General features: G+C 38.8%; 55 protein-coding genes, 1 tRNA gene, 1 pseudogene and 1 other annotated feature (2 of these 58 running past the window's edge). Of the genes and pseudogenes, 42 read left to right on the top strand and 15 right to left on the bottom strand.

The genetic code is table 11. The annotated features are described in order from the left end of the window. Positions 1–147 carry the 5' end (the start) of an arylamine N-acetyltransferase family protein gene (locus tag A5N88_RS13280; RefSeq protein WP_066266780.1) on the bottom strand. The gene continues 645 nt to the left of window position 1, outside the view, so only the first 147 of its 792 coding nucleotides appear in the window; it begins with the start codon at positions 145–147; its stop codon lies beyond the left edge, outside the window. Between the two features lie 406 nt (positions 148–553). On the opposite strand from A5N88_RS13280, the gene A5N88_RS13275 reads away from it, so the two are divergent. The 6 genes from A5N88_RS13275 (at position 554) to A5N88_RS13250 (ending at position 6,618) form a co-directional block, all read left to right on the top strand. Continuing rightward, positions 554–1,072, top strand: coding sequence for a type 1 glutamine amidotransferase domain-containing protein (locus A5N88_RS13275; protein ID WP_066270521.1), 519 nt, complete (start codon positions 554–556; stop codon positions 1,070–1,072). Between the two features lie 386 nt (positions 1,073–1,458). Further along, entirely contained in the window at positions 1,459–2,100 is a 642-nt protein-coding gene (locus A5N88_RS13270) for a response regulator transcription factor (protein WP_066270519.1), read from the top strand. A 10-nt stretch (positions 2,101–2,110) separates the two neighbouring features. Continuing rightward, the gene (locus A5N88_RS13265; protein ID WP_066266778.1) at positions 2,111–3,214 is read left to right on the top strand and encodes a sensor histidine kinase; all 1,104 of its coding nucleotides are present in this window, start codon (positions 2,111–2,113) and stop codon (positions 3,212–3,214) included. A gap of 179 nt (positions 3,215–3,393) precedes the next feature. Beyond that, on the top strand, positions 3,394–4,329 hold the full coding sequence (locus tag A5N88_RS13260) for an ABC transporter ATP-binding protein (RefSeq protein WP_066266775.1): 936 nt from the start codon (positions 3,394–3,396) through the stop codon (positions 4,327–4,329). Positions 4,330–4,371: 42 nt separating this feature from the next. Beyond that, on the top strand, positions 4,372–5,475 hold the full coding sequence (locus tag A5N88_RS13255; protein ID WP_066270518.1) for an ABC transporter permease: 1,104 nt from the start codon (positions 4,372–4,374) through the stop codon (positions 5,473–5,475). Further along, positions 5,476–6,618: an ABC transporter permease gene (locus A5N88_RS13250; protein WP_066266773.1), complete on the top strand. Its 1,143-nt coding sequence runs from the start codon at positions 5,476–5,478 to the stop codon at positions 6,616–6,618. It abuts the gene before it with no gap. A 55-nt stretch (positions 6,619–6,673) separates the two neighbouring features. On the opposite strand, the gene A5N88_RS13245 is transcribed toward A5N88_RS13250, so the two are convergent. Both A5N88_RS13245 and A5N88_RS13240 read right to left on the bottom strand, forming a co-directional pair. Next, the gene (locus tag A5N88_RS13245) at positions 6,674–7,117 is read right to left on the bottom strand and encodes a hypothetical protein (protein ID WP_066266769.1); all 444 of its coding nucleotides are present in this window, start codon (positions 7,115–7,117) and stop codon (positions 6,674–6,676) included. A gap of 3 nt (positions 7,118–7,120) precedes the next feature. Beyond that, on the bottom strand, positions 7,121–8,236 hold the full coding sequence (locus tag A5N88_RS13240) for a glycosyltransferase family 2 protein (RefSeq protein WP_066266766.1): 1,116 nt from the start codon (positions 8,234–8,236) through the stop codon (positions 7,121–7,123). Between the two features lie 386 nt (positions 8,237–8,622). Between A5N88_RS13240 and map the strand changes: the two genes are divergently transcribed. Further along, positions 8,623–9,372: a type I methionyl aminopeptidase gene (map, locus tag A5N88_RS13235; RefSeq protein ID WP_066266762.1), complete on the top strand. Its 750-nt coding sequence runs from the start codon at positions 8,623–8,625 to the stop codon at positions 9,370–9,372. Positions 9,373–9,464: 92 nt separating this feature from the next. Here map and A5N88_RS13230 read toward each other — a convergent pair whose 3' ends face one another. Continuing rightward, a complete protein-coding gene (locus A5N88_RS13230) occupies positions 9,465–9,686 on the bottom strand; it encodes a DUF1128 domain-containing protein (RefSeq protein ID WP_066266760.1) in 222 nt (73 codons plus the stop codon). Positions 9,687–9,882: 196 nt separating this feature from the next. Here A5N88_RS13230 and A5N88_RS13225 point away from each other — a divergent pair, with 196 nt between their 5' ends. The 3 genes from A5N88_RS13225 (at position 9,883) to A5N88_RS13215 (ending at position 12,647) form a co-directional block, all read left to right on the top strand. Continuing rightward, positions 9,883–10,758 carry a YihY/virulence factor BrkB family protein gene (locus A5N88_RS13225; protein WP_066266758.1) on the top strand — a complete coding sequence of 292 codons (876 nt, stop codon included), beginning with the start codon at positions 9,883–9,885 and terminating at the stop codon, positions 10,756–10,758. Positions 10,759–11,215: 457 nt separating this feature from the next. After that, positions 11,216–11,860, top strand: coding sequence for an ABC transporter ATP-binding protein (locus A5N88_RS13220; RefSeq protein WP_066270516.1), 645 nt, complete (start codon positions 11,216–11,218; stop codon positions 11,858–11,860). Beyond that, positions 11,853–12,647, top strand: a complete 795-nt coding sequence (locus A5N88_RS13215) for an ABC transporter permease (RefSeq protein ID WP_066266756.1) — start codon at positions 11,853–11,855, stop codon at positions 12,645–12,647. Before A5N88_RS13220 ends, A5N88_RS13215 begins: the two co-directional genes overlap by 8 nt. Positions 12,648–12,784: 137 nt before the next feature. Here the strand turns inward: A5N88_RS13215 and A5N88_RS13210 are convergent, their stop codons facing one another. After that, the gene (locus A5N88_RS13210) at positions 12,785–14,710 is read right to left on the bottom strand and encodes a heavy metal translocating P-type ATPase (protein WP_066266755.1); all 1,926 of its coding nucleotides are present in this window, start codon (positions 14,708–14,710) and stop codon (positions 12,785–12,787) included. A gap of 169 nt (positions 14,711–14,879) precedes the next feature. Next, positions 14,880–16,055, bottom strand: coding sequence for an MFS transporter (locus tag A5N88_RS13205; protein ID WP_066266753.1), 1,176 nt, complete (start codon positions 16,053–16,055; stop codon positions 14,880–14,882). A 366-nt stretch (positions 16,056–16,421) separates the two neighbouring features. Here A5N88_RS13205 and cax point away from each other — a divergent pair, with 366 nt between their 5' ends. Both cax and A5N88_RS13195 read left to right on the top strand, forming a co-directional pair. Beyond that, the gene (gene cax, locus A5N88_RS13200) at positions 16,422–17,486 is read left to right on the top strand and encodes a calcium/proton exchanger (RefSeq protein ID WP_066266752.1); all 1,065 of its coding nucleotides are present in this window, start codon (positions 16,422–16,424) and stop codon (positions 17,484–17,486) included. Between the two features lie 190 nt (positions 17,487–17,676). Further along, a complete protein-coding gene (locus A5N88_RS13195) occupies positions 17,677–18,486 on the top strand; it encodes a YfkD famly protein (protein ID WP_066266751.1) in 810 nt (269 codons plus the stop codon). Between the two features lie 176 nt (positions 18,487–18,662). On the opposite strand, the gene yfkAB is transcribed toward A5N88_RS13195, so the two are convergent. Continuing rightward, on the bottom strand, positions 18,663–19,787 hold the full coding sequence (yfkAB, locus tag A5N88_RS13190) for a radical SAM/CxCxxxxC motif protein YfkAB (protein ID WP_066266748.1): 1,125 nt from the start codon (positions 19,785–19,787) through the stop codon (positions 18,663–18,665). A 122-nt stretch (positions 19,788–19,909) separates the two neighbouring features. Here yfkAB and A5N88_RS25560 point away from each other — a divergent pair, with 122 nt between their 5' ends. Both A5N88_RS25560 and A5N88_RS13185 read left to right on the top strand, forming a co-directional pair. After that, complete coding sequence (locus tag A5N88_RS25560; protein WP_198160267.1) at positions 19,910–20,086, top strand: SE1561 family protein; 177 nt, start codon at positions 19,910–19,912, stop codon at positions 20,084–20,086. Between the two features lie 298 nt (positions 20,087–20,384). Next, on the top strand, positions 20,385–21,938 hold the full coding sequence (locus A5N88_RS13185; protein WP_066266746.1) for a fumarate hydratase: 1,554 nt from the start codon (positions 20,385–20,387) through the stop codon (positions 21,936–21,938). Positions 21,939–21,989: 51 nt separating this feature from the next. Here A5N88_RS13185 and A5N88_RS13180 read toward each other — a convergent pair whose 3' ends face one another. Then, the gene (locus tag A5N88_RS13180) at positions 21,990–22,976 is read right to left on the bottom strand and encodes an NERD domain-containing protein (protein ID WP_083953152.1); all 987 of its coding nucleotides are present in this window, start codon (positions 22,974–22,976) and stop codon (positions 21,990–21,992) included. 404 nt (positions 22,977–23,380) lie between these two features. Here A5N88_RS13180 and pdaA point away from each other — a divergent pair, with 404 nt between their 5' ends. The 4 genes and pseudogenes from pdaA to A5N88_RS13160 form a co-directional block, all read left to right on the top strand. Next, on the top strand, positions 23,381–24,175 hold the full coding sequence (gene pdaA, locus A5N88_RS13175; protein WP_066266745.1) for a delta-lactam-biosynthetic de-N-acetylase: 795 nt from the start codon (positions 23,381–23,383) through the stop codon (positions 24,173–24,175). A gap of 71 nt (positions 24,176–24,246) precedes the next feature. After that, positions 24,247–25,119 carry a DNA-3-methyladenine glycosylase family protein gene (locus A5N88_RS13170; RefSeq protein WP_066266738.1) on the top strand — a complete coding sequence of 291 codons (873 nt, stop codon included), beginning with the start codon at positions 24,247–24,249 and terminating at the stop codon, positions 25,117–25,119. A gap of 4 nt (positions 25,120–25,123) precedes the next feature. After that, complete coding sequence (gene rlmD / locus A5N88_RS13165) at positions 25,124–26,509, top strand: 23S rRNA (uracil(1939)-C(5))-methyltransferase RlmD (RefSeq protein WP_066266736.1); 1,386 nt, start codon at positions 25,124–25,126, stop codon at positions 26,507–26,509. A gap of 539 nt (positions 26,510–27,048) precedes the next feature. After that, positions 27,049–27,887: pseudogene (locus A5N88_RS13160) on the top strand (transposase); the annotation flags it as partial. Positions 27,888–28,356: 469 nt separating this feature from the next. On the opposite strand, the gene A5N88_RS13155 reads toward A5N88_RS13160, so the two are convergent. Continuing rightward, complete coding sequence (locus A5N88_RS13155) at positions 28,357–29,136, bottom strand: SDR family NAD(P)-dependent oxidoreductase (RefSeq protein WP_066266734.1); 780 nt, start codon at positions 29,134–29,136, stop codon at positions 28,357–28,359. A gap of 351 nt (positions 29,137–29,487) precedes the next feature. Between A5N88_RS13155 and A5N88_RS25555 the strand changes: the two genes are divergently transcribed. The 4 genes from A5N88_RS25555 to A5N88_RS13135 all read left to right on the top strand — a co-directional run bounded on the left by A5N88_RS25555 (position 29,488) and on the right by A5N88_RS13135 (position 32,156). Further along, positions 29,488–29,784, top strand: coding sequence for a hypothetical protein (locus tag A5N88_RS25555; protein WP_232317576.1), 297 nt, complete (start codon positions 29,488–29,490; stop codon positions 29,782–29,784). A 113-nt stretch (positions 29,785–29,897) separates the two neighbouring features. Then, on the top strand, positions 29,898–30,761 hold the full coding sequence (locus A5N88_RS24415; protein WP_198160266.1) for a class I SAM-dependent methyltransferase: 864 nt from the start codon (positions 29,898–29,900) through the stop codon (positions 30,759–30,761). A gap of 169 nt (positions 30,762–30,930) precedes the next feature. After that, positions 30,931–31,488 carry a class I SAM-dependent methyltransferase gene (locus tag A5N88_RS13140; protein WP_066266731.1) on the top strand — a complete coding sequence of 186 codons (558 nt, stop codon included), beginning with the start codon at positions 30,931–30,933 and terminating at the stop codon, positions 31,486–31,488. A gap of 197 nt (positions 31,489–31,685) precedes the next feature. Continuing rightward, the gene (locus tag A5N88_RS13135; RefSeq protein ID WP_066266728.1) at positions 31,686–32,156 is read left to right on the top strand and encodes an NUDIX hydrolase; all 471 of its coding nucleotides are present in this window, start codon (positions 31,686–31,688) and stop codon (positions 32,154–32,156) included. Between the two features lie 228 nt (positions 32,157–32,384). Here the strand turns inward: A5N88_RS13135 and A5N88_RS24955 are convergent, their stop codons facing one another. After that, on the bottom strand, positions 32,385–32,537 hold the full coding sequence (locus A5N88_RS24955; protein WP_157090676.1) for a hypothetical protein: 153 nt from the start codon (positions 32,535–32,537) through the stop codon (positions 32,385–32,387). A 192-nt stretch (positions 32,538–32,729) separates the two neighbouring features. Between A5N88_RS24955 and A5N88_RS24950 the strand changes: the two genes are divergently transcribed. Next, on the top strand, positions 32,730–32,879 hold the full coding sequence (locus tag A5N88_RS24950) for a hypothetical protein (protein ID WP_157090675.1): 150 nt from the start codon (positions 32,730–32,732) through the stop codon (positions 32,877–32,879). 411 nt (positions 32,880–33,290) lie between these two features. Next, positions 33,291–33,842, top strand: coding sequence for a DUF8453 domain-containing protein (locus tag A5N88_RS13130; RefSeq protein ID WP_066266726.1), 552 nt, complete (start codon positions 33,291–33,293; stop codon positions 33,840–33,842). A 206-nt stretch (positions 33,843–34,048) separates the two neighbouring features. Here A5N88_RS13130 and A5N88_RS26155 read toward each other — a convergent pair whose 3' ends face one another. Then, a complete protein-coding gene (locus A5N88_RS26155) occupies positions 34,049–34,171 on the bottom strand; it encodes a hypothetical protein (protein WP_260525558.1) in 123 nt (40 codons plus the stop codon). A gap of 558 nt (positions 34,172–34,729) precedes the next feature. After that, entirely contained in the window at positions 34,730–35,710 is a 981-nt protein-coding gene (locus A5N88_RS13125) for a zinc-binding dehydrogenase (protein ID WP_066266724.1), read from the bottom strand. Positions 35,711–36,452: 742 nt separating this feature from the next. On the opposite strand from A5N88_RS13125, the gene A5N88_RS13120 reads away from it, so the two are divergent. The 8 genes from A5N88_RS13120 (at position 36,453) to A5N88_RS24405 (ending at position 42,190) form a co-directional block, all read left to right on the top strand. Beyond that, positions 36,453–37,757 (top strand): multicopper oxidase domain-containing protein, encoded by a 1,305-nt coding sequence (locus tag A5N88_RS13120; RefSeq protein ID WP_066266721.1) that lies wholly within the window; start codon positions 36,453–36,455, stop codon positions 37,755–37,757. Between the two features lie 186 nt (positions 37,758–37,943). Further along, the gene (locus tag A5N88_RS13115; protein WP_066266719.1) at positions 37,944–38,552 is read left to right on the top strand and encodes a VanZ family protein; all 609 of its coding nucleotides are present in this window, start codon (positions 37,944–37,946) and stop codon (positions 38,550–38,552) included. A gap of 73 nt (positions 38,553–38,625) precedes the next feature. After that, positions 38,626–38,892, top strand: a complete 267-nt coding sequence (locus A5N88_RS13110) for a hypothetical protein (RefSeq protein ID WP_066266716.1) — start codon at positions 38,626–38,628, stop codon at positions 38,890–38,892. 109 nt (positions 38,893–39,001) lie between these two features. After that, the gene (locus A5N88_RS13105; RefSeq protein ID WP_066266713.1) at positions 39,002–39,364 is read left to right on the top strand and encodes a hypothetical protein; all 363 of its coding nucleotides are present in this window, start codon (positions 39,002–39,004) and stop codon (positions 39,362–39,364) included. Between the two features lie 71 nt (positions 39,365–39,435). Further along, positions 39,436–39,720: an acetamidase/formamidase family protein gene (locus tag A5N88_RS13100; RefSeq protein ID WP_066266711.1), complete on the top strand. Its 285-nt coding sequence runs from the start codon at positions 39,436–39,438 to the stop codon at positions 39,718–39,720. Positions 39,721–40,036: 316 nt separating this feature from the next. Beyond that, positions 40,037–40,798, top strand: coding sequence for an SDR family NAD(P)-dependent oxidoreductase (locus A5N88_RS13095; protein ID WP_066266709.1), 762 nt, complete (start codon positions 40,037–40,039; stop codon positions 40,796–40,798). 296 nt (positions 40,799–41,094) lie between these two features. Further along, positions 41,095–41,709 (top strand): GerAB/ArcD/ProY family transporter, encoded by a 615-nt coding sequence (locus A5N88_RS24410; protein WP_198160264.1) that lies wholly within the window; start codon positions 41,095–41,097, stop codon positions 41,707–41,709. 142 nt (positions 41,710–41,851) lie between these two features. Further along, on the top strand, positions 41,852–42,190 hold the full coding sequence (locus A5N88_RS24405) for a hypothetical protein (protein ID WP_083953150.1): 339 nt from the start codon (positions 41,852–41,854) through the stop codon (positions 42,188–42,190). 63 nt (positions 42,191–42,253) lie between these two features. On the opposite strand, the gene yyaC is transcribed toward A5N88_RS24405, so the two are convergent. Beyond that, positions 42,254–42,856, bottom strand: a complete 603-nt coding sequence (gene yyaC / locus A5N88_RS13085; protein ID WP_232317575.1) for a spore protease YyaC — start codon at positions 42,854–42,856, stop codon at positions 42,254–42,256. A 266-nt stretch (positions 42,857–43,122) separates the two neighbouring features. Here yyaC and A5N88_RS13080 point away from each other — a divergent pair. Both A5N88_RS13080 and A5N88_RS13075 read left to right on the top strand, forming a co-directional pair. After that, positions 43,123–43,206 (top strand) — tRNA-Leu (locus tag A5N88_RS13080). A gap of 215 nt (positions 43,207–43,421) precedes the next feature. Next, positions 43,422–44,108, top strand: a complete 687-nt coding sequence (locus A5N88_RS13075) for an SGNH/GDSL hydrolase family protein (RefSeq protein ID WP_066266708.1) — start codon at positions 43,422–43,424, stop codon at positions 44,106–44,108. Positions 44,109–44,221: 113 nt separating this feature from the next. On the opposite strand, the gene A5N88_RS13070 is transcribed toward A5N88_RS13075, so the two are convergent. Further along, positions 44,222–44,599 (bottom strand): SLAP domain-containing protein, encoded by a 378-nt coding sequence (locus tag A5N88_RS13070; RefSeq protein WP_066266704.1) that lies wholly within the window; start codon positions 44,597–44,599, stop codon positions 44,222–44,224. Between the two features lie 114 nt (positions 44,600–44,713). Then, on the bottom strand, positions 44,714–46,474 hold the full coding sequence (locus A5N88_RS13065; RefSeq protein WP_066266703.1) for a glycoside hydrolase family 13 protein: 1,761 nt from the start codon (positions 46,472–46,474) through the stop codon (positions 44,714–44,716). Between the two features lie 269 nt (positions 46,475–46,743). Here A5N88_RS13065 and A5N88_RS13060 point away from each other — a divergent pair, with 269 nt between their 5' ends. The 8 genes from A5N88_RS13060 to A5N88_RS13025 all read left to right on the top strand — a co-directional run bounded on the left by A5N88_RS13060 (position 46,744) and on the right by A5N88_RS13025 (position 56,744). After that, entirely contained in the window at positions 46,744–48,006 is a 1,263-nt protein-coding gene (locus tag A5N88_RS13060) for an extracellular solute-binding protein (protein ID WP_066266701.1), read from the top strand. A 133-nt stretch (positions 48,007–48,139) separates the two neighbouring features. After that, entirely contained in the window at positions 48,140–49,432 is a 1,293-nt protein-coding gene (locus A5N88_RS13055) for a carbohydrate ABC transporter permease (RefSeq protein WP_066266700.1), read from the top strand. Position 49,433: 1 nt separating this feature from the next. Continuing rightward, on the top strand, positions 49,434–50,276 hold the full coding sequence (locus A5N88_RS13050) for a sugar ABC transporter permease (protein WP_066266698.1): 843 nt from the start codon (positions 49,434–49,436) through the stop codon (positions 50,274–50,276). 386 nt (positions 50,277–50,662) lie between these two features. After that, positions 50,663–51,691: a LacI family DNA-binding transcriptional regulator gene (locus A5N88_RS13045; protein WP_066266697.1), complete on the top strand. Its 1,029-nt coding sequence runs from the start codon at positions 50,663–50,665 to the stop codon at positions 51,689–51,691. A 252-nt stretch (positions 51,692–51,943) separates the two neighbouring features. Beyond that, on the top strand, positions 51,944–53,614 hold the full coding sequence (locus tag A5N88_RS13040; protein WP_066266696.1) for a glycoside hydrolase family 13 protein: 1,671 nt from the start codon (positions 51,944–51,946) through the stop codon (positions 53,612–53,614). Between the two features lie 337 nt (positions 53,615–53,951). After that, the gene (locus tag A5N88_RS26290) at positions 53,952–55,253 is read left to right on the top strand and encodes a globin-coupled sensor protein (RefSeq protein WP_066266694.1); all 1,302 of its coding nucleotides are present in this window, start codon (positions 53,952–53,954) and stop codon (positions 55,251–55,253) included. A 418-nt stretch (positions 55,254–55,671) separates the two neighbouring features. Continuing rightward, positions 55,672–56,085: a DUF6933 domain-containing protein gene (locus A5N88_RS13030; RefSeq protein ID WP_066266690.1), complete on the top strand. Its 414-nt coding sequence runs from the start codon at positions 55,672–55,674 to the stop codon at positions 56,083–56,085. A gap of 50 nt (positions 56,086–56,135) precedes the next feature. Beyond that, on the top strand, positions 56,136–56,744 hold the full coding sequence (locus tag A5N88_RS13025) for a class I SAM-dependent methyltransferase (RefSeq protein ID WP_066266688.1): 609 nt from the start codon (positions 56,136–56,138) through the stop codon (positions 56,742–56,744). A gap of 425 nt (positions 56,745–57,169) precedes the next feature. After that, positions 57,170–57,671 (top strand) — a sequence feature (mutual gap in cmsearch alignment for this rRNA model is longer than 100); it runs 705 nt beyond the window's last position.

Genomic DNA, 57,671 nt, shown 5'->3' with positions numbered 1-57,671 from the left:
CTGTATTTGGTTGGAGAAGATACATAGATTTTCAAAGGGAAAACTGGCAGCTGTGAGTGTAAGAATTTGGTCTAATGTATCAAAGATGATAGTCTGGTTCTTTGGAAAACCAATTCGCTTGCGGAATAATTCGTTTAACTCCTTCATTATAAAACCTCCAACGGGTGGAATTTTCACATCATTTATTTTTTTATTTCTTTTATTCATAGACGGAAACTTATATCTGTAGACGTTGTTGCAGAAGGCACCAGTTAATATGGCTTCTAAGCAATCAGGATAGGTATGTCTAATAATGTTATTTTTTCTCAGAAGTTCTTTCATTGCTGGACACTTTTATTCTACAAAATAAAATATTTCTCGGGAAATTTAGTGCCTGGGCAAACAAAAATTTGAAATTTCCATGATAAATCCTATTCATCCATCGAATGTTACAGGGGAAATGAGAACGGAATTTCAGGGAATAGGGGTACAAAAAGGTTTTGTTATCAAAAAATGGGGAAACATTGTACATGTGATTAAAATTATACTTATACGTAAAAGGAGATGCAGTAATATGGGCAAAAAGATAGCTACTGTAATTACCGAAATGTTTGAGGATGTAGAATATACTGAACCGGCAAAAGCGTATAAGGAAGCCGGCCATGAAGTTGTGACAATTGAAAAAGAAGCTGGGAAAACGGTGGCCGGCAAGCAGGGAGAAGCGAAAGTAACCATTAATAAATCCATTGACGATGTTAATCCGGATGATTTTGATGCATTGTTTATTCCTGGAGGCTTCTCACCAGACCAGCTTCGTGCAGACGACCGGTTTGTACAATTCGCAAAGAAATTTATGGATGACAAAAAACCCGTTTTTGCTATATGTCATGGCCCTCAGCTATTAATCACGGCCAAAACATTAGAAGGCAGAAATGCGACTGGCTACACATCCATATTGGTCGATCTTGAAAATGCTGGGGCAAACGTTAAGGACCAGGAAGTCGTGGTATGCAATAACCAACTGGTGACGAGCCGAAATCCAGATGATATTCCTGCCTTTACGCGTGAATCCCTAAAGCTTCTAGAAGCCTAATGTAACTTTCGATTGTTTTACACAACGAAAAGCCTGCAGTTTAATTTGTGCAGGCTTTTTTGTTGCTTTTTACATTATAAATGCTAAGCTCTTGGATGTTTTTTTGTCTAGCTCCAACGCCTATCGGCTAGCAGATTTCTCCGTCTTCTCCCTGTGATAAGTCAACATCAGCTCGTGAAAGACCTCGCTGTGTTTCCTTTATCTCAGTCGAAGACTTCGGAATCCGTACGCCGATGAGCAAGGCGCATGCGCTTTTCTTGTTTTGCCTAAATTTCTTGTGCAAAATCTTTTGATAGATATTGAGGGACAGAGTCCAAGTCGTATATGATGAAAGAAAAGAGTGAAGGATGTGAATGCAGAGTGGATAAAGTCCTCACTGCGTGCGAATGGCGATAAAAATACTGGTGGCAGACGACAATTCCTTTATTCGGGAAGGCATGAAGATCATTTTAAGCACCTATGATGACTTTGAAATAGCGGGAGTAGCAAATGATGGGATTGAAGCGGTTGAATTTTGCACCCGTAATAAAGTAGATATCGCACTTTTGGATGTACGCATGCCTAATATGAACGGTGTTGAAGCAACCAGGCTTATAGCAGAGCAAACCCTAACAAAGCCGATCATTCTGACAACGTTTGATGATGATGAATACATATTGGAAGCCATTAAAAATGGAGCCAAAGGTTATTTATTAAAGAATACTGAACCGGAGATTATATGTGATGCCATCAGAAGTGTCTATAATGGCAATAGTATTATACAGGATGCAGTTCTGGAGAAAATTAAGTCTAATTTATCCGAACAAAAAGGCAATGGGCCTATGTTTGATTCGAGCGGATTCACGGAGAGGGAGCTAAGCATCATGTCTTTAATTGCCCGCGGCTTATCCAATAAGGAAATTTCCAGAGAACTGTTTATCTCTGAAGGAACGGCTGCCAATTATATTACATCGATTCTGAATAAGACAGGATTTGAGCATCGTACCCAAATCGCCATTTATTATTTAACTGGCAAAATGGATCGTTAAGGAGAACCATATGGATTTAGGCATGGTGATGACGAAATTAATTATTATATTCTTTATTGCTTATAGTTACATTAATTCAAGCGGCAGTCATAAGCCATGGATTGTGTTTGCTCTGCTTGTTTATCTTAGCATTAACCTGGTGTTTTATTTGGTAAAAGAAAAGAAAATGAAGGAATTGATAGCGGGATTAACTGTCCTATTCGTTATTTATGCTTTTGTAAAAATCGATTCGCTCATCCTGCTATTAATCCCCATCAATCTTTATGAACTCTTGAATTATTATACAAAGCGTAAATGGTTTCTTTTAGTGGCTGCCTTCATTCCTATGGTTTATATTGGAAAAGAGTTACAGCCGGTTTATGCATTGGTTTCATTCTTTGGATTTACGATCTTTACCGGCTGTGCTTATTATTCAGGGCGTGAAGAAGAGCATGAGAAGAAGATGGATGAAATGAGAAAAAGTATTCAAAGGCTTTCAAGCACCTTAACTGAAAAAAACATTTATATGAGACAATCAGAGTATACATACAAGCTGGAGGAAAGGAATAGGCTGTCCCAAGAGATCCATGATAAAATTGGGCATTCCATTACGGGGGCTCTTATTCAAATGGAAGCAGCCAAGAGATTATTGAACCGTGATGCAGATAAAGCAAAAGAGTTATTGCAAAATGCGATTAATATATCCAAGGAAGGCATCGAGAAAATTCGCCTAACTTTAAGAAATATGAAGCCGCCTGTAGAACAAATCGGTGTTCATCGAATTAAGCTGGTCCTCGATGAATTTTCTTCTCAAAGCCATATGCGCACCTCCTTAGTTACAAAGGGCAATTTGGATGTAGTTACTCCGTTTCAATGGAAGCTCATACAGGAAAATGTAACGGAAGCCTTAACAAATTCAAGTAAATATTCCGATGCAGATGCTGTAGCCGTTGAAATCCAAGTGCTCAATAAAGCCATCAAAGTAGAGGTAAAGGACAACGGCAGAGGAACGGACAAAGTGATAAAAGGCATGGGCTTGATGGGGATGGAAGAACGGACTGCTTCGTTAAACGGCAAGCTAATTATTGATGGCACCAATGGGTTTTCTGTCACGACGCTGCTGCCAATACCGTAACGGAAGAATTTCCTGTGAAAACATGAAGATTCTCATATAGAAAGAGTGAATCAATGCACTGATGCAGATTCGCTCTTTTTTTTATAATACAGATAACAAGTATATAAATAGGAGCTGCTGATTAAAACTGACAGATTAGCAGATTTCCTAGGATGATAAAACAAAGGGGATGAAAATAGATGAATATATTGGAATTAAATCACCTGACCAAGAAGTTTGGAGATTTCATCGCTGTTGATAATATGTCTCTGAACGTGAAATCAGGAGAAATTTTTGGCTTTTTAGGTGCAAACGGAGCAGGAAAAAGCACGACGATTCATATGATAGCGGGGCTTATAAGAAACAATGAAGGAGAAATGAAAATACTGGGTAAAAATATTGCCAAAAATCAGCGGTTTGCAAAAATGAATATCGGCATTGTTCCGCAGGATTTAGCGATCTATGAAGACCTTACAGCCTATGAAAACGTACGTTTTTTTGCAGGATTATACGGACTAAGAGGAGCTGTACTCGAGGAACGAGTAGCAGAGGCACTGCAATTTGTAGGGCTGAGTGATAAGGCAAAGAGCTTCCCTAAGTCATTCTCAGGCGGGATGAAGAGGAGATTGAATATTGCTTGTGCGATCGCCCATCGTCCCAAGCTGATTATTATGGATGAGCCGACTGTAGGAATTGATCCTCAATCGAGAAACTATATTTTAACGTCCGTAAAAAAATTGAATGAAATGGGCAGTACCATTATTTATACCAGTCACTACATGGAAGAGGTTGAAGAAATTTGTTCACGAATTGCCATTGTGGACCATGGCAAAATTATTGCAGAAGGATCCAAGGAGCAGCTTAAAGCCATTATTACTGAAAACAAGAATATTACAATAGAGGTAAAATCAGCAGATTCTATTAATATAGAACAGCTAAAAGAGATCCATGGAGTAGAAACTGTTCAAGTGGAGGATAATGTGTTGAAAATTCATTCTGCCACGGGTGTAAATAATTTAAATAAAATCATTGCTTCTCTCCTTCAAACGGGAACCGAGATCAGGTCAATTGATGAAAAAGAGCCGAATTTAGAAACCGTATTTCTGACGTTAACGGGAAGAAACTTGCGTGATTAGGATGAAGAGTATGTATTTGTTTAACAAAGGAGGCTCATGGTGGTGAGTATTTTAACAATTGCCTTAAAGGAAATGAAGCATACCTATCGTGACATCAGGGCATTAGCTTTTATGTTGGCATTTCCAATATTATTAATGTTTGTATTGGGAACAGCGCTTTCCAATGTGTTTGATTCTAAAATTCAGGTAAGCAATATTCAGGTATTATATCAGGATAACGCCAGCCAGGTGTTATCACAAAGCTTTAAAAGCTTTGAAGAGCAGGCAAGAAAAGCGGGAATTCATTTTACAAAAGCTGAACCACATATAGACGGCCAAAAAGAAGTAAAGCAAAGTAATTATGATGGCTATGTGGTGCTGAAGGATAACACCATTTCCGTTTATGAAAGCACGAAGAATAGTGTTGAAGGAAGTATTATCCAGGGGATGGTCACTGCTTTTGCAGACAAATACAATGTAGCTGAAGCCGTCGCGAAGGTAAAACCCGATCAAGTAAGTCAAGTTCTGGCGGAAACAGGAAAAAATGATTATATAAAGTCCGTTTCTCTTCACTCTGCAAAACAGCCTGGTGCGATGGATTACTACGCCATTGCGATGACCACCATGATTGCTCTTTATGGAGCTATTGGAGGAACCAGCTTAATTAGAGGAGAAAGAACACGCAATACAGCAGATCGTCTGCTGGCCTCTCCTATCAGAAAGGGAGAAATCTTTGCGGGGAAAATACTTGGCAGCGTAATATTCAATGCTATCTGCCTGATGTTGGTTGTTCTTTTTAGCAAGTATGTATTTAAAGCCTACTGGGGCAGCCATTTAGGAATTATATTTCTAATACTTGTTACGGAAAGTCTATTGGCAATCAGTTTTGGGCTTGGAGTGAGTTATTTGACAAAAACAGGACAGTCAGCCAGGACCATTATTATGGTAGCTGTACAGGTAGCTTCCTTTTTCGGCGGTGCTTACTTTCAGGTGTCCGGCTTCATTCCGAGTTTATCCCCATTAACCTGGGCGAATCAAGCGATAAACAAGATAATCTATTCCAACGACCTGGCAGCAGCTCTTCCGGTCATTGGCATGAATTTAGGGATTGCCTTCATTATGCTTTTAATAGCCGTCATTTCATTCAGGAGAAAGGAAGGGCTGTAAATGAAAGATATTCTATGGCTTGTTCAAAACACGTTAAGAACCATGTTGAAAAGTAAAAGAAGTGTTGTACTGTTTATCCTTACACCTTTAATCGGTTTATTCATTGCCTTCCTTTCTAATGGGGGCGTGAATTCAACCATATTGAAAATTGGGGTTGTCCAGGAAGAAAATACAGGGCTTGCTAATGATACAGTACAATATCTTAAAGGAATGGAAAATGTGAAGGTTCAAAAGCTGGCTGAATCCCAGATAAACGGACAGCTATCGAGTGGAAAGGCAGATTGTGTTATCACATTGGGCCAGGGATATGAGAAAAGCATCCAGCAGGGGCAGCCGGGCCATATCGAGCTGATATCGATAAAAGGAGCGCAGGTTACAGAGTATGTAAAGAGCTATCTCTATCATTACATTAATAATATTGCAGCCATCAGCCGTATTTCAAAGGGAAATGCCCAAACGTTTAATAAAATATATGCAGATTACCAAAAACCCAATGTAAAGGTGAAAGCATCTACACTTGAGGATACTTCAAAAGAAAAAGGCATGACGAGCCAAACCATCGGCTATCTCATTATGATCATGCTGATCAGTGCAGGGAGTCTTTCGGAAATTATTTTAAAGGAGAAAGAAAACAGAACCTACTATAGGCTGCTTTCGACTCCCATTAATGCGAGAAAATATGTTATAGCCAATATACTTGTTAATCTTATTGTAATGGTTGTCCAGATTGTGCTGACTCTTGTCATTATGAATATCGTCCATATTCATTTAAACATGCCTTCCTGGGAAATGCTGATTATTCTTTTGGTATTCTCATTAGTGGCAATCGGGTTTGCACAAGTAACCATTGCTTTTGCTGGAAGCACCTCTGCTTCAAGCGCATTGCAAAACTTATTTATCGTACCGACCTGTTTAATATCCGGCTGTTTTTTCCCTGTAGACATCATGCCAAAGGCTTTGCAAAGAATTGCTGACTTTCTTCCTCAGCACTGGGTATTAGAAACCATTACTAAACTACAAAATGGTGATCTGCTGCAATCGGTTTATTTGAACTTCTTAATTCTGCTGGCTTTTGCAGCTGTGTTTTTCTTAATTGCTGTCTTTAAATTCAGCCGAAATAGCTCTACAAAAAATTTCGTATAGAATGATAACAAAATCCCCCTTCTGTTAAACAGCAGGGGGATTTTATTTATTGATTTCAGACTGATTCTATTGCCTTTAATTGAATGCCCAGATTGGAATAGCTTGTTGTATAAAACTGGATGTCTCTGCTTTGATAAGGATAAATAAGAGGGCTGCCGCTCAGCATCCTGATATTTATTTTACGATAAGTCCTATACCTTAAGAATAAGGAATAGTTCGAGAGTGGAAGACTCTTTAAAAGTTCCAGCTCTATCTCTAGCCTGCCATCGCCATACTTATCAATAAAAACAGGGAGTGAATATTCAAGAAGAGCATCCTTCGAGCTTCTTAACAGCATGTCTGTGATATACTCTGCATCGATTCCATATACCTTGAAGCGAAGGCAGTATCTTTGACGATAGATCTCATGATCGATAAAGATTGCGTGCAAGGGAATGGGGATATACCCTTCTTTGATGAAAGGAACGGCTAAATAAGGCAAGTCATCCTTAATAACCACATTTTACACTTTCTCTTTATTATTCCATTCCAACAGTTTTTCCAAATCTCTATAGTTCCTTTTAATAAATAGCATATAGACACCCAAATGAATAGGCTCAAAGAATTGCTGCGAGAAATCATAGCGCAGGCGTTTCGTTGTTTTTAGGACTTGCTTGAATTTAAGATAATAAAGGAATTTAAGTCTTGTTTTATAAAAGTGAGGGGTGGAAAAAAATCTGCTGATCGAATCGAATTCATATAAACGGTTCAAGATCATTTTTTCTTTCTCGGTTTCCAGGTTCTTCTCAATAATATATCGTATTACTTTTAGGTTGCAGTTTGCCTTCTCAAGAATGTTCGTTTGATTGGTTAACCGGGTTTCTTGGTTTTCCATCCGATTTAAATAATAGATGGTACTCTGAGTAGTCGAGATTTTCCTGGAATGCAATAAAACATCTATAAAAAACTGTTTATCCTCTGCAAATTTCATTTCGGGGAAGAGTATGTCATTTTCCTTGATTACACTTGCCTTTATCATTCTTGCCCTTGGACCTAAGTGATGAAAAATATGAGGGATGGAAAAAGGGCATATACTCCTTCTTTCCATACAGGATTCATGCTCCCCCACCACTTTTGTTCCAGTTGATTGCACCTGGACAGTTTTTCCCACTGCATAATCATCCCCCGTTTTTTCCAGAACGGCATAGAGAATCTCAAGGCCGTTTTCTTCAAGCCAATCATCTGCATCAAGAAAGGTTAAATATTTTCCTGTTGAAAGCTGGATCCCGATGTTACGAGGATGCCCTGGTGTACCTGTGTTTTTCTTCAAAAAAACAGCTTGAATACAATCAAACTTAGAGGAGTATTCCAAAAGGATGTCCCGTGATGAATCGGTCGATCCATCATCGACTAATACATACTCGATATTTGAACGTCCAATTGTCTGCCGGATAACGGAATCCAACGTTTTCCTTAAGGTTTTTTCGGCGTTATAAACAGGCGTAATAACCGTAACCTTGAAATTGTTGGCGCTATGCTGTGTGGGCTTTCCAGCAATATAATAGCCTTTGGAATTGAAGGGTATATTCAAATGATTTTTGTGGAGCCTTCTTTGTTTGAAATGTTGAAATGGTATCATCCTAATCACGTCCGCCTTTACATTTCGATCTCTTAGGGTGGTATAAGAAGATCTTAAGACACTTACTTATCATGATTGACATTTTGCGTCTATTAAAAACGTACCTTAATGGACGAAAAAGATAGGACTTGCAATATATGTATGCTGAGTATAATCTATTTTTAACGTTTTTAATTAGCTTGATTTTGAGTGAGTACCTAAAACCGTAATCAACAGGCAAGGATGCTGTAAAAGAAGTCCTATTTTTGAAAAAGGCAGGGGAAGGCTAATCCATCGTGTCTTTTGCTAAGTTTTAAAAATAAAGATATGATAAAAGGGGTATGCATTCACAGAATACGTTAATGAACCATACATATAGATACGTTAGATGTGAAAGGAAGATCGATATGATTACATTAAAATCACAGCGTGAAATTGATATGATGAAAAAAGCGGGTGAGCTTCTGGCTGAGACGCACAGAAGGATTGCAGCCATGATAAAACCGGGTGTGACAACCTGGGAAATTGATGAATTTGTAGATCGTTTTTTAAAAGAAAATGGTGCGACCCCGGAGCAAAAGGGATATAAAGGCTATGAGTATGCGACCTGCGCCAGCTTGAACGACGAGATTTGCCATGGTTTTCCTCGAAAAGAGCCGCTTAAGGAAGGTGACATTGTCACGATTGATATGGTTGTCAATTTGAATGGGGCTCTTGCCGATTCTGCCTGGAGCTATCCAGTTGGCAAAGTTAGCAAGGAGGCCGGGAGACTTCTTGAAGTGACAAAAGAGTCTCTTTACAAAGGGATTGAACAAGTCAAGGTGGGGAACCGTATCGGAGATATTGGCCATGCCATCCAATCCTATGCAGAAGGGGAGGGCTATTCGGTAGTCCGTAATTTTATCGGTCACGGGATTGGTCCTACCATCCATGAAAAGCCGGAGGTACCGCATTTCGGACTTCCAAATAAGGGACCGAGGATTAAGGAAGGGATGGTATTTACCATCGAGCCAATGATAAATATCGGTACTTATGAAACAAAGATGGATAACAATGGCTGGACGGCTCGGACACGCGACGGTTCATTGTCTGCACAATATGAACATACAGTAGCAGTGACAAAGGACGGAATTGTCATTATTACTGATCAAAATTAGGTTCAATCGAAAAAAGCCGCATCTCTCTTCGCAGAAGATAAACAGAGATGCGGCTTTTGGGTTTGTAAAATTTTTCTGAATACCAGATTGTCCTATTTTCTTAGAGTGCCAAGCTCTTCAACGATCGCTTGCATTTCATTTGGGCTAAATGTATTTTTCTTCATCACCATTTCGTATACTTCACGAATGTCCTCGTATTTATCCAAATCGAAATGGGAAGGATCTAAAGCACCTACGTTTACCATTTTTAATTTCGTTGTAATCTGTTCAATCATATATTCAATATTTTCAGGTGATTTAACGTTTAGTTCCAATTGTCTCATCCTTTCGGGGGTAATAGCGCTTAACTGTTTTATAAATTCATTTCATTCCTCATTATAACGAAATAAAAGAAGAGAAGATATAAAGAAGGATGATTTAAAAATCAAAGGTTTTATAGCAGGCTGTAAGGGAATTATATGGTTACAGAACCGTTCGCTACTAAATTGGTTTTTATCTGAGGTGAAGAGAATGGGAAAAACCCGTATGAAGATTCGAAAGGGAGGGTCCTTTTTAAAAAAGCTTTATGAAAGAATTTCGTATAATGATGTCAGCAGTCTTTCTGCAACGCTTGCCTACTTTTTCTTATTATCCCTTTTTCCAGCTTTGATATTTATGGTTGCTTTACTGGCATATCTTCCTATTTCGACCGAACAATTGCTGAATACGGTGAAGGATTTTGCTCCGGGGGATACATTGCAATTGATAGAAACGAATCTAAAACAAATATTAAGCCAGCGCCAGGGCGGTCTGATTTCGATTGGAATTATAGCATCTATCTGGTCGGCATCTAATGGAATTATTGCTGTTATTAAGGCATTAAATCGTGCTTATGAAGTGGATGAGACCCGATCATTTATAGTGGTAAGAGGCACTTCGATTATATTAACTCTTGGAATGATTATTGTGTTTATCGTTGCCTTGGGTCTTCCTGTATTTGGTAAACAAATAGGGATGTATATTTTCAGCATGTTTGGATTATCCAATGCGTTTTTAACTGTTTGGAATGGGTTGCGCTGGGTACTATCTCCCGTTGTTTTGTTTGCTGTTTTTACAGGCCTCTATTATTTTGCTCCTAATATTAAGATGAAGTGCCGGACTGTTATTCCAGGTGCCATTATTGCTGCAGTAGGATGGATCATTGTTTCCCTGGGATTTTCTTTCTATGTTAATAACTTTAGTAATTATTCCGCCACCTATGGCAGTATAACGGGAATCATTATTCTTATGCTTTGGCTGTATTTCAGTGGTGCCATCATTATAGTCGGTGGTGAAATCAATGCACTGTTAAGTAAAAATACCCGTTCCTGCCAGTCATCGGCACTAAAGAAAACTTCTCACCGATAAGATGAAAGTTTTTTCCCTGAATGTACACACTAATCATGAAAGCCCACTCTATAATTGAAAGGGGATTTTCATATTGGGGAAAAAAACAAAGCAAAACAGCAAGCAAAAGCCAAAAGGCAAAACTTCAAGTTCTGCCAACGGACAAAATGGATACCACTAAATAATATCAGAGGTGCCTGGCATTCAGTCAGGCGCCTTTTCATGTGGAAAAGAATAAAAGGATTTTATGAACGGAGCTTTAATGCTTATATCCTGGATGTACAGGGTATTTACAATAAATAAATAAGTAAAAAACTTGAACCGTTTTTCACGCAATATGATAATTGTTTATAGAAGAGATGGAATATATTTCGTAATAATCAGTTAAAGGAAATAGTAAGAAATGAATAGAACAAACAAAACGGATGCAATGATTGGATTATTGCAGTTAGACCCATTTGGAGATGGAGGAATGATCTTGTTTAAAATTAGAAATGTAGTGTTTCAAGACATTTTGAACTTACCATCTGTGGATATTCAAGCTTCACAGGTGACGACACTGTTTGGAGAAAGTGGTTCCGGAAAAACGACGCTGATGAAGCTGTTAAATCAATTGATTAGCTATGATAAGGGAGAAATTTTTTATCAGGATACGTTAATTAGCGAAAAGAATCCAATTGAGCTGCGAAGGGAAGTAGTGATGCTCTCACAAACACCGGCTATTTTTGATGGAAATATACGGGATAATTTACTGATTGGATTAAGGTTCTCAGGAAAAAGCGACGCTTCAGATTCAGAACTGCACAAAGCTTTGGAAATGGTTCAATTAAAAAAGGATCTTGAGGAGGAGACTGACACTCTATCAGGAGGGGAAAAACAAAGGCTGGCTTTTGCGCGGGTCATTTTAATGGATGCAAAAGTGTTTCTTATTGATGAACCGACATCCGCATTGGATGAAAATACGGAAACAGCAGTGATGGACCGGTTCATTCAATATGTTCGTGATCATCATAAGACGGTCGTCATGGTTACTCACTCAAAAGCAGTGGCAGAACGCTATTCGGACAGCATTATTTATATGAACGAGATTAATAAAGCAAAGGAGGTACAGACAAGTGGTTGATATTACATTTTGGGAGTTAGTGACGGCGTATATTTTTATCCTTGTCCTGCTCCTCCTAGTACGCTGGCGAAAAATCCCCCGGGAAAAGGAAATCATTATTGCCACTTTTAGAATGACACTCCAGCTGGTGCTTGTAGGTTACATATTGATGTATGTCTTTAAACATATGCATTTTTATTATACGGTCATCATTATTTTCATTATGGAGATATTTGCTGTTTATAATATCTTTAAACGCTCTAAAACGCCTATCCCCTCAACTTTAAAAAAAGCGATAGCCCTATCCATGACAGCTGGTACGCTTATCACTTTAATTTATTTTGATTTTGTTGTCGTTCACTTTAACCCCTGGTATAATCCGCGCTACTTCATTCCTATCGGTGGAATGATTGTCGGGAATGCCATGACAGGGGTGAGTCTGGGTGTGAGTACTTTGATTGAAGGAATGAGGTCAAGAAAGCATTTGGTGGAATCAGCTCTAATGCTGGGGGCCACACCGTATGAAGCAACAAAAGGAATTGTGAATCATGCCTTTGACTCTGCAATTCTCCCGACCATTAACAACATGGTAGGAATGGGGATTATCTTTCTCCCTGGGATGATGACAGGGGTCATTCTATCAGGATCAAGCCCTCTTACCGCAATTAAGTATCAAATAGCTATTATGCTCGGTATAACGGGGAGTGTGGCGTTTAGTGTCATTCTCTTTCTGTTTATGGGCTATCGGGCATTCTTTAATAATAGGGCACAGTTAATCAATTTAAATGCTGAGAAAAAGAAGGGATAGACAATAGTACTCCGTTAAAAAAGGATCATTCTCAAACTGGGAATGATCCTTTTTTGAATTAAAGTATAAAATTTCTCATTAAACCACTATAATCCAGGTCTAACCTCAGCGCTCCGGGCTAGTCGGAGAGTAAGACACTAACGTGATCTTAACAGCCGCAGACTATTTAAAATGACAAGAATAGTACTACCTTCATGGCCGATTACTCCATACGGCAGGTTTAAAATCTGAAAGAAGTTGGAAGCAATAAGCACAACAATAACGGAAATGGAGAAAAAAACGTTTTGTTTTACTATGCGATTCATTCTTTTGGATAAAAGGATGGCTTCTGCTATCCTTGGCAAATCATTTTTCATCAAAACAACATCTGCTGTTTCCAATGCTACATCGGTGCCTTCCCCCATTGCAATACCAACGTTTGCGGTTGCAAGAGCAGGTGCATCGTTTATGCCGTCCCCGACCATCGCTACCGATCCGTAACGATTTATTGTTTTTTTGATCTCATCCACCTTTGTTTCTGGGAGACATTCTGCAATATATTCATCCACCAGGGCTTCACCCGCAATCACTTTTGCAGTTTTTTGGCTGTCTCCCGTCAGCATAATCGTACGGATTCCCATCTCTTTTAATGTTTGTACAGCTGTTTTCGTTTCTTCCCGTACAATATCCTGAAGAGCGAGCATGGCTGCAATCCCAGTGGAATTTCGTGCATAGACAGTTGTTTTTCCCTGTGCTTCTATTTGCTGTACATCCTCCGGATAAAAGGCAGCGGCTTCCTCTAAGCCAACAAAGTCAGCCTTGCCGATAAGCCACTCTTCCTTATTGACTATGGCTTTAATCCCCCATCCTGGAATGTCTTCAATATGATCAGGAGAAATAAGTGTGTTCACTCCTTTTTCTCTCGCGTATCGGACAATTGCCATTGCAAGAGGGTGATTAGATTGGTTTTCAATAGAGGCTATGGTTTGCAGCAAATCGTTTGTTTCCATGCCTTCACGCACGAGGGCATTGGTCACTTGCGGCTTTCCTTTTGTCAGAGTTCCTGTTTTGTCAAAGGCAATAGCACGAATATGCCCAAGGTTCTCCAGATGGACTCCTCCTTTAAAAAGAATGCCGTGCTTAGCACCATTTGAAATGGCAGAAAGGGTTGCCGGCATAATAGAGGCAACCAGGGCACACGGAGAGGCTACGACCAGTAGAATCATGGCCCTGTAAAAGGTTGCTGTCCAGCTCCATCCGAGTGCAAAATGCGGGATAAACATCATTAGCAGCACTACCAGTAAAACAACTTTTACATAGGTTCCTTCAAATCTTTCGATAAATTGCTGTGAAGGGGACTTCTCGCTTTGTGCCGATTGAACGAGCTGGATAATTTTTTGGAAAAGTGTTTCATTATTAGGCTTTGTTACTTCTATGGCAATAGCACCATTAATATTTACAGTGCCGGCAAAAACCTCGCTTCCCAACTCCTTCGTAACGGGGAGTGATTCACCAGAAATGGCAGCCTCATCAATAGTAGTGGTTCCTTTGTTAATGATACCGTCCGACGGAATACGCTCACCTGGCTTTACCAGCAGAATATCTCCAATTTCAAGCGATGAAACAGGCACTTGCTCTTCCCGGCCATCCACAATTCGCAGAGCATTCTCTGGCTGAAGATCCATTAAGGAATATATTTCCTTCTGACTTTTACTCATTGTATAGGTTTCAAGTGCTCCGCTTACTGCAAAAATAAAGATCAGAATGGCTCCTTCTGCCCAATACCCAATGATAGCAGAGCCTATTGCAGCAAAAATCATCAGCATTTCTACATTGAGATCTTTATTGGCAATCGTCTCTTCAATGCCTTCTTTTGCTTTTGCGAAACCGCCAATAACAAAAGCAAGCAAAAATAGACTATTGGATAGAACTCCGGTAATATTTCTAGAAACAATCCATCCGGCAAGAATAAGTACTCCGCTTATCAAAGCGGCAATCAACTCCAGGTGAGGCTTAATTCTCTCCATTAACGTTACGGATTGATTCTCCTCTGCCTTTCTTAAAAGGACTTTGCTTTCTTCCATGTTTCTCCCTCCAAATATCCTAAAATGTATTTAATTGAGAAGAATAATCAACATCAATACCCCTATAAAACGACGAAAGCTGTCATCAAAAAGATGACAGCAAAATTTCATAGGTTTTTTTATTGGTTTGTTGATTCCATCCTATCATATGGAAAGAGGATTGAAAAGGTTAATGATGCACAGAAGAAACATTTTGTTTTCCTCTTGCAGCTACAAGCGATATGAAAATAATGAACAGCATAAGACTTAGCAAATAGAAAAAGCTTGGACCCTTTACATACTGGATAAGCAATCCGCTGAAAAATGGACCAATCATGCAGGCGATGCTATAAAAAATTCCACACATAATATTGCCTGCGGGCAGCAAATTTTTTGGCAAAAGATCTGCCATAAAGCTGATGCCAAGTGAAAAGGTAGAGCCCACGGCCATTCCGGCTACAAAAAAACTTACAAAGAGGATTACTGGGGAATCCCTGTAAAGGGCAGCAATCCCAAAGCACATAAACCCAATAAACATCACCCATTTTAAAATGAAATGCCTCCCCAGCCTGTCACTCAGCATGCCCAAGGGAAGCTGAAACACAATACTTCCAATAGCAAACGCTGGAATGATGAGGGACACTGCATCAATATTCATCCCGTTTTTTAGTGCGTAAATGGGGAAGCTGCTATTTAAACATGCCTCTAGGAATCCAAAACCAAATGGCGGCAGAAGGGAAACCCAAGCATACTTCCACACTAAGCCAAAGCGTTTAAAAGTGCCTAAAAAAGAAACGGTTTCGATATCTGACACTGGATAATCATTTTTTAAGGCAAAAATGGCCAGCCAAATGATAAGGCTAATAATAGAAGTAAGGATAAAGGGCAGACGTTCATTAATTTCCACCAGACGGGTCATAGCGGGGCCAACGGCAAAGCCCAGACTGAAAAAGAAACCGTAAAGAGAAATATTTCTGCCAAGCTTTTCTTTTGGAGAAGAGGATGTAATCCACGTTTGAGTGGCAAAATGAAGGATATGGTCCCCAATTCCGATCAGAAGCCTTAAGAAAAACCAAAACCAGAATGACTTCCAGGAGGAAAATAAAAGCAGACTAAAAAACACGGTAAATCCGCCCACTAGAATAAGCGGTTTATATCCAACTTTTCGAAGCGGTGCTTCAATTAGCGGGGACGCAATCAACACTCCGATATACATAGCAGTAGCATTTAAACCGTTCAACGAAGAGTTGATTCCACTTTTTTCGAAGATAATAGAAATTAAAGGGAGAAGCATCCCTTGTGAAAATCCTGAAACTGTTACAATGCTGACAAGAATCCAAAATCGCAATTGTTCTATCTTTTTCATCACTACATACCCCTGTAAAAATAAAATTTGCATAAACTAATGCTCTTTTCGTATACTTTGTTGCTTTTGTGCGCAAAAAAAGTGAGTGAAACAAATGTTAACCATTGAATGGTTCACCAAAAGATGCCGCAGAGTCTGACTGAATAAGGAATTTTTTATGCGAAAACAACCGTTTATCAAGGTCCCATTTTAAAAATTCATAAAAATGTCGAAAACCCCCTATATGTGATGGTAACGGGTAGTAAAGTGATTGGCAAGCAGTTCGTCCTCCTGTAGAATTTTATAATAGGGTATAAACAATGGATAAATGGGATGGTTAGGGGAAAAGAGTAGTAAACGAGGTATTTACCTGTAAGGAGGACTGACATGGAAAAAGTATTTGCCATTATGGTGGCCGTTGGCGTCCCTGTTTCTGTCATCGGATCATTGCTTGGATGGCCTGAAATACTAATGTTTGTGATTTATTGTTTAACGATTGTGGCACTTGCAAGCTATATGGGCAGGGCGACAGAAAGTCTTGCTATTGTGGCTGGCCCCCGGATTGGAGGACTGCTTAATGCCACATTTGGCAATGCGGTTGAGTTAATTATATCCATTTTCTCCCTTCAGGCGGGGCTGAACGGAGTGGTTCTGGCATCCCTGACCGGTTCTGTATTGGGCAATCTGCTTTTGGTTGCCGGAATGGCCTTTTTTGTGGGGGGACTAAAGTTTAAAAGACAAAAGTTTAATGTATACGATGCCAGGCATAATTCAGGATTGTTGATATTTGCCGTCCTTGTAGCCTTTGTTATTCCTGTAGTCTTTTCAACAAGCCTAACGAATACAGAAACCCTTGATTTAAGTGTGGGGATTTCCATTACACTGATCGTGCTGTATCTTTTGGCATTATTTTTTAAGCTGGTGACGCACAGAGGAATTTATCAGGATCCTGAATCCAAGCCGAAGCCAGAAATAGAAGAGGTGGAGGAACCAGAGTGGGGCAAGGGCAAGGCGATGCTTATTTTGGGTCTCGCTACGGTTGCGGTTGCCTATATTTCTGAGCATCTTGTACATACCTTTGAAACGGTGGCAGAAAGCTTTGGTTGGAGTGAGCTGTTTATCGGTATTGTCATTGTGGCGATTGTTGGAAATGCAGCAGAGCATGCTTCCGCAGTCGTAATGGCCTTTAAGAATAAGATGGACATAGCGGTCGAAATTGCCTTTGGCTCGACCCTGCAGATAGCCATGTTCGTGGTTCCTTTGCTTGTCATCGTCTCGCTATTTACTGCGCATTCCATGCCGCTTGTTTTCACAATGCCAGAGCTGGTATCCATGGCGGCTGCTGTATTGCTGACAATAATCCTTGCAAATGATGGTGAGACCAATTGGTTTGAAGGAGCAACCCTTTTAGCCGCGTATATCATTATTGGTATTGGTTTCTTTTTATTATAGAAAAGCAGAAAAAAACCTTCAGCATGCTGAAGGTTTTTTTGTATAGGGATCATTAAAGAAAGCTGCGGTGAAAGAAAAATATGGAGACCATTGCTTTAGAGATGTGCTAATTATTTATTTCTTTATGGATAATAACGTTTATATCGGAAAAAAATAAAAGATGACGAACATCCAGAAAGGAGTAATCATCATGAAGTGGAACAAAGTATTGCTTGTATTTGTCCTAATCTTTTTATCAGCAACCCCGATTGGTTTTGCAAACCAGGCTCCTCAAACGGCAAAATATATAAAAGCTAAAGTACCTTCATCAGTATTAAACATTGCTAAGGAAAATACGTATCCAAACCCGGCGCAGGATGTACCATATTTGCAGCCGAGTGAATTTACCAAAAAGTTAATTGGAACTTCAAAGGTGAAAATTGAAAATCCTAATTTAATCCGTATGCTTAACGAATCGTCTGTCAATAACCCGCCATTGGCTTTTGGGCTTAGGGCAACCATCTATTTAGGAGAATGGCCATTGAATTATGAGTCAACGGAGACATCTCCTAACTGGCAATACCAAAAAATAAACACCAATTACTATGATAACCGCGGCGGAAATATGAACTACCAAATCCACTATGTGCAGGAAGCCCAAAAAATCATCAAGGGCGGTTTAACTGCAAAAGTAGCCAATGCAGAAGATGTAAAGAAAATGATGATGCTGAAGGCGATGGATGCAACTGGTCTTCCACTTGCTTTTGAAACAATTATTGGCGGCGGCACTAAGAAGGATCAGGTTTATAATATTGGGCCTCAGCGTCTTGGTTATTTGTATGCCTATGCCCCGGCTATTAATGAAAAAGGGAAAGTAACCTATGGCGAGGTTTATCTTGTTCTTAAAGGGAAAAAGAAGCAAATTATGGTCAAAAATGTGGTGTCGCAGGGCATTGGTGCCTGGATACCTGTACAGGACCATGTGTCTTTTGGGTTTCTTACATCAGAACGTCCACGGTAATAGAAGAAGGCTGCCTATTCATTCGGCAGCCTTTTTTAAAGGACACGTTTTTTAATTATTCTCTGTCTAGCTTCAGTGTCTGTCAACTAGCGGATTCCATTATGCCATTTCTTTATTTCAGTCGAAGATTCTAAAGTTCATTAGCCGATGAGCATGGGATGTGCGCTTCGCTTAGGTCAGATTAACGAACTTTTAACAGTAAAATCCAGGTCTCGGTAGTATTTGTCTTTAACTAGTATATTTGGACCAAGGCATTGAACAGACGGGCAGTAGCAGCTGATGGATTGTGCGATTGGCTGGCATAGCCATTTCGGTAATAGGTCTGGAAGAGAATCATGCTGAATATTTCCTAATGGAGGTGTATCGCCAAAATCAGTGACAATGACATCACCAGTAAAAATATTGACATTCAGCCTGGAGCGGCCATCAGGATCATTGCGCACTGTCACGTTATTAGACAGATACAGACGTTTTAACAGCTTTCTATCCTCTTCGTCCTGGCTGCAAGCATAGAAAGGCAAGGTTCCAAAAAGCATCCAGACATCCTCTGAACGGATATCCAGCAGATGATTAATGGCATCCCGTATTTCGCTTAATGTCAGGACTTCAAGATTTGCAGCAAAATCACTTGGATACATCGGGTGTATTTCGTGCCGCTGGCATTTCATTTCATTTACGATTTGTTTATGGATTTGCTCAATATAAGGGAGAGTACGCTTATTGAGCATTGTTTCAGCTGATACCATGACTCCTGCTTCAGAGAGAAGGCGGCTGTTTTCAATCATGCGGTCAAACAGCTTTTTACGCTGTTCCCGAGTTGGTTTGCGGTCCATATTGGCAAACCCGCCGTCAATGAAGTCATCCGGCGTTCCCCAGTTATGGGAAATATGTAAAACATCCAGGTACGGTGCAATTTGCAGGTATCGTTCCGGATCCAGAGTTAAATTTGAGTTTATCTGAGTACGAACCCCTCTTAGATGGGCATATTTTAATAAAGGAAGAACATAATTTTCAACCGATTTTTTGGATAGCATTGGCTCTCCGCCAGTGATGCTGATAGCACGTAAATGAGGGATTTCATCAAGCCGTTTTGCCAGCAGCTCCATGGGTAAAGCAACTGGATCCTTTGGCTGAAGTGTATAGCCGACAGCACAGTGCTCGCAGCGCATATTGCAGAGAGTAGTGGTAGTAAACTCGATATTTGAAAGCTTCAAGGCCCCGTGTTCTTTTATATCCAGGTAAGCTTCCCAAGGATCGTATTCCGGACTAATGGGTCTTTGAGTATTTGGTACAGTTTGCATAAAAACAGGACTCCTCTAATGTGGATTTGCACTTAGCCATTTTATCAAAAACTGAAGAGAAAATGTCAATGGAAAGGTTAAACCGTGTTATAATGGAAAACGGATGATAAAGGAGAGATTATATGGGAAACGCAGTACACGATAAAGACTCACAATTAGCCTATTTAAAAGAACGCTTAAATATGTTTTTAGATGTTCTCGATTCAATTGATCCCGAGGAAACAAGCCTTGAAGATATTGACCGTCTCATCAAAATGATGGATGACCTTGAACTCAAGCTCGAACAATTTAAAGACTGATCATAAAAAAGGGCCAATTCTTCACATGGATTTGTACATGTGCAGGATTGCTCCTTTTCTGCGTTAAAGCCTGTCAAGGGTCAGGCCCCTTTCGTGCATTAAAGTGTATCAGGGGTCAGGCCTCCTTCGTGCGTTAAAGTGTAGCAGGGGTCAGGCCCCTTTCGTACTTTAAAGCAAAAAAGTACCCATTTATTCTAATAAAGAGAGGGCCAGACCCTTTTATTCATTTTTGTATAGGAGTATAATGTATACGTTATCATACGGAATATAGACAGAGCAGATAAGGGAGAGGAAAGAGATGAATCTGGAGAAGTTTCAAGAGAGCATGTACCAACTAATTGTGGAAACGTCTACAAACCTGCCTAAAGATGTTAGAAGAGCCATCAAGTCAGCAAAAGAGCGTGAAAGTGCTGGCACACGTGCAGCCATGAGCCTTGATACCATCACAAATAACATTCAAATGGCAGACGATAATGTTTCTCCTATTTGCCAGGACACTGGTTTGCCAACCTTTAAAATTAAAACTCCTGTAAATGTAAATCAGATTAAAATAAAAGAAGCGATCTATAATGCCATTGCTCAGGCAACTGCTGATACCAAACTCCGTCCAAACTCTGTTGATTCGTTAACAGGGAAAAACAGCGGAGACAATCTTGGAGCTGGAACACCTGTTGTGAAATTTGAACAGTGGGAAAATGACTACATTGATGCCCGTTTAATTTTAAAAGGCGGCGGCTGTGAAAATAAAAACATTCAATACAGCCTTCCTTGTGAGCTTGAAGGGCTTGGACGTGCAGGGCGCGACCTTGACGGTATCCGTAAGTGTATTATGCACTCCGTATACCAGGCTCAAGGACAAGGCTGCAGTGCCGGTTTTATCGGCGTAGGAATCGGCGGTGACCGTTCTTCCGGCTATGACCTGGCAAAAGAACAGCTTTTCCGCACGGTAGAAGACGTAAATCCGAACGATGATCTTCGCAAACTGGAAGAGTATGTAATGGAACATGCTAATGAGCTTGGAATCGGAACAATGGGATTCGGCGGTGAAACAACCCTGCTTGGTTGTAAAGTAGGTGTCATGAACCGTATTCCAGCAAGCTTCTTCGTATCTGTTGCCTATAACTGCTGGGCTTATCGCCGCATGGGTGTAAAAATCAATCCTGAAACTGGAGATATCCAGGAGTGGCTTTACCAGGATGGAGAAAAAATTACGTTTGATGAAAAGCAAGCGCAGGAAGAAGTTGCAGCGTCCTCAGCTGAGACGGAAAGCCGCGTTGTAACATTAACTGCCCCTATTACGGAAGAACAAATCCGCGATCTTAAAGTGGGTGATGTCGTTCAAATTACAGGAAGAATGTACACAGGCCGTGATGCCATTCATAAATATTTAACAGATCACGATGCACCTGTTGACCTGAATGGACAAGTCATCTATCATTGCGGACCGGTTATGGCAAAAGATGAAGAAGGAAATTGGACAGTGAAAGCCGCTGGACCAACCACCTCTATTCGTGAAGAACCGTATCAAGGGGATATAATGAAGAAATTTGGCATTCGTGCGGTAATTGGCAAGGGCGGAATGGGACCCAAAACACTTGCTGCATTACAGGAGCATGGCGGGGTTTACCTCAATGCCATTGGCGGAGCTGCCCAGTATTATGCAGACAGAATTAAGGGTGTTGACGGAGTAGACCTGATGGAATTTGGTATACCAGAAGCGATGTGGCATCTGCAAGTGGAAGGCTTCACTGCAGTCGTCACCATGGACTCTCATGGAAACAGCCTCCACCGTGATGTTGATAAATCCTCACTTGAAAAATTGGCGCAGTTTAAGGAGCCGGTTTTTAAATAATATTTTAAAAAGAGCAGGCCAATTATTTGGCCTGCTCTTTTTAGAGGAAAGCTACTTTTCAAACTGGCTTTCAGGTAAACAGTAGCTGCTTCCTCTGCCATTTTTCCTTAATACAAGTTCCATTGAATTAAGAAAACGATTTGCAGCAAAACGGCTTGATAAAAATAGGAATTCCCGGCATTTTTGGTTTGTTATAGTCGGAGAAACAAGAAGCAGATAATCTATAATAGCCTGTTTGTGAGCTAATTTGGATGTAATACCGCAAGTAACGCAAAGCCAGTGCCCCTTCTTTCTTTGCATAGGTATACTCTTACAATCAGGGCACTGTACACCTCTTTGTAGTTCAGCGGGGGAAACCTCATATTTTTGAAGTATATCGTGGTTTGGCGGGCAATGATGAGCAAGTATCGAGGTGGATAGTTTTTTTAATTGCCGGGAAGTAAGTATAGTGTTTGTGTATCTTTTTAAAAGAGATTCAATTTTTAACGGTATTTTTTCAGCGTGAATAACTTTATCAAAAATATCAATTGTTGTCTCAGTTGTTTTTAAAATGGAAGACGACTGACTGATGACAACAAGGTATTCAATAGGGAATTCAGCAGGAGCTTTTTGATCAGTCAAAAACTGTTTTAGAAGACTGCGATGCCTTTGTACTTGAAATAAAGGGTTTGGAAAGCCCTCTTCTTTATCATTGGCAGTTCGGATGAATTGGTGAAATTGTCTTTCAAAAAATAGAGTCCCAAACATATTCTTGACTTCAAGAATGATTGCAGCTTTTTGAGTTAAAAGTAATACGTCAATTTGGAATGTATGAGAGTTTGTAGATAATCGGAGATCGTGAAAAATGTAGAAATTATTTTGAGGGAGAAAGTTTAAATAGTATTTTACATACTGTTCACCACGGTATCCTGATTCAAATTTTATTAGATCATCTTGTATTGTAGCGTGTTTGGCATGCTTTTCAGGAATACGACGTAATAAAGCTCGCATTTTTAGGATTTGGATAGGGACGGATAAGTCTTTTATAATCAAATACACTCTCAACTCTTTTGTTTTATTATATAATTCGTTTAAAATGTAGTTTTTCCTTCCAGTAAAAGGATAAAATAAGGAATGTTGCAAAGATGGAGATAAATGTTGCAATAAATTAATTTATTGTTGCAGTAATTGAAGTAAATGTTGCAAAAAATTTAAAGAATGTAGCACATAATCAAAAGATTGTTGCAATGCAAGAAATCCAACAAAAATAAACAACATACGTTGTGGGCAATCCTACTTACCCACAGCTTAAAAATCCAGAACCATCAAAAAAATCCACACCTTCCACAGAGATATTCCCAGAAATGTGTACAACCCATCAAATTGGAAAATACTTATCAACATATCCACCTAAAATCAACAAAAAATAAAATGAAAAGTTCTGATGGAAGGATGGAAATGGGATGAAGAAATGGTTATCCACAGCTTTTGCACTCACCATTGCTTTTTCATTTACTATGCAAACCCAAGCAGCATCAAATAAGCCGATACATTGGGGATTTAACAAGGGCCATGACGGCCAGCAAGCAGATGCAGGGAAAGAATATAATGAGGTTCTAAGTAAGAACGGTGCTTTTTACAAAGGCAATCCTAATGATAAAATTCTCTATCTGACATTTGATAATGGATATGAAAATGGCTATACCATAAAAGTGCTGGATGTATTGAAAAAAGAGAAGGTTCCGGGTATCTTTTTTGTAACCGGCCATTATCTGCAGTCACAGCCTGATCTCGTCAAGCGAATGGTAAATGAAGGCCATCTGATCGGAAATCATTCCTGGGGACACCCGGATATGACCCAGATTTCCGATGCAAAAATAAAAGAAGAGCTGGATAAAGTGAAAACAAAGGCGACGGAAATTACCGGAGTGAAAGAAATGCGCTATATGAGGCCTCCGCGCGGTATTTTAAGTGCAAGAACCATTCAAGTGGCTAACCAGCTTGGCTACAAGCATGTTCTTTGGTCATTAGCCTTTTTTGACTGGGACGTTAACAAACAGCGCGGCTGGAAGTATTCTTATGACAGCATCATGTCACAGGTGCATCCAGGTGCCATTATCCTTCTTCATACCGTTTCGAAGGACAATGCCGATGCTTTAGAAAAGGTGATTCAGGATTTGAAGAAGCAGGGCTATCAATTCAAAAGCATGGACGATTTTATGAATAAAGAAGCGCAAAATCAAGGTATAAATCCTTAACAAACCATTGACCTGTCCGCACCGGATGGGTCTTTGTGATATAATACAGGAAAAACGGAGTGAGGGATACTATGTGGGAGCAAAGGGTTGAAATAAAGGGTCCTTATCATTTTGAACTTGCTTTAGACCGCTTGGCCAATGATCCTCTTAACCATGTCGATATACCAGAAAGGACAGTAAAAGTCCCGATTTATGAACCGGAGCCTGAAGTGGCAATAGTCAAGGCAGTCGGTACTGTGGAGGAACCGGTGTTCATCATTTCCGGCCGCCATGCTGAAACGAAAGCAAATGTCATCAAGCAGATCTATCATATTTTCCAATGGAATATCGGATTGCATGCCATTTCGGATCATTTTTACCAAACATCTTTAAAATCGATATTTGAAACGCACAGGGGCACCCCTATTGTTCAGGATTTCTCCCTTTACTCCTGCCTTGTCAAATGTATTGTTCACCAGCAGCTGAATATGAAGTTTGCCCAAACACTTACAGAACGTTTTGTACATACATTCGGTTTTGAGATGGATGGGGTCTGGTTCTATCCATCTCCTGAAAAAACAGCTGAACTGACAGTTGAGGTCTTAAGAGGACTTCAATTCAGCCAGAGAAAAGCAGAATATCTAATTGGCCTTTCACAGCTGATTGCCAGCGGGGAAATTCGATTAACCGAGCTTGCAGAAAAAACAGATGAGGACATTTTAAATACCCTTGTGAAGGTTCGAGGGGTCGGTCCATGGACCGTTCAAAACTTTCTCCTGTTTGGATTGGGGAGGGCCAATCTTTTTCCAAAAGCCGACATTGGAATTCAAAATGCCATCAAAAAGCTGTTTCAGCTGGATGCAAAACCTACTCACGATGAAATGGACGATTTTAGCAGAGAGTGGGAGCCTTATTTAAGCTACGCCTCCCTTTATTTATGGAGAAGCATCGAAACGAAGGATTGATATAATGAATAAAACAGAAAGTACAGCCAATATAAAATTGAAGCAGCAATTCCCACTTACGATTAAAAGGCTTGGCATTAATGGAGAAGGAGTGGGCTACTTTAAAAGAACCGTTGTCTTCGTTCCAGGTGCCCTGCCTGGTGAAGAAGTAGTAGTGGAAGTGACAAAGACCCACCCAAAATTTGCTGAAGCGAAGGTGAAAAAGGTACGAAAGCGCTCACCTCACCGCGTCAAAGCACCATGCCCTGTATATGAACAATGCGGCGGCTGCCAGCTTCAGCATCTCGAATATCAACAGCAGCTCATTGAAAAACGGGATATTCTCATTCAAGCGTTAGAGCGCCATACCCGTTTTGATATCGGAAAAATGGACATCCGTCCAACGATTGGAATGGACCATCCATGGCATTACCGAAATAAAAGCCAGTTCCAGCTCGGCGAAGAAAAAGGAAAAGTGATTGCAGGACTGTACAGTCTGGACTCTCACCGGCTCATCGATGTACCCGAGTGCATCGTTCAGCATCCGATGACAAATGAAGTAACAAATACGGTGAAAGAGATCATCTCCGATTTAAGAATCCCTATCTATAATGAACGGACAAAAAAGGGGATTGTCCGCACGATTGTTACGCGAGTCGGCATTCGAACAGGCGAGGTGCAGGTAGTGCTGGTTACCGCTAAAAAGGAGCTGCCTAAAAAAGAGCTGATCCTTTCTGAAATAAAAAAGCGCCTGCCAGGTGTAGTCTCCATCATACAAAACGTTAACCCTAGGCAGACATCTATTATTTTTGGAGATGAGACCATTCATCTTTCCGGAAAAGAAATAGTGGAAGAAAGAGTCGAGGACTTTGCCTATGAATTGTCTGCAAGGGCATTCTTCCAGCTGAATCCCGTACAAACCGTAAAGCTTTACAATGAAGTCAAGACAGCGGCAGAACTGACGGGAAAAGAGAAAATTGTAGATGCATATTGCGGAGTCGGAACCATCGGTCTTTGGCTTGCGGATGGTGCAGCGGAAATCCGGGGCATGGACGTCATTCCGGAAGGCATTGAGGATGCGAAGAAGAATGCCAAAAAGCATGGCATCGAAAATGCACACTACTATGCAGGTAAAGCAGAAGACCTTCTGCCAAAATGGACGAAAGAAGGCTGGCGTCCGGATGCCGTTATTGTCGATCCGCCGCGAACAGGCTGTGACCAAAAGCTTCTTGATACCATCTTAAAAGTGGAGCCGAAGAAATTTATTTATGTCTCGTGCAACCCCTCTACTCTTGCAAAGGATCTTCAGGTTCTAAGTAAAAAGTACAAGGTTGAATATCTACAGCCTGTAGATATGTTTCCGCAGACGGCACATGTGGAGTGTGTCTCGCAACTCATTTTAAAAGTGTAGCCAAATAATATTCGATACAATAATAATCTATAGCTAAAATCTGAAAAAAGTTATGCACAGCCTGTGGAAAATCGTATTGAAGATAACGGGACCCCGTTTATTTCTCTTTCCTTGTCCAAACCGTGTGCATAACTTTTTTCATTTTTCAAGAGAACAATTATTGCCTGAAAACCTTTGTGTAATAAGGAATAAATGAATGAGTCAAAAAATTGAGGGTTCTCCGAACCCAAAAAAGCAGAGGAAAAGAGAGAAAAAAGAGCGGGAAAGAAGCAGGAATTTATTTTGAATGGAATAAATTTTTTATAGCAAACAATTAGAAAAATTGGTTCCTACAAAAGAAGTGTTAAAGTAAGTTTTTAGAATTGAATTACAAAAACTAAGGCTTAGCCAAAAGGAATTAGAAAGTTTTACACTAATTGGTAAAAAACAGTGTAGTGAAAGTTAACCATTTAAGTTTTATTAAGTCATTGAAGTCCTGATATTATTGGAATCAAGTATTCAGCAATTTTAAAGGAAAATTCTTGATATAGAAGAAAAATCTAATTGCGGATATGGTGAAAAACGGCTATTATTCCTTTGTTCGTCCAACATATCAGAATTATTTGAGAAACTTAGAGTTCTAATTTCTAACCGTGATGTAATTGTTAAACGTCTCGTGATGGCTATTAATCAAGTAAATCGATGGGTGGATATAGTCTTTCCAGAACTCAGACAAGTATTTAAAGATGTATCGTGCAAAGGGGCCATCAACACCCCTTCGTTTATTTCCTACACCAGACAGATGAAATATTATCATTAGAAACACTAGATGTCTTGAGGGGTTGGAAGACTTTAATGAAACGACAACCAGGACCTAAGAAGTCACAATTACTAATCAATCTAGCGAAATCCTCTATTGGGGCCGGACAAGCTCTTGATGCTTATAAATTCCATTTAGAACAATTATTAGAGGAATATGACCTCGCTGTAAAACAACTCGAAAGAGTTGAACAACAAGTTAAAGAAGTTCTCTATACAATACCATTTGCAAAAAAAAATTACTATGATTAAGGGAATAAGTGAAATTTCATTAGCCGGGATATTAGGTGAATCAGGCGATATAAGTGGTTTCTCTCACGGGAACTCTCTATTACGTCATGCGGGATTACATTAAGCTGAAGCAAGTTCAGGCAAATGGAAAGGTCAGATTGTTATTTCAAAGCGTGGAAGGTCCAGACTACGACGATTCCTCTACTTAGCAACTATGAGCCTTGTGATGAATAACCCTGAATTTAAAGCCCTCCATTCCCATAATGTGAAGGTAAAGAAGGTAAAGAAAATAAAATCAATCATGAAATTGATTGGTAAACTAGCAAGGATTTTTATAGGAAGGAATGAGAGGGCAATTGACCTGTTGAGACATGGGAGGGAAAGCCTCCAAGGGCGGCGTGGAGATGTTCATTATATGGTAAAATATGGGGTGGCAGTTGACTCCTTTGCCTTCACGAAGACAAAATGATCTTAACTCATATCAATTACACGTAAATCCAAGGGTTTTGAAATCCTGCGAATAAGTGAGCATTCGAGAGATATTCGTATTAAACTGAGGGTGTTGAAGAAGGAATTCTTGTCTTGCTATGGATAACAGATGTTATAAAACTTTTTAGAACCCGAAGGAACAAAAGCGGAAGCACGCAGATGTCAGGTGTGAGTCTAGATAAGCTGGCGAGAAGGTTTGCTCTTTAGTCTTCTTGACGGATTGGCTTATAATCTCGCCGGAGCTGGACATCTCATAAAATATAAAAAAATAATCACAGGGACAGCTCTACTTCTTCAAAGAGGAAAGAATCCGACCCTGTGATAAGAACTTATTTTCTTCTGAGAAGCCAGTCTTGAAAATCGGTGGCAACTATTCTTTCACCTGTGATTCCCTCTGCAGCAGCTGAGGCTAAAAAAACAATCGGCTCGGCCATAACCCTTGGATCTAATAGCTGGAATTTTGATTCAATCTCTTTTCGAACTTCGTCCGGAATCATCCCGGTAGTAGTGGCACCACCCGGTAAAAGCATATTCACCATAATTCCATATTCCTTTAAATCTTCTGCCATTATATATGAGAGTGATTCAGTGGCTGCCCTCGATGGTCCATAAGGTACAAAACCTTTTCTTTTCATAGTCTCATGATTCATAGAAATATTAATGATTCGCCCATGACCTTGTTCCATCATTAAAGGAGCAAACCCTCTTGCTACTAAAAAATATCCTGTGAGATTGGTATCAATTAAATCTCGAAAACCCTCTGGTGTTACTTTGAAAAATGGCTGAGGCTCGACTAAAAAACGCGGGTTTACTGTCCTCATACCAATTCCCGCATTATTGACGAGAACATCCAGCTTCCCCCATTCTCTTTTTACCCATTCGACCGCCTGATTGACGGATTGTTCTGATCGAACATCCAAAGGTATTGCAACAGCAGGATATCCCTCGCGCTGTAACTGCTCTACTGCTTGATCCAATTTAGTTCCAGCTCTAGAAGCTAACGCCACCGCCGCTCCAGCGTGAAGCAAAGCTTCCGCCATGTAAAATCCTAGGCCACTTGAAGCACCTGTTACGAGGACACGGATATTGCTTAACTCTTTAGTATTCATTCAGCATCTTTCCCTCCGAAATGTTATTAGACCAATGACTAATACAGTATATCAACATTTTTATACTTTTCCAAAAAAGTAAGCTAGAGGGTTTTCGGACGCAGTAAAAAAGGGGCAGAATAGGGAAAAATCCATTTTAAAACGAGGCCGATCACGATTTCGAGCAAACACTGAACAATTAACTATCTGGTGGCGCCTAAAGGTAGTTCAATAAAGAAAAAAAGTGTCTCTTTTGAGGAAGAATACGCTTCTGTTTTGAATGTAAACAACTTTTTTCACACTTTTTTTACTATAGTTTATTAAACAACATAAACATTCTATAGAGGAAAATTATTTCTAAAGGAGGTTTCCTTGGAACAAAAGGATCAAAGCCTTCAATTAGACCAAATAAAGCAAATGCAACAAATGTTTAAAGCGAACATGAAAACTCAACCTTATCCCATGTACCCTAACTATGGAAAACTCACACGTTACGAAGAAATTCCGCTAAGTTTACCTGAACAGCGCCAGCTGAGCCATCCCGGAGTGAAAAAATTTATGGTACCCCTTCCAATTATCGAAAACCCGAACTATAAAGGGAGTGGAAAGTTAAAAGGAAAAGTAGCACTTACTACGGGGGGGGGGACAGTGGTATTGGTGCAGCAGTAGCAATTGCGTTTGCTAAAGAAGGCGCAGATGTTGCAATTTCATACTTAGATGAACATTAGGATGCAAATAGAACAAAAACGAGGATTGAACAACTCGGACAACGTTGTTTTCTAATGCCTGGTGACTTGAGAGACAAACAACACTGTATCTCTATTGTAGAACAAACAGTAAATACATTTGGACGTCTCGATATTCTTTGTAACCACGTTGGTATCCAATTCCAACAACTAAGTCTGCCTGACATTTCAGATGAGCAATTCGATGACACCTTCAAAGTTAACGCCAAACTACGTAAAAGTGGGATAACTTATAATGATTTCGTTGAACAGCCGGCAATTAAATCGACAATATCTAATCTAAAGGATAAGTCAGTATTAGATTTAGGATGTGGAACAGGCCATTTCTCGAGATATTGTATAGAAAACGGCGCCTCAAGGGTAATAGGAATAGACATTTCTAAAAATATGATTGAACAGGCTCAAATAAATAATCATCACGAAAATATAGTTTATATGTGTATGCCTATAGAAGATCTTAAAGTACTAAATCAAAAATTCGACTTAATCATAAGTTCTTTAGCCATTCACTATATAGAAGATTACACGCAGCTAGTAAAGAAAATTAGTGGATTATTAAATAACAATGGTGAATTTATCTTTTCTACAGAACATCCAATCGTAACAGCTCGAAAAGAAATGAATAATTGGATTAAGGATAATGAAGACAGAAAGCTACATTGGGCTTTAGATAATTATCAAGAAGAAGGAAAAAGAGAGCAACATTGGTATATAGATGGGGTCATTACATACCATAGAACTATTTCAACTTTAATTAATACTCTTATTGACAATGAACTTTTTATCGAGAAAATTATTGAACCTCAACCAATTCCAATTGGATTAGAAAAAATGCCAAAATTAATTAATGAAAAAAGGAGACCATCTTTTATCATTATTAAATCAAGAAATAAGTTTTAGTGGAAACTTTTTGTTATCCCTAATAGGGTTTAGCTAATCAATGGACCTACTGTGGTAGCTTTTTTCTTCTTAAGCTAAAGGGGCAGGTTAATTCAAGAAGAAGGTGATTTCAATCCCAAAAGAGAAATATTAAATTAGTTTTTAATTGATGAATGGAGAGGGTGGTTGAATGATTACACAAGAGAATTTAAAAGTTGTTATTGGTGGAGGAGAATATAATAACAATCCCAAATGGCTTCAAACTCAAGAAACAGAATTGAATTTATTAAGACGAGTTGACTGGGAGGGGAAATTTCCAATAAACTCGTTAGAAGCTATTTTAGCTGAACACGTTTGGGAACATTTAACTTATGAAGAAGGGGTTGAAGCTGCAAGGATATGCTTTGAATTTTTAAAGCCTGGAGGATATATTCGTTGTGCTGTACCCGATGGCTTTTTCCCTGATAAAGATTATCAAACAGGTGTACAAGTAGGAGGACCAGGACCTGAAGACCATCCCGCAGCAAGTCATAAAATTGTACATAATTATAAGACTATTACTTCAATGTTTGAAGAGGCTGGTTTAAAGGTCAACCTTTTAGAATACTGCGATGAAGATGGTAAATTCCGTTATAATGACTGGGATGAAAATCAAGGATTTATCTATCGATCAAAACGCTTTGACCATAGAAACCAAAACGGAAATCTGGGTTTTGTTTCTCTGATAGTTGATGCTAAAAAAGATTAAAAGAATAACAATCCAGATATTATTTTTTAAATACCTCAACAAACGGGTGCTTGTGTTAAAAAGTGGGGTTGCTGCGGCAGCCTTTTTCTTATGGAACTAACGCGCAGTTGAAGAAGGAATAATATCATTTTTATTACCATTTTCTTCTATTTAATATATAATTAATTTGTATTTTATATATAAATGGGAGGGAATTTATGACTACAAATAAGGACTACATTCGTTATATTCGGGGAAAAGTAGGGCACGATTTAATATTTCTTAATTTTGCTGGAGGTATTGTTTATAACGAACGAAATGAAATTCTTTTACAAAAACGGGGAGATAGAAATGAGTGGGGTTTTCCAGGTGGTGCTATGGAACTTGGAGAATCTCTTGAAGAAACCGCTAAACGAGAAATACTTGAGGAGACAGGATTAAATGTTGAGGTTGAACATCTTATAGGTGTCTACTCTAAATATTCTGGTGAGTTTCCGAACGGAGATAAAGCTCAGACTATCACTCATTTTTTTCAATGCAAGCCAATTGATGGGGAACTTACCGCAGATGGTATTGAGACTTTAGATTTAAAATACTTCCCAATAGACCAAATACCGAAATTATTCACAAGACAACACGACGATGCCTTAGAAGATTGGCTTTCCAAAAGAAAAGGTGTATTTAAATAAAAACACCTTCAAATTAATTATCCATAATCTTTAACTAAAGGTGTATTTAAATAAAAACACCTTCAAATTAATTATCCATAATCTTTAACTGAACGAGTGCTTTAGTTAAACAAGCTTTATAAACAAAGACGGTTAATTTCGGTCTTGTCTTTTTTTAAAAATTAACACCAGAGTTTAACAGAGCCAAAATGAAAAAAGCCCGGCCATTAAACGGACTCGCTTTTGTTCTTACTCAAAACTATAACTTTTTTCGTGCAATGCCTTTCTAGCTTCTGTTTCAGTTGCATAGGATTGTACAGATATTTTACCGGGGCTTGGAGTACCAGTGGTTATCCGCCAATCTCCCGGCTTAATTTCTTCAACAATATAAAGATGAAACATAAAGTAACCTCCTTTAATTATTATTAATATATTATTCTCTATTATAAAATATGTACTGTATATAAGTGTTAACGCAAACTAAATTCATTCAATTTAAAATAAGGAGAAATAACGGCTGCCATCTTGGCAGCTTTCTTCTTCTTGTACTGACGGGTCAGGTTAGTGGAAGAAGGAATGGCGGGGGAGTGAAAGATGACAAAAAGAAAAACGCATAAACAATTTTTAGAAGAAATAAAAGTTGCAGGAAATGGTGATTATACGGGGTTACCCCTTTCCCCTAAAATGGAGAAAACCGGTTACTTTTACTTAAATTTAGGTGTAACAGCACTAGTTACCAACTGACTTTCTCAACTCCCCCCTAAATTGGCTTATTAAAGGCTGTTCCCGAATAAATTCAATCGGACTTATCCAACTCCCGTACAGAGTTACGTTCTAATTTCAACTTAATTCTTGGAGAACGATGTTACTGATCCGATCGTACACTTCCAACATCTCTGTCTAATTTGGTGTTGTTGATTAAATTGTAACTACTAGTTGATCTGATCGTTAGGTTACAATTATTTTCCCCAATATTCACATAAATAATAGAAGAAACTAGTTACAAATAGTTTCCGTAGGTCTATCCCCAGGCCATAATAATAAATGTATCCCATTTGGTGTATGAATGGTTTAACATAGTATGTGGAAAATAAATACTTTGAAGCGAAATATATGCTATATATAAAAATAGAAATTATAGAGAGGAAATTTATATTGGGAGAAATAAGAGAAATAATCAAATTCTGTAACAATAATTCTGGTTTTTTGAATGGATTGTATGATTTAATGACACTTCTTGTAGTTGTTTTTACATTAATTACTATATTTCAAAATAAAAGATCTATGGGGATAGCGGAAAAACAAACAGAAAATAGTTTAAGACCCATTATTATCGTGGATGTAGAAAGCGTTGACGAGCATACGCCTAATATTCAATCCATTAAAATTAAAAATGTTGGAAATGCACCAGCTCAAGTAAATGAATTCAAAATAAAAGGCTATAATCACCAACCTTTGACTGATGAAATAACTGGGCCAAATGAAGAAATTGAAGTAGAACTAAGGTTCAAGTACGTCGACATCCTTGGGGAAGGGGAAGAAAAAATTATCATTATCGATGAAAAGCTTAATCCTAATAAAATTCATCTTACAAGCAACAAGAGTGGATCGAAGATAGAAACCACTTATTATTCCATTTTAAGTAACAAAAAATATACAAATCGTTGCGAAAAAGTAAATACGAAATTTAGAAACTATGAAATATAAAAAAAGGATTCTGTTTTTAGGTGCATTTTATTTAATGAAATAATAAATTTAAAGGACAAGTGATTGTTGTATTTTTAAAAGTCATTGCCAATTAACGTGTCAATTGAACTGCCAATCTAACTGTCATTTCGATTGATATTTTTATAAAAATACATATGTTTTATTGAACTAACGGCGATTAACACAACAGAGTAGCCATTCACAGTTCATTCTTCTGAAGAAGTTTTTGCATAGTATAACGAATTTTCTAAAATAGGCTTTTTCTTTTCTAAGTATGCTTGAACCTGACTTTCACCTTTTGCGATAACCAGACCTAATACCGTATTCATTCTAAAATCTCCTCCTCCTTGAAAATTAGCCGGTACCCCTAATCCTTCTTTAGTGTGACAGCTTCGCTTGTTATACGGGATCTTTGTCCCAACCAGCCTCAATCGTTTTTCTACAAGTAGGGGACGAACTGTTTGGTTGACGGGATCTATGTCTAGTCCCACGGGTGCTTACGTTCTACCCCGGCTACCGCTATCATATATCGATATAAAAAATGATCAACCAGAAATATCTGGCTGATCTTATAATACGAACGGGTGCTTTAGTACAATAAGGATTGTATAGATTCCGTTTGTTAAGAGATTGTCTGCTTATCCTAGATAAATGCTTACATTGATTTATTATATGTACCTCCGGGTAAGCAATCTTTTAAGATAAAGGAAAGTTGATAAACCCACCAACATCCATTGTGTTGCCAAATACAATCCACACATGTCGAGTGCATAGCATTACCTGTAGCATTACTAAAACTCAAGGGGCAGGAATAACGCTGTTTATCCCCCCAAAAAAACCAGCATAAAGCTAAAAAGGCAAGCACGTCAATGTGCTTGCTTTTTTAATCAGTTAATTTTCGCTACAATTTTCCCTTTCACCCGGCGAGTCTCCAATTCAGCTAAAGCCTCTGGCACTTCTTCTAATGAAATAATTTTCTCTACCATTGGATTGAGCTTGCCCTCTTTAAGGAGGGAGAGCATATGATTTCCCATTTCTGAGAGTTTGCGCTGTTCTCTTGTGTTATTGGACTGATGTACACTTCCAAGTCCTATTTGGTGGAATGATAGGGGATGTGCAAATGAAATCGCATCATTCACATTGGGAGGTCCCGCAATAAAAGCGATTTGCCCATTAAATGCAAGGGCCTTCAACGATTTATTCGCATTATCGCGGTCCACAGTGTCCAGAACTAGCTCTACACCGGTACCATTTGTGATTTCAAGTGCTTTTTCTACAAAGTCTTCTTTATGATAGTCAATGGCATAATCGGCTCCTAAGCTTTTTACAAACTCATGATTCGAAGAAGAAGCTGTAGTTAAAACCGTCAGTCCAGCATGCTTTGCTAGCTGAATAGCAAAGCCCCCGACACCGCCAGCCCCTGCATGAATCAAAATGGTTTGCCCTTTCGAAGCATGCATCTTATGAAATAAGGCTTGATATGCCGTATAGCCTGCACATGGCAGAGCAGCAGCTTCTTCGTATGAAATACCGTCTGGAATCAGAGAAACGGTATGAGCGGTTGTGACACTATATTCAGCAAAGCCCCCTTTTTTTGATAAGTCACTATGAAACACTACTCTGTCTCCAGCTTTAATATTGGAAACATCTGCACCTGTTTCTTCGACTATACCGGCTGAGTCTAAACCAAGAACATGAGGATATGTCCAATTTGGATTTCCTCCGCTCCCTGTTTTATAGTCAACGGGATTTAAAGCAGTGGCTTTGATTTTAACAAGAATCTCATCCTTTTTGGGAGTTGGTTTTTCTATATCACCAACCATCATTTCTTTTACTTTTCCTTTATTCTCCAGCAACAATGCTTTCAATATGATCTCTCCTTTTTAATATGCCGTCTGTGAGCTGGTTAACTCATAGCTATGTGTATAAAAATATAAATCAAATTACCAGTTTACATTCAGTATAATAAGCACATTTCGATTAAAAAAGACGGCCCTTTTTTCTAACCATATACCCCATTGTAGCTCCGACTCTTGTGAATACCAATCTATTATGTCCCTATTTCCACTATGTATATCATTCCGGCTGATTTGATTTAAAAAGCCAGTTCTAAATAGCTCTCTGTGCGTATTTTTTTATTTTGAAAAAAATATTTTTTAAAAAAATGATCTAAATTAACTTGCCCTCCGTTTACATATTGTAATGATAAAGAGAGGAGGGTATATAAATGTTCACTGAGGTATAAATGCAACTTTTCCACTCAGTAACGCACATCATCGGAACACTTGGTTAAGAAATCAAGGTGCTAAAAACTCTACAATAGATTCTATTTTAGAAAAGGATTCTCAAACCAGAGGGTCCTTTTTTGCTGTGTGCTTTATATCAATGATATTTCGGATTGGAAAATCAATCTCTATGTGATATATGAAAATCTTGTGAAGAATGTATATGAAATTTACGTGAAATCAATGGATGAACCATTGACGCTGATAGACGAAAGTGAAATTATAGGACAGTAGTAGTAGACATGTAGAATAGTCTTTGTTCTTATGAAGATGTTACTCTAGTCTCTCTGTAACAACTCATTTTATATAGGAAGCTGATGATTTTATGCAAAGAAGATTTCGTTTATTTAGTAGTTTAATTATACTGATATTGCTCTGTGTTACAGCTGGCTGCCAATCTCAAACAGCGGCCACGGAAGATAAAGCTGTTTCTCATACCGTTCACAGTGGCAGCGTTCACATCGATATAACCGGCTCTGCCTTTTCCACGGATGTGGTGTATGTGACGAAAGGAACCAAAGTCACCTGGGAAAACAAGGATGAGGTAGCGCATACTGTCACCAGCAAGTCAGGAGCATTTGATTCAAAGGATCTGCAGACGGGAAAAACGTTCTCTTACACCTTTAAAAAGAATGGGACGTACTCATACTATTGTATCTATCATCCCGATATGGTAGGAAAAGTGGTTGTCACGGATCAGAAACAGATGTCTATGGATGACCCTTCAAGTATGAATACGTCATCTAATGATAAGGAAAATGCTGCTCCGCTTGGTACTGGTACATCAGGAGAACCGAAACAAGCAGACAGTCTAAGGTTACTTCCTTACAAAATGGAAAATGGCTATAAAGTTTTTCATTTGACCGCAGAGCCTGTCTGGTGGCAGGTCAAGCCAGGCAAAAAGGTAAAAGCGTGGGCTTTCAACGGTTCTGTTCCAGGGCCTGAAATCAAGGTGAACCAAGGAGATAAAGTTAAAATTATTGTTAAAAACAACCTATCGGAAGGTACGACTGTACACTGGCACGGCCTGGATGTTCCCTTTGACCAGGATGGCTCAGGCGGGATCAGCCAGCCGGATATCAAACCCGGCCAGACATGGACGTACACGTTTACGGTGAAATCACCGCCAGGCTCTTATATGTACCATAGCCATCCGATGAATGATATGCTGAAACAGGAGGACATGGGATTGTTTGGTCCTTTTATCGTTGAACCAAAAGGAACGGGATGGAAGCAAGTACATCCTGGCTATCAGGACGAATACACACTAATGGTCAATGATTCATCACAATTTGGATATACCATCAATGGATTGTCATACCCGGCAACACCTGTATTACCCGCAAAGCTCGGAGATAAAATTCTTGTTCATTTAATTAATATTGGAATGATGGATCATCCAATGCATCTGCATGGCATGCACTTCCAGGAAATCAACCAGGATGGGTATCCATTGCCAGCTCCTATAACAATGGATACGATTAATACAGCACCTGGTACGACCTATGATCTTTCCTTCACAGCGGATCAAATCGGAAAATGGCTGTTCCACTGTCATATTACTCAGCATGTAACAGACAGTAATGGCATGATGAGCGGAATGGTAACCATGTTTAATGTGAAAAAATAATAGGAAGAAAATGTTCACCGTCTATATTAAAAGGATGACTTAAAAGGGAATGTGCCCTTTTAAGTCATCCTTTTTTCGTTTATTTAATCAGTTTTATTGTGTATGTGTTAAAATATTACATATTAGGGATTTATAAGGTGAGTTGATTAGCAGATTCAGTAATTAAAGACGGGGAGATTACGATTGATGGTCAAAGAAGGAATCATTATAGTAGCAGGACTATTCCTATATTGCCTGGCACTACTAAGTGTAATGTTGTTAAAGCGGAAAAACATAAAGTCTATTAAATGGAAACGTGAAGGGTTAAAAGTGCTGCTGCTTATTTACATATTACTGGTCATAAAAGTAACCATGTTTCCTATCCTAATAAATAGCACAAGAACAGAAGAATTAACCATGCTTTCAATTAATCTCATTCCACTGGTCTCCATTTTTTCAGAGATTGGACAAATTGGCACCGCATATGACGGAGACTCTATCTTTGTGATAAAACTCATCCTGCGTAATGTGGGCGGGAATATTTTGTTACTAATGCCTTTGGGGTTCCTTGCCCCAATATTGTGGAGCAGGTTCAGAAGCTTAAAAAGTGTACTGTTACTGGGTTTGCTTGTTTCTATTAGTATTGAAAGTCTTCAGTTGGTTGAGATGGCCGCAGGCATAGGATCTGGAAGAGCGGCAGACATAGACGACGTCATTTGTAACACAACGGGTGCATGCATAGGCTATTATATTTTTACCGGGGTTAATGACTTATGGAACAGAGCTGTAAGGATAAATCATAATCGGGCTGTATAAAAACACCTCCATTTATTTCGTGATTAATCCTCCTTATATCGGAAACAATAATGAAGGAAAAGGAGGGAGTTTAATGAATGGGCGCGAGAAATATGAGGAATTTCAAAGAATCAATCAAGAAAAACAGTTAGAGAAATTAAAGGAATTTGATCCTAGTTTGCATAGAGTTTTTACTTCTGTATTAAGGGCGGGTGGAAATGGAGACGACATTCCTGATGCCATTTCCTATGTAAGCGCCTTGCAGGAGTATGATCAGGAGAATGGAATAGAAATGGCTCCAGGGTTGTATCAGGAAGTTTTACAGCAGTTTGATGGGGTAATTGAAAAATATAAAGAGTAACATAGCTGGACAGCTCTCTTTGTTGGGTGGCCAATATTTGTCGAAATTAGCAGTTTTATGTATGATAGTACCAAAGTAGGATATTATCTCACTTTGGAGGAGAAAGGCATTGGCTAAATTGTATACATTTAAACTGGACAAAAACAAAGAGATCTTCGTCGTAAAAGTCAAAGGTTACTTTGAAGAAGAGGATGCTAAATTATATATCAGCGAGTTTCAGACTATTGTTAATACAATAAACCCCTCAAAATATACATTGATTATTGATGGCACTGAACAAGCACCAGTATCGAGTCAAGTCATGGAGGATATTGGATTTGTGTTAACGGTGTATTCGATGGCAAATTTCAAAAGAATCATCATTGTCAATCCAGCTTCTGAAGTTTCCAGGATGCAGGTTGATTCTTGTGTAAGGGAGCTGAACTTTCAGGGGATATTTGTAGGTTCCGTTGAGGAAGCCTACAATTTATAAAAATATTATTATTAAAGGCAGCAATAGGAGCTGTCTTTTATTTTTTGCACTGCCCGGCATTGGAATGTCCAATGGATGTAGTCGATCTTACTTTTTCCGCGAGGGATGACCTGCATCTAAACATACCGAGGGCAAAAACGCCCACAGCCTGGATTACGATGGGCTTTCATGAAGATTTAAACCAAGCGGCTGTTATTGCCCTGGATGGTATGTTGAAGCTTATGAGGGAAATTTATGGATACGGAAGGAAAGAAGCTTTGGCATTAGCCAGTCTTGTGGTGGATTTAAATATTACACAGATTGTAAATGGAGTAAAAGGTGTACATGCTGTGCTTCCTGATGGAGCCATTATGTAATATTGGTATACTTAAATTTTCGCAGCTTTATATATTACTCATCATCTAAAAATATGGCAATATTCAGTTTTAATCAATGTAAAAAAACCTGAAATCGGACAAAAAGCCGATTCAGATTTTTTATGTGCAAACGTTTGGTGAACAGACAATACAGAATGATAACCACTTTTTTAATGCTTAATGATGGCGGTGCCCATGTGCTCGGAATGGCTGTTTTTTCGAGAGCAGGAAAAAGATGATCATGCATATCTCGAGAAAGAAGCCATAGCACAGGTTATACTAATGGAAGAATGATAATGGATGAGGAGTGGTATCAGTGGATTTAAATTTAATTGGGAAACATGTTTTAATCACTGGAGGATCAAAAGGGATAGGAAAAGCAATTGCGGAAGCCTTTGTCGCAGAGGGAGCCAGTGTATCCATTGCTGCACGTGACAGGGGAATACTAAAAAAGGCAAAGGATGAGCTTGGCGGCAATATTTCTATTTATCAAGCTGATGTTTCAAATGCAGGGGAGCGGGAAAAACTGATTCAGTCATTTATAAATGACAAGGGTAAAATAGATATTCTTATTAATAATGCAGGCGGAAGCAACGGGGGAAGCGCAGAAGAAACAAAGATGGCTTTATTTTACGAAGCCATGGAGCTGAATTATTATTCGGCAGTCCACTTAAGCAAAATGGCCTTTGAACAGATGAAGGATCAGAAGCAGGGGGCTATTATCAATATAACCTCCATTTTTGGCAGAGAGAGCGGAGGAAAGGTGACGTATAATAATGCAAAAGCTGCATTGATTAGTTTTACAAAAGCTTTAGCAGATGAAGCCATAGGGTTTGGTGTTCGTGTTAATAGTATTGCGCCTGGCAGCATTCTTCATGAAACGGGCAATTGGAAAAAACGAATTGAAGCGAACCCGCAAGAGATGAAAGAGTTTATTAAAAGGGAAATTCCGGCAGGACGTTTTGGAACACCTGAAGAAATTGCAAATACCGCAGTTTTTCTGGCTTCAGAAAAAGCTTCATGGATAGTAGGGGCAAGTATAAACGTAGATGGCGGACAATCCAGAATGAATTTTTAATAGGGCACTTTTTGTAAACTTTGTTGCTATTTGAAACAAAAAAATAGTTAAAAATCCAGGTTCAGTTCTATACTGTGTAAATAGCATACGAAAAGATGTCCAGAAGTCAGACAACTTACGGAGTGATCCTTTGTACCTAAATCAACAATCTATGCTAAAACTGTCTTTAATAAAGAATCAAGGAGCCTATTTAAATGGGCTCTTTTTATGTGAAAAAATGAATCAATGAACAGTGCGCATAATTGTTCTTTAAATCAATATACTAAATGTTATTGCTGGAAAAAGGAGTTAAATGGATGAGGCAGATCGGATTGTATCAATTGCTCGCAGTTTTAATTTTATCGATATCTCTGATGACCCATGTTATTTTAATTCCACTAATATTATCAGCGTCAGGACGGGACTCATGGTTTAGCATTTTGCTGACAGGGTTTTTATTTCTTATTTTTGTTTTTCCGCTTTGCTTTATCATAAAAAAAACGAAACAAAAGTCTATTACGAAGTGGCTTAAAGTTCAGAGCAATGCTTTTGTATCGTTTAGCGTCATTACAGTAACTAGCATTTTGCTATTCCTCATTTCCTTTGTAACGATTAAAGATACTACATCCTGGACCTCTGAATCTTATCTTCCTAATACTCCCTTGCTTGTGATTGCAAGCTGCCTGCTAATTTTATCTATCATAAACGCTTATTTCGGTATAGAAACGATTGCAATCAATTCTGCTTTAATCTTTCCGTTTGTGGTAGCGTTTGGCTTTTTTGTTATGGGAGGTAATTTCAACAAGAAAAATTATAGTTTACTTTTTCCTTTATTTGAACATGTTACTAATCACTATCTGGAAGGAATATGTATTGCTGGTGGAGGTTTGTCTGAAATCCTTCTAATCTTATTTTTGCAGCATCATGTCTAAACAAAATTGAAGATGAAGCACATGTTCTTTTTGACAATGGTTTTGGTCGGCTTAACAGTAGGTCCAATTACAGGCATTATTGCAGTATACGGCCCTAATGAGGCTGGTGAATTAAGATACCCTGCTTTTGGGACTTTGGAGATTGGTTTATATAGGTACTTTTATTTCTCATCTTGATTTTTTATCTGTCTTCCAATGGCTGTCTGGTGCTTTTATTCGATTATCATTATTTATTTTCTTATTGCTGGACTTATGGTCCGTAAAAAAAACGAAACAAAAAATTTGGCTGTTAAGCGGAATTTTTCTAATAATGCTGATCGGAATTGTACTTCCTTTCAGTGAAAATCAAGTCTTAACCTATACACGCCTTTATTTGCTTCCTGCTGTATTCATTTGGTTTTTGTTTCTTTTAATCAGTTTAAGTACCTTGGAGATCTTTTCGAAATCGGCAAAAGAAGAGAAGAATAATATGGGTCACTAATATATCACCTATTGGCTATATAAAATAGGGATAAAAATGCTGGCTTAAAAAAAGCGAAATTTGTTATGGCAACACTAAAAGAGGCTCATCCGATGGATAGCGATAAAATTGCCTGACAGCAAGTGATATTCCTTTTGCGATGTTGATGGCCATTGTATAAATAAGGTGAAGGTTTGTAAAGACAAGAGAGTTTTCAGCAGCTGCATCCTTTTCATGGACAACTCCCATCACACTGCAATCTCCAATGAAAGGGAAGGAGTGGCCAAGGCCTGCGCCGGGTTGAAAGGGACCTTTGCGGATTACCATGGAGTTTTTTGTTTCTATTGTCCCAAGAGCACTATCTACCGTAATGACAAAGCTTTTTTCAGGAAAATTCGTATGTGAAAGCCGAGGAATAAAGGTAACGGCGTCTAATGGAGAGGCTAGGCAGCCTATGATTTTCATATGTCTGGGGTACAGGTTATGCAGCAAGGTACCGACTAAAGAACCCAGACTGTCTCCAGTTATCCTGTTTGAGCCAATGCCGAGTACATAAATCGTTTGAGTTGATGATGGAATAAGAGTATGCAAGATGTTGCGGATATAAAGCGGAGCCAGTTTGTCGTTATACGGAATAAATCCTTTGTTCATATCTAATTTGCCACAGGTCTCATGATGATTCAGCACACATGTAGCTCCTCTCACTTTAAATTTTGTTTGTTAAAAACAGTCCATTGTATTACTTAAATATTCTCTGTCATCCGTATGTATTCCTTTATTAAAAGGATAAAAGACGGGAAAAGGTGAAGGAGATGGTGAAAATAATAGGATAGTGCATCTTCAAAGTCGTCAGCGTTCAAAAAAACATTGATTTTTTAAATCAATTTCCAGCACTTTTTTATTGATTAATGGGTCAGTATATAAGTATAATATAGGTAATAAATAATGATTATGCGGGTGTGGCGGAATCGGCAGACGCGCTAGATTCAGGTTCTAGTGGTGGCAACACCGTGGGGGTTCAAGTCCCTTCATCCGCATCGAAAAGCTTGGTACGAAGGCAATCTACTAATAGGTAGGTTGTCTTTTTTTTATGAGATTTTTTCCGTACAAAAAGGGGCTAAAAGAAACTGACAGAAACAGGATACTGATTGAACCATATTACGAAAAACAATAATCTATGCGAAAACAGCTCAAGTGTAAAAGGGATTTGCTTAGAATTTATAGAATTTATACTGGGAAGAGGTGATTCATAATGGAGATTAAATTAAATCAAAAGCTTTTATTTATTGGGGATTCCATTACCGATTGTGATAGGGTCATGCCTCATGGAGAAGGGGGATTCGGTGCACTTGGCAAAGGATATGTGTCATTTGTTGATGCTCTTCTTCAAGCTGTATATCCTGAATTGGGAATCAGGGTTGTAAATAAGGGGATAAGCGGACATACTGTTCGGGATTTAAAAAATAGATGGCACGAGGATGTAATGGCTCAAAAACCAGATTGGCTGTCTATTATGATAGGAATCAATGATGTCTGGCGGCAATACGATACACCATTTATTAAAGAAAATCATGTTTATGCAGAAGAATATGAGGAAACTCTTAGGAAGCTTGTTACGGATACTCAGCCGTTGGTAGAACAAATTGTCCTAATGTCACCATTTTACTTGGAAAGCAATGAACAGGATAAAATGCGCCAGACAATGAATCAATACGGCCATATCGTAAAGAAGATTGCTGAAGACACCAATTGTTTATTTGTAGATACTCAAGCAGCGTTTAATGTGGTACTAAAGGAGCTTTATTCTGCTGCATTAGCTTGGGACCGTGTACATCCATCAGCTGCTGGCCATATGGTGCTGGCAAGAGCTTTCTTGAACCGGGTGGGCTTTGAGTGGGCACGTTCGAGTTTGGCGTCGGCACAAACTATTATTGGATAAACTGTTTTTTAGTTCATACAGTAAAGAAAGGAAACAAAAGCAAATAAAATTGCTTTTTGTTTCCTTTCTTTACTGTAAGGGATGTGACAATTTGTAAGAAAGATGCCTTCTTTCTATTCATTAAATACAAGGAATCCCTGTTTATATGATGCCTGTTCACTGATATTTTTAGCAGGAAAAATAAATGTCCATGGCATGCTTGTCAGAGGCTCTACTTTTAAGGCCGGAATGGTAAAGAGGTATTCCGCCATTACTTTTTGATCCTCTACATACGCTATTTTCCTTTCGAGAAAGAAGAGAGGATGGTTGGAAAAGTTATGAACAAGAACGGTTATCAGCAGGTCGTTTTTGTAATTAAGAGCCTGCCACAAAGGGGTAATCATCTCTTTATTTTCAGCCAAACAGGTTTCATCAAATGCTTTTTTAATTTTTTCTCTGTCTCCATTAGAAATTGTCCTGTCCCATGAAGCTTCAAATTGAAGTTTTTGCATAACTAAACACCCCTTTTTTAATGGTAACTATTCTATCATATTTAAATTGTCTTCAAAAACAGTTCATTTATATTTTGAAAAAGGCCCGCCCTGTATAAGAGCAAGCCCTGTTCATTATGAAAACTCTATAATGGCTGTTCCATTTTCATTGATTTTTAGCTTTTGTTCATTTTCCCATTCTAATTCTTCGTTGTTCCAAAGGTTTTTAGCATTTGTTTTGCACAATCCATCAGGAAGGGTATATACTGCTTGTTCTTCAGTTGTATTCAGTATCACTAGGATGGTTTTTTCTCCATTTGTTTTTGTGTAAGCCAGGCAGCTTTCTTCTTCTGCAGGTGAAACAAATGAGAACTCACCTTCATTTGCTAATAGTGGGTGCTCTTTGCGCAAGCAAATAAGCGTCTGAACATGATGGAAGAGTTCCAGATTCTGTTTTTCTTTGTCCCACTCCATGCATTTTCTGCAGCCCGGATCCTGGGAGCCTGTCATGCCAATCTCATCTCCATAATAGATGCAGGGAGTGCCGCCAAACGTTAATAATAAGCTGTAAATTTGTTTTAAGCGTTCAATATCTTCACCGCACAGTGTTAAGATTCTTGGTGTATCATGGCTTCCAACGAGATTAAAGGCTACTTCATTGATCGTTTTTGGATACATGTGAATGACATGGCTCATATTTTCAATGAATTCCTTTACCCCAATTGTGCGTTTTGCAAATAGATTTATGATATTTGTTGTAAAAGGGTAATTCATCACTGCATCAAATTGATCGCCCCGCAGCCACGGCATTGAATCATGCCAGATTTCACCCAGGATATACAGGTCAGGCTTAATCGCCTTTACTTCTTTACGGAAATCACGCCAGAAGGCATGGTCCACTTCGTTTGCTACATCCAAACGCCAGCCGTCGATATTAAATTCTCTTACCCAATAACGTCCTACCTCTAATAAATACTCACGGACATCTGGATTTTCGGTATTTAATTTTGGCATAAAAGGAGTGAAGGCAAAGGTATCGTAATTTGGTCTTGGCTCAGTAACAAGCGGAAACTCATGAATATGGAACCAATTTTTATAGACTGACTTCTCTCCGTTCTTTAAAACATCCTGGAACTGAGGGAAATAAAAGCCGCTATGATTAAAGACGGCATCAAGCATCACCTTTATGCCGTTTTGGTGGCAGACCTCGATGAGTTTTTTTAAGGTTTCTTTACTTCCGAATTGGGGATCGATTTCCATATAATCAATCGTATCGTATTTATGATTTGAATACGCCTTGAATATAGGAGTAAAGTAAATACCGCTGATGCCTAATTCTTTTAGGTAATCAATATGGTCAATGACGCCCTCCATATCTCCGCCAAAGAAATTGTTGGGCGCTGGTTCCTCGCTTCCCCAAGGCAAAGCGCCGTCAGGGTCGTTGTCTTTATTGCCATTGGCAAACCTTTCAGGAAATATTTGATACCATACCGTATTTTTTACCCAGTCAGGAGCCCGAAAGATATCAGCATCATTCATAAAAGGAAAACAGAAGTAATAAGCTGTATCATCTACTGGTGCTTCCGTGTAATAGCCTTTTTCTGTATATACAGCTGATTCTGCACCATCATCTAAAATGAAGCCGTACCTAAGGCGCTTGAAAGGAGGCTTCAAAGAAATGAACCAGTAATCAAACAGCTGATCACTGCCGCTTTTCTTCATGGAAGCTTCAGCCGTTATCCATTTTCCGTCTACCCAATTATATGGATCCCCATGGATAAGGCTGACTTTCTTAATATCTCCTTTTTGAGTGCGAATTTGAATGTGAAGCTCTCCATTTGTGCAAACGTATGCATAATTGTCTTTAGGTCTATGATAAATTGCCTCTTTTAACAAACTCGTCATTCTCCTTCCAAAATCATGATTATTTTAAGAGTATTTGAGTATATTTTGAAAGTCAATAAAATAATTTAAATATGAAAGGGTTTGCAAAAAAACATCTGAAAATAATTTTTGTAAATTTTTTAAAAAAAGTAGTTGTAAATTCCTATAAACCATTTATAATTAACTCTAGTTGCGCAATCGTTTTCACAAATGTAAGCGTTCTTTTATGTAAGCGGTTAAGCGCTGCGAAATTCTATTATTATTTAAAAGGTGGGGGAAAAATGAAAAAGACACTATCGGTTTTTGCGATGGCTGTTGTGATAGCCGGTGCTCTTGCTGCATGTGGACCAACAAATAACTCAAGCAGCAATAATACTAGCTCAAAAGGCACTACTGCTTCTAAACCTGCTAAATTAGTAGTCTGGGAAGATCAAAAAAAATCAGGCTGGCTTCAAAAAGTAGCAGCAGATTTCAAAAAGAAGTACGGCATTACAGTTGAATACAAAGAAGTTGAAATGGCAACGAAAATGGGTCAGCAATTGCGTTTAGACGGTCCTGCAGGAAAAGGTCCGGATATCGTAACTCTTCCTCATGACCAAATCGGCCAAGTCGTTACAGAAGGGCTAATTGCTCCGCTTAACGTAGATCAAAGTGTAGTAAATAGATTCTCTAAATCATCTATTGCTGCAGAAACTTATAAAGGAAAGCTATACGGCCTTCCTAAGTCAACGGAAACACCGGTATTTGTTTATAACAAAGATCTAATGAAGACGCCTCCTAAAACAATGGAGGATCTGTATAACTTCTCTAAAGGCTTTACCAAAAACGGAAATTACGGTTTCCTTGCTCTTTTTGACAACTACTACTTTGCACATGGAATCATGGCCAGCATGGGTTCATATGTATTCAAAAACAACAATGGCACGCTTGACCCGAATGACCTTGGCTTAAATAATGCCGGAGCTATTCAAGGTGCTAATTACATGGCTAAATGGTATAAAGAAGGCTTATTCCCTAGAGGAATCATTGGTGCTAACGGTGGATCTACTGTCGATGGACTTTTCACACAAGGTAAAGTAGCTTCCGTTATGAACGGTCCTTGGGCATTCCAGCCATACACATCTGCAGGAATCAAAATTGGCATGACAGCTATGCCTACGCTTAATGGACAACACATTAAAACATTCATGGGTGTTAAAGGATGGCATGTATCTGCATTCTCTAAGAACCAAGAATGGGCTACAAAGCTTGTTGACTTCATGACATCTGATGAAAATGCTAAATATCGCTTCACACAAACACAAGAGGTTCCACCAAACGTTGCTCTTTTAAATGATCCTGTTATTAAAGATAACGAAGGTGCAAAAGCTGTAGCAGAACAATCACAATATGCTGAACCAATGCCAAATATCCCTGAAACTGCACAAGTTTGGACTCCAATGGGTAATGCATTGCAAACAGTTGTAACTGGCAAAGCGGATGCTAAAACAGCTCTAGATAACGCTGTTAAACAAATTAAAGATCAAATTAAGTCTACGAAGTAATCTAATGAAGCAGCAGTATCTAAGAGATGCTGCTGCTTCTAAAATAGTTCAAAGGCTTTATGAGGAAGAAATGTTTTTTTCTTCATAAAGCCTTTGAGCTTACTATATGCAATCAAGAAAGGGGCGGCTTAGGATGCTTGAGACAGCACCACTATCCTACTCAACCAGCCATCGTAAAAAAGCACTTATTCTATCCATTATTCCAGGCTTAGGCCAGCTTTATAATAAACAGATATTTAAAGGAATTGCTTTTCTAGTATTAAGCGCAGCGTTCATCTATGTCTTTGGCAATCTGCTGAACATGGGTCTATGGGGTCTCGTGACTTTGGGAACCGAATTACCCCGGGATAACTCAGTTTACTTATTAGTAGAAGGAATTCTTGCAGTGATTGTTATTTTATTCGGCCTCGGATTTTATTCCTTCAATCTGCGGGATGCCTATAAAACAGGCTTGAAACGCGACCTGAATGAACCGGTTTCCTCATTAAAGGAACAATATCATAATCTTACGCAAAGCGGTTTCCCTTATTTAATCATGTCACCAGGATTCTTGCTTCTCGTATTTGTGGTTATTTTCCCGCTTATTTTCGTTATCCTTCTTGCTTTTACAAATTATGATTTATACCACTCACCGCCTGCAAATCTATTTAAATGGGTTGGCCTTAATAACTTTACTTCCATTTTTACAGTGGATATCTGGCGCCAAACCTTCTTCTCTGTTTTAGCTTGGACAATTGTTTGGACTTTTGTTGCTACAACATGCCAGGTTGCTTTGGGCATTTTTCTTGCTATCGTTGTAAACCAAAAGGATATTAAAGGAAAAGCCATCATCCGTACAATTTTCATCCTGCCATGGGCCGTTCCTTCATTCGTTTCTATTCTGGTATTCGCCGGCATGTTTAATGAGTCGTTTGGAACCATTAACGAAAATATACTTGCATTCTTTGGTATTCATGGTCTTCCATGGATGACAAATCCTTTTTATACAAAGGTTGCATTGATACTGATTCAAAGCTGGCTGGGATTCCCGTTCATTTTTGCAATGACAACAGGGGTGCTTCAATCAATTCCTGGAGAGCTTTATGAAGCAGCTACAGTGGATGGTGCATCCAGGTTTCAACAGTTTAGAAACATTACATTGCCGCTGGTCTTAATTGCAACAGCGCCTGTTTTAATTACTCAATACACATTTAATTTTAATAACTTCAGTATTATTTACTTGTTTAACGGCGGCGGTCCTGCTGTATCCGGCCAGAACGCTGGAGGCACAGATATTTTAATCTCCTGGATATACCAGCTGACAATGAACTCTGCTGAATATTCAAAAGCAGCAACACTTACACTTCTTTTATCGATTATCGTTGTAGGTGTAGCACTTTGGCAGTTTAGAAGAACGAAATCATTCCAAGAAGAGGATATGATGTAATATGGATATGAAAAGACAGAAAGTCATCAGACTAACACTCAGTTACCTTGTACTCTTGGCTATGTGTATAATTGTGCTTTATCCGCTTGCGTGGATTATAGGCTCATCCTTTAATCCCGGTCAAAGCTTATCCGGGTCCAGCATCTTTCCGAAGCATCCGACGCTTGCGCATTACGCAGAGCTTTTTAATACGAATAAAATCAATTATTTACATTGGTACTTTAATTCATTGAAGATCAGTATTTTTACGATGATCTTTACGGTTATCCTTGTCAGTCTTACTGCCTATTCTTTTTCCCGCTTTCGTTTTGTCGGCAGGAAAAATGGCTTAACCGGTTTCCTGCTGCTTCAAATGATTCCGAACTTTGCTGCACTAATAGCAATCTATGTTTTGGCAACTTTAACTGGGCTGCTGGATACGCACATTGGATTAATTTGTATATATGTAGGCGGACAAATTCCGATGAATACATGGCTGATGAAAGGATATCTTGATACCATTCCAAAAGAATTGGATGAGTCAGCAAAAATAGATGGGGCTGGAAACTTCCGAATCTTTTTCCAAATCGTAATGCCGCTTGCAAAACCTATAATCGCTGTTATTGCTTTGTTTTCTTTCATAGCGCCATTTGGTGATTTTATCATCGCAAGCATCATGCTTCGATCAGATAGTAACTATACATTGGCTGTCGGCCTTTACGATCTTGTTGCGAATAAATTTGGTGCGGAGTTTACAACCTTTGCTGCCGGATCTGTTTTAATTGCTTTGCCAATCGCTATTTTGTTCCTATGCTTCCAGCGCTATTTTGTATCTGGTTTAACAGCTGGCGGAACAAAAGGATAAGAATAGACAAAACATCCTTTTTCACATTAATAGTGTTAAAGCAGCAGTATCCATGGATTAAGTCTGGTTGTAGGCCCTTCTCATCCAATATGGTTTTTATCATTGGATCATACACCCTCTGAGGCATTTATGCTTCTCGTTCGTTAGTAAGAGTTTAAAATAATACCAAAGAAAAATAGGACTATCTATTATTTTGGCTCTGTTAAATTTCTATACTGATAGCTGCTCGTTTCTTAGCTCATTTTACAGTGAAGGAAGGAACACAAAGGCTTTTGTATCCTTTCTTTCCCGTAAGCTTTCAGCTGAGCTGAAAAACAACAGAGTCCTTTAACAAAGCCATTATTTTAAAAGAAAAAGAAAAACTTCAGATGAGACGGGTGAAGAAAATGGCTGTAACAATTAAAGATGTGGCGAAGCTGGCAGCGGTTGCTCCTTCTACTGTATCCAGAGTCATCGCAGATAACTCCAGAATCAGTGAAGCAACTAAACAAAAAGTGAAAAAAGCAATGAAGGAGCTAGGATATCACCCTAATCTGAATGCAAGAAGTCTTGCCAGCCAATCCACACAAACAATGGGGCTTGTCATGCCCAGTTCCGGAGACGTCGTGTTTCAAAATCCTTTCTTTCCGACAGTACTGCAGGGCATAAACGAATGTGCACATGAAAAAAAATACGCCTTGCATATGACAACTGGAAAATCAGATGATGAAATTCTGGCAGCGGTTGTCAATATGGTACAGGGGAAGCGAGTGGACGGAGTTATTCTCCTTAATTCCAGGGTAGACGATAAGGTTATCGAATATTTAATGGAAAGAGAGTTTCCTTTTGTTGTCATTGGGAAACCAGCTGAGCATGCTGATGAAATTACACATGTGGATAATGATAATGTCCGGGTAATGAGAGATGCGACGGAACACTTAATCCAGCTCGGGCATCATCAAATCGCCTTTATTGGAGGAAGCCGTGACCTTATGGTAACGATTGACCGTCTTAGCGGCTATCAGCAAGCGTTAAAAAATGCAGGTATTCCATTGAAGGATGAATACATTATCCATGAAGAATTCTTGCGCGAAGGCGGACAGGAAGCAGTCAGCGAGTTAATGGCATTGGAAGACCGCCCAACCGCTTTGGTAGTAGTTGACGATTTTATGGCCCTTGGTGTCTTGGGAACTCTTGATGAATTAGGAATAAAGGTACCTGAGGAGATTTCCATTATTAGCTGTAACAATGTCCTTCTTGCTGAGTTGGCAAAGCCATCATTAACTTCGATGGATATCAATATATTTGACTTGGGCTATCAGGCTTCAAAAAGCTTAATTGAGTTAATTGAAAATTGCGGTGAACCGACGAAAAGAATTATTATTTCACATCAACTCGTTGAAAGGATGTCCTGCAGCGAGCTAGATGAGAAATAAACGTTTTGAGAGTGAAAATACAGGTGTAGACCCTTATGATAGGCAATGTTGATAACGGCTCGTTTTTTAGCTCATTTTAAAGTAAAAAAGAAAAAAACAAACTTGTTTTCCTTTGTTTCTTTTATTACTGTAACTTATCAACTGTGCTGAAAGGTATGTGGAACGGGCGTTTTACACAAATGAGCTAAAATCAACGGTGTCCTTTTACAAAGCCTATCGAATAGTAAAAAGTGTTTGCAGAAAGGGAATAATATGAATAAACATTGGTGGAAAGAAGCAGTTGCTTATCAAATTTATCCTCGCAGTTTTATGGATTCAAATGGCGATGGAATTGGAGATATCCGAGGGATTATATCAAAACTGGACTATTTAAAAGAATTAGGGATCGATGTCATTTGGGTTTGTCCGATGTATAAGTCTCCTAATGATGATAATGGTTATGATATCTCAGATTACCAGGATATTATGAAGGAATTCGGTGCAATGTCCGATTTTGAAGAGCTGCTGGAAGAAGTCCATAAACGCGGTATGAAGCTGATTCTTGATCTCGTAATTAATCATACGAGCGATGAACATCCGTGGTTTATCGAGTCCCGTTCCTCAAAAGATAATCCTAAGAGAGACTGGTATATTTGGAGAGACGGCAAAAACGGGAAAGAGCCAAATAACTGGGAATCTATTTTCAGCGGCCCGGCGTGGAAATATGATGAAGAGACAGAACAATATTTCATGCATATTTTCTCCACTCGCCAGCCTGACCTGAACTGGGAAAATCCTGAAGTAAGAGAAGCTCTCTACAATATGGTTAATTGGTGGCTCGATAAGGGAATTGATGGTTTTCGAGTCGATGCCATCTCCCATATTAAAAAGGAGCCGGGTTTCCCGGATATGGATAATCCAGCCGGCCTTGATTATGTACCCTGCTTTGACTTTATGATGAATGTAGATGGCATCGATGAATTTCTTTTAGAATTTTCTCAAGAGACATTGAAAAAATATGACATTATGACGGTTGGGGAAGCCAACGGAGTAAGGCTGGAAGACGCGGAAAAATGGGTTGGAGAAGAAAATGGCTATTTTAATATGATTTTTCAGTTTGAATTCTTGGACCTATGGGATAAGGATATAGAGGGCGCTGTTAATGTTCGAGAGTTAAAGAGAGTCCTGTCAAAATGGCAATATGGTTTAGAAGGCATGGGCTGGAACGCCTTGTTTATCGAAAACCATGATCAGCCACGCCGAGTTTCCACTTGGGGAAATGATCGAGAATTCTGGAAACAAAGTGCAAAAATGCTTGGAACCATGTATTTCCTTATGAAAGGAACTCCTTTTATCTATCAAGGCCAGGAAATCGGAATGACGAATGTTTATTTTCCATCTATCCATGATTATAATGACGTCGGAATGATTAACTACTATCAAATTGAAACTGAAAAAGGACGTACACACGAAGAAATCATGAAAATTATTTGGGAGAGAGGACGAGACAACTCCCGGACACCGATGCAATGGAATTCTTCAAATATGGGCGGATTTACAACTGCCGATAAGACATGGTTTGGAGTAAACCCGAATTATACGAAGATTAATGTTGAGGAACAATTAAAAGATCCAGACTCCATTCTTCATTTTTATAAAAAACTGATTCAGTTAAGAAAAGATAATCCTGTATTCGTACATGGCGTATATCAATTATTATTAGAGGACGATCCTGCATTATTTGTCTACACCCGTCAACTGGGCAGCGAAAGAGCGATCATTGTCAATAACTTTAGTAAAAAATCAACTGTTATCACGATTCCGGATGAGTTAGAGTACAATGATTCTGAGCTTGTCCTGAACAATTATGATGTAATTGACAAAAAGCTGAGAAAAGAGTTTACACTAAATCCGTATGAAACAAGAGTATATCTATTAAAATAGAAAAATAAAAAGGAGCCGTGTGCTCCTTTTTTATTTTGGCACTGTTCAACGCGAATCCTTCAACCGTCATCGGAAAGCCAGAGCCTAGAGTGGAATTCGGCAAGCAAGATTAATAAAGCCATTATTTTAGATGGCTATGTTAAATTTCTATGTTGATCACTGCTCGTTTTTTAGCTCATTCGTGTGAAACAGACGTTTCACACGAATGAACTAAAAAACAACAGAGTCTTATATCAAAGCCTTTTAGATAAATCGAAACCAAGGCGGCGTCTCTATCTTAAAATGATCCTCCTTTTTACCGATATTAAAGATAAGTTTAAAATGGAGGAATGAGCATATGTTCTTAATAAAGGATAGAAAAAGCAATATTTCAGCAATCCAGAAATACATATCCCATGAACTCGAGCACGTAAAAATGGACTTTGAAAAGGGGACGGATGTTGCCCTGCAATTAGAACTAATAGGACTGACCAAAGAAGAACTAGCTCTTCTGAAAGGTATACAGCCTTTAGTAGAAAAGAACATTAAAGAAATTTATCAGGAAGCTTTAAAATATTCACATGCTGGTGTCAAGAGAATTACCGATATGAGTGATCAGGGTATTTCACCTGAGACAAGTCTGCAATACATTCTGACACTATTTGATGGAATAATTGACAGGGATTATATTGAGAAAAGAACGAAGGCGGGACAGCTTTATTTTAAAATGGGTGTCCAGTCACATTGGTTTATGTCGGTGTATCAGCTTCTGATGACTAGAATCCTTGAAATGTTAAAGAAGGAATTGCATTATAGTAACAATGAATTATTCCCGGTGTTCATTGCTGTTTCCAAAATATTCAATCTTGAATATCAACTCTGTACATCCTCGATGAATCATGCTCAGCAAGAGATGCTTGAGAGGAAGGAAGAAGAGGCGAAAAAAGACATCAAGGAATTTGTTGGAGGATTTGTCGGAAATTTAGCGGCTATGACAGAAGAAACAGGTGCATCTGTTGAACAAATTGTTATTCAGTCCAATCAAATTTCCGAGAATGCAAACACCAGCCTTGAAGCATCTGCTTATATGGAGACCCATTCCGAAGACGGAAGGACACAGCTTGATAAAGTAAAAGAAAATATGCTTGAGCTAAAATCGAATGTTGAGCAAATAACTTCCACCATCGATGGTCTTGAGAAAAATTCCAAAGAAATTGGAGAGATTGTTACAGTTATCACCAGTATTGCAGATCAAACGAACCTCCTGGCATTAAATGCTGCCATTGAAGCCGCAAGAGCTGGTGAGCATGGGAAGGGGTTTGCGGTTGTTGCTGAAGAAGTAAGAAAACTGGCTGAACAAACAAAGTTTTCTTCTGGAAGTGTTACCTCTTTAGTGGGTACGACAATTTCACAAATTTCAAATGTCATAGCCCAAATCAGTACCATTCATAAAGTGGTGGAAAGAGGAAATGAAGAAATTAATCATACAACACATGTATTTGAAAAAATTCTGGATGGCAGCATAGAAAGTAAACAACTTAGTCAAAATACCGAAAATGAAATACGTGTATTAACAGAGCTGCTAAATGAAATTAAGGGATCTGTTACAAAAATGGAAGACTCCGCAGAAGAACTGAGCCGCACCGTATCAAGTTTTTAATCGTCTATTTTTTATGGTAAGTCTATCTTATATCGCAGTATACTGCATATATAAGATAGACTTTTTTGATTTAGTACTTCTCTTAAAATGTGGTAATGTGGATTAGGAATGTTTTTTCTTGAAAGTTATTTTTGCCATGAATTATTGCTTTTCGTGCAGAAATTTAAGCGTACATTTAGTTAGCATCTATTCATCCGCATTCCAAACGAAATATTCTGTATTGTATATATTCTAAGATAACCAACAAATTTTATGAGAAGAGCCTTATGGTGGCATCAGGTAATAAATCGGTAACTAAATCAAACTTAACGGAAATAGAGGTAGTTGCATGTTTATAATAGGTGTTACCCAAAAGCTGCAAAAAGAACTGGATTTTACAATTGAAGATACCTTGTCAGACTCCTGTGAAGTATGACATATGAATTTATTTAAAATTGGCCGTTATAAATGCGTAGCTGCCATACATGATACAACTCTCTATAACATGGTAATTATAGGGGTTAAAAAGCCCGATTTTTTGCAATTTAATTCGTTAATAAGAGAGAATCTGAGAATAAATATGATTTCACAAGGCTTTACTGAGAAACAAGTTCAAAGGATATTGAGCATAAGTGAAGAAATGAAGTATACAAAGACTCATAATCGTAGAGCTCTTGGCTGCTTAAAAGATGTCATACAAACGGTGCAATTTCTTTATCCAGGTGAGAAAGAGATCATGAATGCTGATATTATGGAAATGAACCTGGATAACAATCATATTCCCTTTTCAAAACTTAAGCATTATCCAATCAAAGTGATGAATGAATATTTGGATCAGTTACTAGTGGACTAAATTAACTGATAAAATTCTTGTACAGAACTAGATATATAGGAGTTGTACGAATGAATGATCAATATTATGATGCTCTGCTGAATGTGAAAACGGGGGGAGAGCAAAAGGGTTTTAACCAATCATTGCACTATCACCGTTATGAGGCGACATCTTATAGTGCGCTTGAAACACTGTTTAACCAGTATGAACTAAAGAGTGATGACCAGATTGTGGACTTTGGCTGCGGAAAAGGAAGGCTGAATTTTTATGCCAATTATTTATTTGGTGTAAAAGCAATTGGTGTTGAAATGAATGAAAAGTATTATGCCCAGGCTTTGCGCAATTTGACTGACTATGCAAAAAGGAATAAAAGCAGTGCTGATAAGATTAACTTTTATTGCTGTCTGGCAGAGAAATATAAAGTATCTCCTTTGGATAATCGTTTTTACTTTTTCAACCCTTTTTCTATCCAGATCTTTATGAAAGTAGTTAAAAATATACTCCGCTCGCTAGAAGAAAATAAAAGGGATATAGAAGTGATATTATATTATGGATCAAGTGACTACATCTTCTTTTTGGAAAATCATCCATTGTTTAATCTGAAACAGCATGTTCCGCTTCCGGGGCTTTTTGAGCATAATTCAAATGAAGCCTTCTTTATATATAAACTTTCTTATTAATAAGAAGATAAATTGGTTGATATCTATGAAGTTCCCGCTAATTTTATTTGGTATCTAACGAAACGAAAATAAACGAATAAATTTTAGAAACAGCTATCCATCCTCTTAACTTTATGATAATATTCTTAAGTCGGATTGAACAAATATTATGAGAGATTACATTGCGAATAAGAAAATAACTTTTTGAAACTTTTTTGTTTAAAGTGTTGACTTTTTTGTCCAAAGGCATTAATATAGTTATTGTCGCTGATGCGAAAAAAGTTATTTTAAAAAAGTATTGACGACAAAGAAATAAAGTGTTAAGATAGTAAATGTCTTGAAAAAAGATATTGCGAAATAGTTCTTTGAAAACTAAACAAAACAGAAACGTCAACGTTAATTCTTTGTCTTATATGGACAACAACTTTAAGAGCTATATCAACTCTTTTTTGGAGAGTTTGATCCTGGCTCAGGACGAACGCTGGCGGCGTGCCTAATACATGCAAGTCGAGCGAATCAATTGGGAGCTTGCTCCCTTTTGGTTAGCGGCGGACGGGTGAGTAACACGTGGGTAATCTGCCTGTAAGACTGGGATAACTCCGGGAAACCGGGGCTAATACCGGATAACTTCTTCCTCCGCATGGGGGGGGTATTGAAAGATGGCTTCGGCTATCACTTACAGATGGACCCGCGGCGCATTAGCTAGTTGGTGAGGTAACGGCTCACCAAGGCAACGATGCGTAGCCGACCTGAGAGGGTGATCGGCCACACTGGGACTGAGACACGGCCCAGACTCCTACGGGAGGCAGCAGTAGGGAATCTTCCGCAATGGACGAAAGTCTGACGGAGCAACGCCGCGTGAGTGATGAAGGTTTTCGGATCGTAAAACTCTGTTGTTAGGGAAGAACAAGTACCGTTCGAATAGGGCGGTACCTTGACGGTACTCGT

Source organism: Heyndrickxia acidicola (assembly GCF_001636425.1).
GTDB classification, from domain to species: domain Bacteria; phylum Bacillota; class Bacilli; order Bacillales; family Bacillaceae_C; genus Bacillus_AE; species Bacillus_AE acidicola.
The sequence above is the reverse complement of the archived record's forward strand: the minus strand, read 5'-3'. Positions and strand labels throughout refer to the sequence as shown.

Bases quoted from the DNA above. Each gene is read 5' to 3' on its own strand.
- A5N88_RS24415 (WP_198160266.1), top strand. From the start codon at position 29,898: ATGCCTGGTGACTTGAGAGACAAACAACACTGTATCTCTATTGTAGAA.
- A5N88_RS13115 (WP_066266719.1), top strand. From the start codon at position 37,944: ATGGTCAAAGAAGGAATCATTATAGTAGCAGGACTATTCCTATATTGC.
- A5N88_RS13075 (WP_066266708.1), top strand. From the start codon at position 43,422: ATGGAGATTAAATTAAATCAAAAGCTTTTATTTATTGGGGATTCCATT.
- A5N88_RS13100 (WP_066266711.1), top strand. From the start codon at position 39,436: ATGGATGTAGTCGATCTTACTTTTTCCGCGAGGGATGACCTGCATCTA.
- A5N88_RS13275 (WP_066270521.1), top strand. From the start codon at position 554: ATGGGCAAAAAGATAGCTACTGTAATTACCGAAATGTTTGAGGATGTA.
- A5N88_RS13045 (WP_066266697.1), top strand. From the start codon at position 50,663: ATGGCTGTAACAATTAAAGATGTGGCGAAGCTGGCAGCGGTTGCTCCT.
- A5N88_RS13135 (WP_066266728.1), top strand. From the start codon at position 31,686: ATGACTACAAATAAGGACTACATTCGTTATATTCGGGGAAAAGTAGGG.
- A5N88_RS13050 (WP_066266698.1), top strand. From the start codon at position 49,434: ATGGATATGAAAAGACAGAAAGTCATCAGACTAACACTCAGTTACCTT.
- A5N88_RS13250 (WP_066266773.1), top strand. From the start codon at position 5,476: ATGAAAGATATTCTATGGCTTGTTCAAAACACGTTAAGAACCATGTTG.
- A5N88_RS13040 (WP_066266696.1), top strand. From the start codon at position 51,944: ATGAATAAACATTGGTGGAAAGAAGCAGTTGCTTATCAAATTTATCCT.
- A5N88_RS13270 (WP_066270519.1), top strand. From the start codon at position 1,459: ATGGCGATAAAAATACTGGTGGCAGACGACAATTCCTTTATTCGGGAA.
- A5N88_RS13205 (WP_066266753.1), bottom strand. From the start codon at position 16,055: ATGAAAAAGATAGAACAATTGCGATTTTGGATTCTTGTCAGCATTGTA.
- cax (WP_066266752.1), top strand. From the start codon at position 16,422: ATGGAAAAAGTATTTGCCATTATGGTGGCCGTTGGCGTCCCTGTTTCT.
- A5N88_RS26290 (WP_066266694.1), top strand. From the start codon at position 53,952: ATGTTCTTAATAAAGGATAGAAAAAGCAATATTTCAGCAATCCAGAAA.
- A5N88_RS13195 (WP_066266751.1), top strand. From the start codon at position 17,677: ATGAAGTGGAACAAAGTATTGCTTGTATTTGTCCTAATCTTTTTATCA.
- A5N88_RS26155 (WP_260525558.1), bottom strand. From the start codon at position 34,171: ATGAATACGGTATTAGGTCTGGTTATCGCAAAAGGTGAAAGTCAGGTT.
- A5N88_RS13140 (WP_066266731.1), top strand. From the start codon at position 30,931: ATGATTACACAAGAGAATTTAAAAGTTGTTATTGGTGGAGGAGAATAT.
- A5N88_RS13170 (WP_066266738.1), top strand. From the start codon at position 24,247: ATGTGGGAGCAAAGGGTTGAAATAAAGGGTCCTTATCATTTTGAACTT.
- A5N88_RS13240 (WP_066266766.1), bottom strand. From the start codon at position 8,236: ATGATACCATTTCAACATTTCAAACAAAGAAGGCTCCACAAAAATCAT.
- pdaA (WP_066266745.1), top strand. From the start codon at position 23,381: ATGAAGAAATGGTTATCCACAGCTTTTGCACTCACCATTGCTTTTTCA.
- A5N88_RS13260 (WP_066266775.1), top strand. From the start codon at position 3,394: ATGAATATATTGGAATTAAATCACCTGACCAAGAAGTTTGGAGATTTC.
- A5N88_RS13120 (WP_066266721.1), top strand. From the start codon at position 36,453: ATGCAAAGAAGATTTCGTTTATTTAGTAGTTTAATTATACTGATATTG.
- A5N88_RS24410 (WP_198160264.1), top strand. From the start codon at position 41,095: ATGAGGCAGATCGGATTGTATCAATTGCTCGCAGTTTTAATTTTATCG.
- A5N88_RS13025 (WP_066266688.1), top strand. From the start codon at position 56,136: ATGAATGATCAATATTATGATGCTCTGCTGAATGTGAAAACGGGGGGA.
- map (WP_066266762.1), top strand. From the start codon at position 8,623: ATGATTACATTAAAATCACAGCGTGAAATTGATATGATGAAAAAAGCG.
- A5N88_RS13225 (WP_066266758.1), top strand. From the start codon at position 9,883: ATGGGAAAAACCCGTATGAAGATTCGAAAGGGAGGGTCCTTTTTAAAA.
- A5N88_RS24950 (WP_157090675.1), top strand. From the start codon at position 32,730: ATGACAAAAAGAAAAACGCATAAACAATTTTTAGAAGAAATAAAAGTT.
- A5N88_RS13210 (WP_066266755.1), bottom strand. From the start codon at position 14,710: ATGGAAGAAAGCAAAGTCCTTTTAAGAAAGGCAGAGGAGAATCAATCC.
- A5N88_RS13060 (WP_066266701.1), top strand. From the start codon at position 46,744: ATGAAAAAGACACTATCGGTTTTTGCGATGGCTGTTGTGATAGCCGGT.
- A5N88_RS13055 (WP_066266700.1), top strand. From the start codon at position 48,140: ATGCTTGAGACAGCACCACTATCCTACTCAACCAGCCATCGTAAAAAA.
- rlmD (WP_066266736.1), top strand. From the start codon at position 25,124: ATGAATAAAACAGAAAGTACAGCCAATATAAAATTGAAGCAGCAATTC.
- A5N88_RS24955 (WP_157090676.1), bottom strand. From the start codon at position 32,537: ATGTTTCATCTTTATATTGTTGAAGAAATTAAGCCGGGAGATTGGCGG.
- A5N88_RS25560 (WP_198160267.1), top strand. From the start codon at position 19,910: ATGGGAAACGCAGTACACGATAAAGACTCACAATTAGCCTATTTAAAA.
- A5N88_RS13070 (WP_066266704.1), bottom strand. From the start codon at position 44,599: ATGCAAAAACTTCAATTTGAAGCTTCATGGGACAGGACAATTTCTAAT.
- A5N88_RS13155 (WP_066266734.1), bottom strand. From the start codon at position 29,136: ATGAATACTAAAGAGTTAAGCAATATCCGTGTCCTCGTAACAGGTGCT.
- A5N88_RS13265 (WP_066266778.1), top strand. From the start codon at position 2,111: ATGGATTTAGGCATGGTGATGACGAAATTAATTATTATATTCTTTATT.
- A5N88_RS13030 (WP_066266690.1), top strand. From the start codon at position 55,672: ATGAATTTATTTAAAATTGGCCGTTATAAATGCGTAGCTGCCATACAT.
- A5N88_RS13110 (WP_066266716.1), top strand. From the start codon at position 38,626: ATGAATGGGCGCGAGAAATATGAGGAATTTCAAAGAATCAATCAAGAA.
- yfkAB (WP_066266748.1), bottom strand. From the start codon at position 19,787: ATGCAAACTGTACCAAATACTCAAAGACCCATTAGTCCGGAATACGAT.
- A5N88_RS13185 (WP_066266746.1), top strand. From the start codon at position 20,385: ATGAATCTGGAGAAGTTTCAAGAGAGCATGTACCAACTAATTGTGGAA.